Source organism: Pararhizobium arenae (genome assembly GCF_001931685.1).
Classification (GTDB): Bacteria; Pseudomonadota; Alphaproteobacteria; order Rhizobiales; family Rhizobiaceae; genus Pararhizobium; species Pararhizobium arenae.
Genome location: NZ_MOOY01000002.1, coordinates 114,408 through 169,736, shown reverse-complemented (window position 1 = coordinate 169,736; position 55,329 = coordinate 114,408). Strand labels below are relative to the sequence as shown.

General features: G+C 60.0%; 56 protein-coding genes and 1 pseudogene (2 of these 57 running past the window's edge). 23 read left to right on the top strand and 34 right to left on the bottom strand.

Annotated features, from left to right (window positions below; genetic code table 11):
- The 3 genes from BLX89_RS04220 to BLX89_RS04210 all read right to left on the bottom strand — a co-directional run.
- Positions 1–185 carry the 5' portion of a DUF982 domain-containing protein gene (locus BLX89_RS04220; RefSeq protein ID WP_075289408.1) on the bottom strand. The gene continues 115 nt to the left of window position 1, outside the view, so 185 of the gene's 300 nt are visible here — the first part of the coding sequence; its start codon is at positions 183–185; the stop codon falls past the left edge of the window.
- Between the two features lie 75 nt (positions 186–260).
- Positions 261–737 carry an Hsp20 family protein gene (locus BLX89_RS04215; RefSeq protein ID WP_075289407.1) on the bottom strand — a complete coding sequence of 159 codons (477 nt, stop codon included), beginning with the start codon at positions 735–737 and terminating at the stop codon, positions 261–263.
- Between the two features lie 152 nt (positions 738–889).
- Positions 890–1,162, bottom strand: coding sequence for an usg protein (locus BLX89_RS04210; RefSeq protein WP_075289406.1), 273 nt, complete (start codon positions 1,160–1,162; stop codon positions 890–892).
- 279 nt (positions 1,163–1,441) lie between these two features.
- Here BLX89_RS04210 and BLX89_RS04205 point away from each other — a divergent pair, with 279 nt between their 5' ends.
- Together BLX89_RS04205 and groL are read left to right on the top strand one after the other, a co-directional pair.
- Positions 1,442–1,756, top strand: a complete 315-nt coding sequence (locus tag BLX89_RS04205; protein ID WP_075289405.1) for a co-chaperone GroES — start codon at positions 1,442–1,444, stop codon at positions 1,754–1,756.
- A gap of 54 nt (positions 1,757–1,810) precedes the next feature.
- The gene (groL, locus tag BLX89_RS04200) at positions 1,811–3,439 is read left to right on the top strand and encodes a chaperonin GroEL (RefSeq protein ID WP_075289404.1); all 1,629 of its coding nucleotides are present in this window, start codon (positions 1,811–1,813) and stop codon (positions 3,437–3,439) included.
- Positions 3,440–3,598: 159 nt separating this feature from the next.
- Here groL and BLX89_RS04195 read toward each other — a convergent pair whose 3' ends face one another.
- Entirely contained in the window at positions 3,599–4,390 is a 792-nt protein-coding gene (locus tag BLX89_RS04195; RefSeq protein ID WP_075289823.1) for a DUF4394 domain-containing protein, read from the bottom strand.
- 202 nt (positions 4,391–4,592) lie between these two features.
- Between BLX89_RS04195 and BLX89_RS04190 the strand changes: the two genes are divergently transcribed.
- On the top strand, positions 4,593–5,144 hold the full coding sequence (locus BLX89_RS04190) for a sigma-70 family RNA polymerase sigma factor (RefSeq protein ID WP_083637326.1): 552 nt from the start codon (positions 4,593–4,595) through the stop codon (positions 5,142–5,144).
- A complete protein-coding gene (locus tag BLX89_RS04185) occupies positions 5,141–5,845 on the top strand; it encodes an anti-sigma factor (protein ID WP_075289403.1) in 705 nt (234 codons plus the stop codon). The genes BLX89_RS04190 and BLX89_RS04185 overlap by 4 nt, the downstream gene beginning before the upstream one ends.
- A gap of 81 nt (positions 5,846–5,926) precedes the next feature.
- Here BLX89_RS04185 and BLX89_RS04180 read toward each other — a convergent pair whose 3' ends face one another.
- From BLX89_RS04180 to BLX89_RS04160, 5 genes are all read right to left on the bottom strand, one after another.
- Positions 5,927–6,694, bottom strand: a complete 768-nt coding sequence (locus BLX89_RS04180; protein WP_083637325.1) for an ABC transporter ATP-binding protein — start codon at positions 6,692–6,694, stop codon at positions 5,927–5,929.
- 7 nt (positions 6,695–6,701) lie between these two features.
- Positions 6,702–7,814, bottom strand: coding sequence for a M14 family metallopeptidase (locus tag BLX89_RS04175; RefSeq protein ID WP_075289402.1), 1,113 nt, complete (start codon positions 7,812–7,814; stop codon positions 6,702–6,704).
- Entirely contained in the window at positions 7,807–8,538 is a 732-nt protein-coding gene (locus tag BLX89_RS04170; protein ID WP_075289401.1) for an ABC transporter permease, read from the bottom strand. Before BLX89_RS04170 ends, BLX89_RS04175 begins: the two co-directional genes overlap by 8 nt.
- The gene (locus tag BLX89_RS04165) at positions 8,535–9,224 is read right to left on the bottom strand and encodes an ABC transporter permease (RefSeq protein ID WP_075289400.1); all 690 of its coding nucleotides are present in this window, start codon (positions 9,222–9,224) and stop codon (positions 8,535–8,537) included. The genes BLX89_RS04170 and BLX89_RS04165 overlap by 4 nt, the downstream gene beginning before the upstream one ends.
- Positions 9,225–9,288: 64 nt before the next feature.
- A complete protein-coding gene (locus BLX89_RS04160) occupies positions 9,289–10,038 on the bottom strand; it encodes a transporter substrate-binding domain-containing protein (protein WP_158025935.1) in 750 nt (249 codons plus the stop codon).
- Positions 10,039–10,145: 107 nt separating this feature from the next.
- Here BLX89_RS04160 and BLX89_RS24105 point away from each other — a divergent pair, with 107 nt between their 5' ends.
- The gene (locus tag BLX89_RS24105; protein ID WP_075289398.1) at positions 10,146–11,048 is read left to right on the top strand and encodes a MurR/RpiR family transcriptional regulator; all 903 of its coding nucleotides are present in this window, start codon (positions 10,146–10,148) and stop codon (positions 11,046–11,048) included.
- Positions 11,049–11,150: 102 nt separating this feature from the next.
- Here BLX89_RS24105 and BLX89_RS04150 read toward each other — a convergent pair whose 3' ends face one another.
- The gene (locus BLX89_RS04150) at positions 11,151–12,173 is read right to left on the bottom strand and encodes an NADP-dependent oxidoreductase (protein WP_075289397.1); all 1,023 of its coding nucleotides are present in this window, start codon (positions 12,171–12,173) and stop codon (positions 11,151–11,153) included.
- Between the two features lie 114 nt (positions 12,174–12,287).
- Here BLX89_RS04150 and BLX89_RS04145 point away from each other — a divergent pair, with 114 nt between their 5' ends.
- The 3 genes from BLX89_RS04145 (at position 12,288) to BLX89_RS04135 (ending at position 15,149) form a co-directional block, all read left to right on the top strand.
- Entirely contained in the window at positions 12,288–12,908 is a 621-nt protein-coding gene (locus tag BLX89_RS04145) for a TetR/AcrR family transcriptional regulator (protein WP_075289396.1), read from the top strand.
- Positions 12,909–13,038: 130 nt separating this feature from the next.
- A complete protein-coding gene (locus BLX89_RS04140) occupies positions 13,039–14,391 on the top strand; it encodes a hypothetical protein (RefSeq protein ID WP_075289395.1) in 1,353 nt (450 codons plus the stop codon).
- Positions 14,392–14,432: 41 nt separating this feature from the next.
- Positions 14,433–15,149 carry a COG3904 family protein gene (locus tag BLX89_RS04135; protein WP_075289820.1) on the top strand — a complete coding sequence of 239 codons (717 nt, stop codon included), beginning with the start codon at positions 14,433–14,435 and terminating at the stop codon, positions 15,147–15,149.
- Between the two features lie 70 nt (positions 15,150–15,219).
- On the opposite strand, the gene BLX89_RS04130 is transcribed toward BLX89_RS04135, so the two are convergent.
- Together BLX89_RS04130 and BLX89_RS04125 are read right to left on the bottom strand one after the other, a co-directional pair.
- A complete protein-coding gene (locus BLX89_RS04130; protein ID WP_075289394.1) occupies positions 15,220–15,942 on the bottom strand; it encodes a response regulator transcription factor in 723 nt (240 codons plus the stop codon).
- A complete protein-coding gene (locus BLX89_RS04125) occupies positions 15,939–17,189 on the bottom strand; it encodes a GAF domain-containing sensor histidine kinase (RefSeq protein WP_075289393.1) in 1,251 nt (416 codons plus the stop codon). The genes BLX89_RS04130 and BLX89_RS04125 overlap by 4 nt, the downstream gene beginning before the upstream one ends.
- Positions 17,190–17,470: 281 nt before the next feature.
- Between BLX89_RS04125 and BLX89_RS04120 the strand changes: the two genes are divergently transcribed.
- The 5 genes from BLX89_RS04120 to BLX89_RS04100 all read left to right on the top strand — a co-directional run bounded on the left by BLX89_RS04120 (position 17,471) and on the right by BLX89_RS04100 (position 22,848).
- Positions 17,471–18,487, top strand: a complete 1,017-nt coding sequence (locus tag BLX89_RS04120) for an ABC transporter substrate-binding protein (RefSeq protein WP_075289392.1) — start codon at positions 17,471–17,473, stop codon at positions 18,485–18,487.
- Positions 18,488–18,558: 71 nt separating this feature from the next.
- On the top strand, positions 18,559–20,025 hold the full coding sequence (locus BLX89_RS04115) for a sugar ABC transporter ATP-binding protein (RefSeq protein WP_075289391.1): 1,467 nt from the start codon (positions 18,559–18,561) through the stop codon (positions 20,023–20,025).
- Positions 20,022–20,969, top strand: a complete 948-nt coding sequence (locus BLX89_RS04110; protein ID WP_075289390.1) for an ABC transporter permease — start codon at positions 20,022–20,024, stop codon at positions 20,967–20,969. The genes BLX89_RS04115 and BLX89_RS04110 overlap by 4 nt, the downstream gene beginning before the upstream one ends.
- Positions 20,966–21,916, top strand: coding sequence for an ABC transporter permease (locus tag BLX89_RS04105; RefSeq protein ID WP_075289389.1), 951 nt, complete (start codon positions 20,966–20,968; stop codon positions 21,914–21,916). The genes BLX89_RS04110 and BLX89_RS04105 overlap by 4 nt, the downstream gene beginning before the upstream one ends.
- 14 nt (positions 21,917–21,930) lie before the next feature.
- Complete coding sequence (locus BLX89_RS04100; RefSeq protein ID WP_075289388.1) at positions 21,931–22,848, top strand: SMP-30/gluconolactonase/LRE family protein; 918 nt, start codon at positions 21,931–21,933, stop codon at positions 22,846–22,848.
- A gap of 287 nt (positions 22,849–23,135) precedes the next feature.
- Here the strand turns inward: BLX89_RS04100 and BLX89_RS04095 are convergent, their stop codons facing one another.
- Positions 23,136–23,912, bottom strand: coding sequence for an SDR family oxidoreductase (locus BLX89_RS04095; RefSeq protein WP_075289387.1), 777 nt, complete (start codon positions 23,910–23,912; stop codon positions 23,136–23,138).
- Between the two features lie 173 nt (positions 23,913–24,085).
- Here BLX89_RS04095 and BLX89_RS04090 point away from each other — a divergent pair, with 173 nt between their 5' ends.
- Positions 24,086–24,850 carry an AAA family ATPase gene (locus BLX89_RS04090; protein WP_075289386.1) on the top strand — a complete coding sequence of 255 codons (765 nt, stop codon included), beginning with the start codon at positions 24,086–24,088 and terminating at the stop codon, positions 24,848–24,850.
- Positions 24,851–24,909: 59 nt separating this feature from the next.
- On the opposite strand, the gene BLX89_RS04085 is transcribed toward BLX89_RS04090, so the two are convergent.
- Positions 24,910–25,173 carry a hypothetical protein gene (locus BLX89_RS04085; protein ID WP_245292763.1) on the bottom strand — a complete coding sequence of 88 codons (264 nt, stop codon included), beginning with the start codon at positions 25,171–25,173 and terminating at the stop codon, positions 24,910–24,912.
- Between the two features lie 423 nt (positions 25,174–25,596).
- Between BLX89_RS04085 and BLX89_RS04080 the strand changes: the two genes are divergently transcribed.
- Entirely contained in the window at positions 25,597–25,833 is a 237-nt protein-coding gene (locus tag BLX89_RS04080; RefSeq protein ID WP_075289384.1) for a hypothetical protein, read from the top strand.
- Positions 25,834–25,964: 131 nt separating this feature from the next.
- Here BLX89_RS04080 and BLX89_RS04075 read toward each other — a convergent pair whose 3' ends face one another.
- Positions 25,965–29,129 (bottom strand): efflux RND transporter permease subunit, encoded by a 3,165-nt coding sequence (locus BLX89_RS04075; RefSeq protein ID WP_075289383.1) that lies wholly within the window; start codon positions 29,127–29,129, stop codon positions 25,965–25,967.
- Positions 29,126–30,322, bottom strand: a complete 1,197-nt coding sequence (locus BLX89_RS04070) for an efflux RND transporter periplasmic adaptor subunit (RefSeq protein ID WP_075289819.1) — start codon at positions 30,320–30,322, stop codon at positions 29,126–29,128. Before BLX89_RS04070 ends, BLX89_RS04075 begins: the two co-directional genes overlap by 4 nt.
- Positions 30,323–30,454: 132 nt before the next feature.
- Here BLX89_RS04070 and BLX89_RS04065 point away from each other — a divergent pair, with 132 nt between their 5' ends.
- A complete protein-coding gene (locus BLX89_RS04065) occupies positions 30,455–31,129 on the top strand; it encodes a TetR/AcrR family transcriptional regulator (RefSeq protein WP_075289382.1) in 675 nt (224 codons plus the stop codon).
- Positions 31,130–31,201: 72 nt separating this feature from the next.
- On the opposite strand, the gene BLX89_RS04060 is transcribed toward BLX89_RS04065, so the two are convergent.
- The 5 genes from BLX89_RS04060 to BLX89_RS04040 form a co-directional block, all read right to left on the bottom strand.
- On the bottom strand, positions 31,202–32,182 hold the full coding sequence (locus BLX89_RS04060; protein WP_075289381.1) for an ABC transporter ATP-binding protein: 981 nt from the start codon (positions 32,180–32,182) through the stop codon (positions 31,202–31,204).
- A gap of 4 nt (positions 32,183–32,186) precedes the next feature.
- On the bottom strand, positions 32,187–33,011 hold the full coding sequence (locus BLX89_RS04055) for a carbohydrate ABC transporter permease (protein ID WP_075289380.1): 825 nt from the start codon (positions 33,009–33,011) through the stop codon (positions 32,187–32,189).
- Positions 33,008–33,871, bottom strand: a complete 864-nt coding sequence (locus BLX89_RS04050; RefSeq protein WP_075289379.1) for a carbohydrate ABC transporter permease — start codon at positions 33,869–33,871, stop codon at positions 33,008–33,010. Before BLX89_RS04050 ends, BLX89_RS04055 begins: the two co-directional genes overlap by 4 nt.
- A gap of 65 nt (positions 33,872–33,936) precedes the next feature.
- Entirely contained in the window at positions 33,937–35,211 is a 1,275-nt protein-coding gene (locus BLX89_RS04045) for an ABC transporter substrate-binding protein (RefSeq protein WP_075289378.1), read from the bottom strand.
- A gap of 65 nt (positions 35,212–35,276) precedes the next feature.
- A complete protein-coding gene (locus BLX89_RS04040) occupies positions 35,277–37,535 on the bottom strand; it encodes an alpha-L-rhamnosidase (protein ID WP_083637322.1) in 2,259 nt (752 codons plus the stop codon).
- Between the two features lie 216 nt (positions 37,536–37,751).
- On the opposite strand from BLX89_RS04040, the gene BLX89_RS04035 reads away from it, so the two are divergent.
- From BLX89_RS04035 to BLX89_RS04010, 6 genes are all read left to right on the top strand, one after another.
- Complete coding sequence (locus BLX89_RS04035) at positions 37,752–38,777, top strand: LacI family DNA-binding transcriptional regulator (RefSeq protein WP_075289377.1); 1,026 nt, start codon at positions 37,752–37,754, stop codon at positions 38,775–38,777.
- Between the two features lie 190 nt (positions 38,778–38,967).
- Positions 38,968–40,083 carry an ABC transporter substrate-binding protein gene (locus BLX89_RS04030; RefSeq protein ID WP_075289376.1) on the top strand — a complete coding sequence of 372 codons (1,116 nt, stop codon included), beginning with the start codon at positions 38,968–38,970 and terminating at the stop codon, positions 40,081–40,083.
- Between the two features lie 153 nt (positions 40,084–40,236).
- Positions 40,237–41,130, top strand: a complete 894-nt coding sequence (locus tag BLX89_RS04025) for a branched-chain amino acid ABC transporter permease (protein WP_075289817.1) — start codon at positions 40,237–40,239, stop codon at positions 41,128–41,130.
- Positions 41,123–42,013 (top strand): branched-chain amino acid ABC transporter permease, encoded by an 891-nt coding sequence (locus tag BLX89_RS04020; protein WP_075289375.1) that lies wholly within the window; start codon positions 41,123–41,125, stop codon positions 42,011–42,013. Before BLX89_RS04025 ends, BLX89_RS04020 begins: the two co-directional genes overlap by 8 nt.
- The gene (locus BLX89_RS04015; RefSeq protein WP_075289374.1) at positions 42,003–42,761 is read left to right on the top strand and encodes an ABC transporter ATP-binding protein; all 759 of its coding nucleotides are present in this window, start codon (positions 42,003–42,005) and stop codon (positions 42,759–42,761) included. The genes BLX89_RS04020 and BLX89_RS04015 overlap by 11 nt, the downstream gene beginning before the upstream one ends.
- On the top strand, positions 42,758–43,486 hold the full coding sequence (locus BLX89_RS04010; RefSeq protein WP_075289373.1) for an ABC transporter ATP-binding protein: 729 nt from the start codon (positions 42,758–42,760) through the stop codon (positions 43,484–43,486). The genes BLX89_RS04015 and BLX89_RS04010 overlap by 4 nt, the downstream gene beginning before the upstream one ends.
- A 66-nt stretch (positions 43,487–43,552) precedes the next feature.
- On the opposite strand, the gene BLX89_RS04005 is transcribed toward BLX89_RS04010, so the two are convergent.
- The 9 genes from BLX89_RS04005 to BLX89_RS03965 all read right to left on the bottom strand — a co-directional run bounded on the left by BLX89_RS04005 (position 43,553) and on the right by BLX89_RS03965 (position 50,272).
- Positions 43,553–44,020, bottom strand: coding sequence for an Lrp/AsnC ligand binding domain-containing protein (locus BLX89_RS04005; protein ID WP_075289372.1), 468 nt, complete (start codon positions 44,018–44,020; stop codon positions 43,553–43,555).
- A 61-nt stretch (positions 44,021–44,081) separates the two neighbouring features.
- Complete coding sequence (locus BLX89_RS04000) at positions 44,082–44,732, bottom strand: GntR family transcriptional regulator (RefSeq protein ID WP_075289371.1); 651 nt, start codon at positions 44,730–44,732, stop codon at positions 44,082–44,084.
- Positions 44,733–44,841: 109 nt separating this feature from the next.
- Positions 44,842–45,657: a pyrroline-5-carboxylate reductase gene (gene proC, locus BLX89_RS03995; RefSeq protein ID WP_075289370.1), complete on the bottom strand. Its 816-nt coding sequence runs from the start codon at positions 45,655–45,657 to the stop codon at positions 44,842–44,844.
- A gap of 25 nt (positions 45,658–45,682) precedes the next feature.
- Positions 45,683–46,582, bottom strand: a complete 900-nt coding sequence (locus BLX89_RS03990; RefSeq protein WP_075289369.1) for a DMT family transporter — start codon at positions 46,580–46,582, stop codon at positions 45,683–45,685.
- A gap of 7 nt (positions 46,583–46,589) precedes the next feature.
- Complete coding sequence (locus BLX89_RS03985; protein ID WP_075289368.1) at positions 46,590–47,027, bottom strand: VOC family protein; 438 nt, start codon at positions 47,025–47,027, stop codon at positions 46,590–46,592.
- 82 nt (positions 47,028–47,109) lie between these two features.
- The gene (locus tag BLX89_RS03980) at positions 47,110–47,898 is read right to left on the bottom strand and encodes an amino acid ABC transporter ATP-binding protein (RefSeq protein WP_075289367.1); all 789 of its coding nucleotides are present in this window, start codon (positions 47,896–47,898) and stop codon (positions 47,110–47,112) included.
- Positions 47,895–48,737 (bottom strand): amino acid ABC transporter permease, encoded by an 843-nt coding sequence (locus tag BLX89_RS03975; protein ID WP_075289816.1) that lies wholly within the window; start codon positions 48,735–48,737, stop codon positions 47,895–47,897. The genes BLX89_RS03980 and BLX89_RS03975 overlap by 4 nt, the downstream gene beginning before the upstream one ends.
- A 20-nt stretch (positions 48,738–48,757) precedes the next feature.
- On the bottom strand, positions 48,758–49,624 hold the full coding sequence (locus tag BLX89_RS03970) for an ABC transporter substrate-binding protein (protein WP_075289366.1): 867 nt from the start codon (positions 49,622–49,624) through the stop codon (positions 48,758–48,760).
- Positions 49,625–49,705: 81 nt separating this feature from the next.
- Positions 49,706–50,272, bottom strand: coding sequence for a gamma-glutamylcyclotransferase family protein (locus BLX89_RS03965; RefSeq protein ID WP_245292753.1), 567 nt, complete (start codon positions 50,270–50,272; stop codon positions 49,706–49,708).
- Positions 50,273–50,358: 86 nt separating this feature from the next.
- On the opposite strand from BLX89_RS03965, the gene BLX89_RS03960 reads away from it, so the two are divergent.
- Positions 50,359–50,619, top strand: a complete 261-nt coding sequence (locus BLX89_RS03960; protein ID WP_143523484.1) for a hypothetical protein — start codon at positions 50,359–50,361, stop codon at positions 50,617–50,619.
- 116 nt (positions 50,620–50,735) lie between these two features.
- On the opposite strand, the pseudogene BLX89_RS03955 reads toward BLX89_RS03960, so the two are convergent.
- The 4 genes and pseudogenes from BLX89_RS03955 to BLX89_RS03940 all read right to left on the bottom strand — a co-directional run.
- Positions 50,736–51,074: pseudogene (locus BLX89_RS03955) on the bottom strand (mandelate racemase); the annotation flags it as partial.
- A 76-nt stretch (positions 51,075–51,150) separates the two neighbouring features.
- Positions 51,151–53,022, bottom strand: a complete 1,872-nt coding sequence (gene apnL / locus BLX89_RS03950) for a D-apionate lactonase (RefSeq protein ID WP_075289363.1) — start codon at positions 53,020–53,022, stop codon at positions 51,151–51,153.
- Positions 53,019–54,053: a Gfo/Idh/MocA family protein gene (locus BLX89_RS03945; RefSeq protein ID WP_075289362.1), complete on the bottom strand. Its 1,035-nt coding sequence runs from the start codon at positions 54,051–54,053 to the stop codon at positions 53,019–53,021. The genes apnL and BLX89_RS03945 overlap by 4 nt, the downstream gene beginning before the upstream one ends.
- Before the next feature lie 239 nt (positions 54,054–54,292).
- Positions 54,293–55,329: the 3' portion of an ABC transporter permease gene (locus tag BLX89_RS03940; RefSeq protein WP_075289361.1), read on the bottom strand. It continues 28 nt past the right edge of the window; 1,037 of the gene's 1,065 nt are visible here — the last part of the coding sequence; its start codon lies beyond the right edge, outside the window — the gene reads right to left on this strand; it ends in the stop codon at positions 54,293–54,295.

The window sequence follows — 55,329 nt, the reverse complement described above, 5'->3', positions numbered from 1 at the left end:
TCGGCCTCGATGTCCCCCTTCATGGCCGCACGGCAAGCATTGAGAGCGATTTTATAAGAGGCATCCTTGGCCAAGGTCGGCCACTCGAGCAACTGTTTGTAGGCCTCGGCTGCGGTCTGAACCTCCAGTGGAAAGCCCAGACCCACCAGAATGTGCACTGGCTTCTTGAACATATCGGGTCTCATATCTCTCTCCTTCCCAACCCGTCATGCCGACGGGCGCCGCTCGAGCGGCGCCCTTTGGTTTCAATACTTTGCGCGTTACGCAGCCTTCTGGCTCTCGATCTGCGCCGCCGCGGCCGGCTGTTCGAGCGCAGGTGCGCGCTCGATCGAAATCTTGCGCGGCTTCATTTCCTCCGGAATTTCCCGCAAAAGCTCGATCGACAACAGACCATCGACCAGTTCGGCACCCTTGACGCGGACGTGATCGGCGAGTTCGAACCGATGCTCGAAGGGGCGGAAGGCGATCCCGCGATGCAGATATCCTTCGGCCGGTGCTTCCTGTTTTTTGCCCGTGACCGTCAGCAGGTTTGACTGGAACGTTATGTCCAGATCCTCGCGCGCGAAGCCTGCGACCGCGATCGCGATGCGATAGCTGCCGTCACCGGTCTTGACGATATCGTACGGCGGCCAATCGCTGATCGAGCGGGCACGTTGTGCATTTTCGAGTAGATTGAAGACCCGGTCAAAACCAATGCTTGACCGAAAGAGCGGCGCATAATCGTAAGATGTTGCCATAGCCATATCCTCCTTGAAGCAACATGGATACGGAGCGCCGAAAGACAGCGCTCCCAGCAAGGCCAGCCCTGACGAAGCGGCTGGCGGCAGACGATCTGGTTACTGCTCAGCCGAGGTTCAATGGTCCGCGGCAGATTTTTTTACGATCCGGTTCAATGCAGTCGGAACTCACCGTCGACGCGCTGCCACTCGCTTGCTCCGATCAACCGCTGGTGGGTGTATCGAACCGAATGCAAGGGTCCATCCAGCGAGGCCTGCCAGAAGGCTAGAAATTTCCGCATTTCAGGGAAATCCGGGGCGAGATCGTAGTCCTGCCAGATGAAGGTCTGAAGGACGGATTCAAAGTCGGGAATCCGATAGAGGATATGCGCGGTGGTCAGGCCGTAGCCTTGTAGCTGACGCTCCAGATCTGATGAAAATCGCATGCTTCATCTCCGTTTTATGACAACGAAATGGTGCCTCATGAAACCGCGATCTTCAACCAAATTCGTGAGATACGCAAAATTTTATCGTCCAATTACAATGCGTTAGCAGCCACATTGATCGAGTGCTATTTTTTCTACGATCCCCTCTTGAAATGAAAAAATCGCCAAACCAGATTTTTCTGCGCAGGACGCTCGTGCGAGGTCCTGTACCTGCCCGGACTGGTCATCCGGTCCGGACTGGGGAACATCGTCACCATTGTTTGTCCATTGGAGGAAAACATGTCGTTCAGACCGCTTCACGATCGCATTCTGGTTCGCCGGGTTGAATCTGACGAGAAAACCAAGGGCGGAATCATTATTCCCGATACCGCCAAGGAAAAGCCGCAAGAGGGCGAAGTCATTGCCGTCGGCCCGGGCGCACGCAGCGATTCCGGGCAGATTCAGGCCCTCGACGTCAAGGTGGGCGACCGCATTCTGTTTGGCAAATGGTCCGGCACGGAAATCAAGATCGCCGGCGAAGATCTTCTGATCATGAAGGAAAGCGATGTGATGGGAATCCTTGAAGCTCAGGTCGAGCACAAGAAAGCTGCCTGATCGGGACAGAACCATCCAACCAGTCCAATAGCTGCCTATTGAGGAGTTAAAGAAATGGCTGCCAAAGACGTAAAGTTCAGCACCGACGCCCGTGAACGCATGCTGCGTGGGGTCGATGTGCTTGCAAATGCCGTAAAGGTGACGCTCGGCCCCAAGGGCCGCAACGTGGTGATCGACAAATCCTTCGGCGCGCCGCGCATCACGAAGGATGGCGTCTCCGTTGCCAAGGAAATCGAACTCGATGACAAGTTCGAAAACATGGGCGCCCAGATGCTGCGGGAAGTCGCCTCCAAGACCAATGACCTCGCCGGCGACGGCACCACCACCGCCACGGTTCTCGCACAGGCCATCGTCAAGGAAGGCGCCAAGGCCGTCGCTTCGGGCATGAATCCCATGGACCTGAAGCGGGGTATCGACCTTGCGGTCGATGCCGTCGTCAAGGAGCTGAAGAAGAACGCACGCAAGATCACCAGCAATTCCGAAATCGCCCAGGTCGGCACCATTTCCGCGAATGGCGATGAGGAAATCGGCCGCTATCTCGCCGAGGCCATGGAGAAGGTCGGCAACGAAGGCGTTATCACCGTCGAAGAAGCAAAGACCGCGGAGACGGAGCTCGAGGTTGTCGAAGGCATGCAGTTCGATCGCGGTTATCTCAGCCCGTATTTCGTCACCAATCAGGATAAGATGCGGGTCGAACTGGAAGATCCCTATATCCTGATCCACGAGAAAAAGCTCTCGAACCTGCAGGCTATGCTGCCGGTCCTTGAAGCCGTCGTCCAGTCCGGCAAGCCGCTGCTGATCATCGCCGAGGATGTCGAGGGTGAAGCGCTTGCAACGCTGGTCGTCAACAAGCTCCGCGGCGGCCTCAAGATCGCGGCCGTGAAGGCGCCCGGCTTCGGTGACCGGCGCAAGGCGATGCTCGAAGACATCGCCATTCTGACGGGCGGCACCGTCGTATCCGAAGATCTCGGCATCAAGCTTGAAAACGTGACCCTGGACATGCTGGGCCGCGCCAAGAAGGTCGCCATCGAAAAGGAAAACACAACCATCATCGATGGTGTCGGTTCAAAAACCGACATCGACGGACGGGTCGCCCAGATCCGTTCCCAGATCGAGGAAACCACGTCGGACTACGACCGCGAGAAGCTGCAGGAGCGTCTTGCGAAGCTGGCCGGCGGTGTCGCCGTCATCCGCGTTGGCGGCTCGACGGAAGTCGAAGTCAAGGAGAAGAAGGATCGCGTCGACGACGCTCTGCACGCCACGCGCGCAGCCGTCGAGGAAGGCATCCTGCCGGGCGGCGGTGTCGCGCTGCTGCGAGCTGTAAAGGCTCTCGACAGCCTTCAGGCGGGCAATCAGGACCAGCGGGTGGGCATCGATATCATCCGCCGCGCAATCGAGGCGCCGGTTCGCCAGATCGCCGAAAATGCTGGCGCGGAGGGCTCGGTCATCGTCGGCAAGCTCCGCGAAAAGACCGATCTCTCGTTCGGCTGGAACGCCCAGACCGGGGAATACGGCGATCTCTACGCGCAGGGTGTGATCGATCCCGCAAAGGTCGTGCGCACCGCGCTTCAGGACGCGGCTTCGGTGGCCGGCCTTCTTGTGACAACGGAGGCCATGATTGCCGAAAAGCCGAAAAAGGACGCAGCCCCTGCCCTGCCCGCCGGCGCCGGAATGGACTTCTAAGCGGCCACACAACATCCGAGCCCGCGCCGTAAACGGCGGGCTTTCAGATGTGAAAGTGAAATGAGGGCTCGGACAAGATATTGTCCGAGCCCTCATAAAGCCGACGCACTGAAGCGAGCGGCGGACGATCGCAAGAACGCGTCCCCCGCTCGCGTTTTTTTACATGGCCGGAAGCACAGCTATATCACGAAGATCGGTGTCGAGGTCGGTGATCGCGCCGATTTCAGTCGCGGCACCGGTTTCGAGATTGACGGTGTAAAGCGTCTTGCCGGCGGCGAGATAGGCGGTGTTTTGCCCGCTTTCCATCCCCTGAATATCAAATGCGTAGCTGGCCGGCGCTTCCTTCAACCCGAGCTTGCCGATGGCCTTCAACGTGCCGTCGTTGGGTTTTGTCTGCTGGATCAGCGCGCCGATGGTCGCGTCGATATTGTACATCGCGGTCTTTTCCGGTTTGCCGATCGAGTTGGTATAGCCGGCGGCAACGATGTTCGGCGTTTCCCCCTTGTGCATGTCGCCGTCCTCGAAAGCGAGCGACCCGTCGACCGTGACGGCGCCCGTATCGGGATGCACACGGTGGTTGGTGGTTCCGGTCATGAACCGCAGCCGGTCCGCCATAGGATTGAAATCGACGACGACAGGGGCATCCGTCAACGATAGCATCTTGTCCATTTTGGCGACATCCGTTGCCGCGCCGGTCTCGATATTGATCGAAACGATCCTGTGGTCCGGTGTAACGCCGATGACGGTCTTGTTGCCCGGCCGGAAATCGATCCCGACGAGCGCATCGACGCCTGTCACGTCCATAACTTTCGTAACGGCCGGTTTGTCCGTATCGAACAGAACAAGCGTCTTTTCGCCGGTCAGCCCGAGAACCGGAGCCGCAGTGGCAGTAACAACCGAGCCGGCGACGAGGCCAGAGGCAAGAAGGGTAAGGCGCATTGTCTTTGTCATGTCTTTCTCCCGTTCAATCATCCGATCGGAAGCGTTCGCTGTCAGCGGCTTCCGAATGACAGACACGCAGGCAGCGGTGTTTGGATGCAGCGCTTGAAAATAAATTCTTGCTGCATCCAAAATCGCATTTGCCGGGTATAGAGGCTATGCGCGCGCCTCTTCTGCCGCAGGGCACGTCCTATAGGATAAGGAGATTTTGTGAATGCTGATGAGCTCCGCTCCGGATGAACTTGAGAGGTCTCTTGCCGCCTGCGCCAATGGCGACCGCAATGCGCTGCGCCACATCTATGATGTGGAAGCCGGCCGCCTGATCGCCATCGCGCAACGGATCGTCCGGCGTCGCGAGCTTGCGGAAGAGGTTGTCCAGGAAGCCTTCATCCGCATCTGGACCCACGCCCATCAGTATGAGTCGACAAGGGGCTCGGCACGCGGCTGGATTTACGCGATCGTGCGCAATCGCGCCTTGAACATGCTTCGTGATGGCAAGCGAGAGCATGCGATTGAGGATATCGAAACGCTTCAGGAAAAGGACAGCTCCGACGACGTCATGACCGCCTGGTACCGCCTCGACCGGAACTCGCGTCTTTACGCTTGCCTCGACGCACTCGACGACCAGCGGAAGCGCAGCATCCTGATGGCCTATGTGGGCGGCTATTCCCACGGGGAGATCGCCGGGCGGCTGCGGCTGCCACTGGGAACGACGAAGTCTTGGATAAGACGCAGCCTTACGGCGTTGCGGGAGTGCATGGCATGACATTCGACCGCGACAATATAGCTGCTGTAGCCGACGAATATGTTCTGGGACTGCTTGAAGCCGCCGAGGTGGCCGATCTGGAGGCTGAGATGGAGCGCAATGACGATCTCAAAGCGGCCGTCGCAGCCAGCCGTGAGCGGTTCCTGCCTCTCGACACCACGGTCGAGCCCGCAACGACGGACGAGACGCTGTGGCAGAGGATCGAACGCGCTCTGCCCGAACAGTCCGCGTCACCGCGACGGAACGGGCAAGGTCCGGCGAACGACAACAATGGTAACGGCTGGCGCGCGACGGCGATTGCCTCCCTTGCCGCCACCGTTCTGCTTGCCCTCGGACTTGCGTTCTCCCTGATGCGGACGGTCGAGCCGCTGGTGGTCGCGGTCCTGCTCAACGATGCCGGCGAGGTTCAGGCCGTCGTCGAGGATTTCGGCAACGAGAACGCCGCCATCAGGCTCCTTGCGGATATCGATGTCCCAGCGGACAAAACGATCCAGGTCTGGACATTGCCGTCGAAGGAAATGGGACCTGTCTCTCTCGGCCTGATCGAGGGCATCCGCTCCACCCGCCTCGACGGCCCCTCCCTGCCGCTTCCCAAGGACAATCAGCTGTACGAAATCACGCTCGAACAGCAGGGCGGCTCACCAACAGGCCGACCAACGGGACCGATCCTGGCCAAAGGCTGGGCAAGACTGCCTCGCTAGGTTGGGGGACCTTGCGGCTTAGTTGACCGAGATCGCTAGCGAGTCCGGCTCAAAGCATCAAGCCCACTCTTGCCGATGCGCTCACGCGGCCTGGGCCGCGAGGAAGGACCGGAGGCGGTCGCTCTGGGGTGCGCGAAGCACCTCCCGCGGATCGCCCTCTTCGGCCACCACGCCCTGGCTGAGGAAGACAACCTTGCTGGAGACCTCGCGGGCGAAATTCATCTCGTGGGTCACGACTATCATCGTGCGTCCTTCCTCCGCCAGGCTTCGCATGACACGGAGCACCTCCCCGACCAGTTCGGGATCGAGCGCACTGGTCGGCTCATCGAAAAGGATGAGTTCCGGCTCCATGGCGAGAGCCCGGGCAATGGCCACGCGCTGCTGCTCGCCTCCCGAGAGAAACGCCGGATAGGCATCGCGCCGATGCGACAAGCCGACCTTCGCGAGATAGAAATCTGCCCGCTCTAGAGCTTCCGATCGCGTCAGGCCCTTGACGCGCGTCGGGCCGAGCATGACGTTTTCGCGTGCCGTCATGTGCGCCCACAGATTGAACTGCTGGAAGACCATGGTCACCCGCGCGCGATAGGCACGAAGCGCGGCGTCGTCGGCCACCATCAGATCGCCGGACCGGTCCTTTCGGCATGCAAGGGGCGCACCGTCGAGGGCAATCGTGCCCGACGTCGGGCGCTCGAGGAAGTTCAGGCAGCGCAGAAACGTGCTCTTTCCCGATCCCGAAGAGCCGATCATCGAGATGACGTCGCCCTTTTTCGCGGTCAGGGACACGCCCTTCAGCACCTCGACGGCGCCGAAGGACTTGTGAATACTGTTGGCAGAAAGCATGGTTGTCATAGGGTGCTCACGGGCTGAGGAGTGGACCATTCCGGAAGGGATGGATGCCGGCGATCTTGCCGAGCCGCTTGTCGATTTCGGCGATCCGCGTCGCCGGTCGCGCATAGAAGACACCCGACGTTCTGGCTCGAACGGGATGCAACGCGCCGGTGACGGGATCGGTGATTTCGGCCACGATCTCGCCCGCGTCGATGAAATGCCCCAGCGGAACGGAATAGGACAGAAGGCCGGAAACCGGAGCGACCAGAGCCTCCGATCCCGCAAGCGGGGTGGGCTCACAGCAAAGCGCCGGGATCGTCGGCTCACCGGCCAGCACGCCGACATGCCGCAGATATTCGACCAGTGCCGCAGCATCGTCCGCAGCCACCTTGCGATCGACATCCCCTCGACCGCGCAGTTCGAGTGTGCAACTGGCGCAGCCCTGGGGAATAGGTTTATCCGCGAAAGTCCCGGCGATCACGGACCATGGCCTGGTCAGCGCCTCGTCAAACGGTTCGCCGCCGGAGACATCGGCGACGAGGACCGCACGGCAGCGGGTGAGAGCAGCGAGCGGCAACACCCGCTTCAGCGAACCCGGCTGGGTGTAGAGATGCACCTCAGCCTCGCCGTCGCAATGAAGATCGACAACGATATCGGCAGCAAGGGCGAGCCGCATCAGGGCGTGTCGAAGCCGGTCGCTGGGAGCGGAAGGCACTGTCGTCTCCAATGCCTCCAGCAACGCCTGGCGGATGCGGGCTACATTGGCCTGCGGATCGTCGTCGAGTATGTCGGCCACGAGGGAAACGGCTTTGGCAGCCAGATCCGGATAGTCGCGATTGAAGTTGCGCCCGTCATAGTGATCGAAACGTCCCTGCTGGTCGCCGTGCAGGAATTGCCCGAAAGCGAGCGGATTGGCCGCCGGCACGATGGTCAACCGCCCCCGGATGCTCCCGGCGCGATCTTCCTCGATCAGCCGGTCGATCAGAAGCCGGGCCGCCAGCATGCCCGGCCCTTCATCGGCATGCAGCCCACCCTGCACGTAGACATGCGGCCCGTCGTTGCCATCACCGAAGCTGAACCAGGTCAGCCGATGGATCGTTCCGGTCGCGCGTCCGGGGATATCGATGAAATGTTCATGCATGAATGGGTTCCGCAGCCGCCGCCTTGCTCACGCTGGCGCGTGGGTCGAGGTGGCGAAGATAATGACGCTCCAGAAGGCGGAACGTCTGGGTGAGAATGATGGTGAGCGTCAGATAGAAGGCAGCCGCGATGCCGAAGCTTTCGGGAAGGACGAGATAGTTGGTGTAGACGTCCCGTGCGACGCGCAGGATTTCGACGATGGTCACCGTGCTGGCAAGGGCGGTGGCATGCATCATCTGCACCACCTCATTGCAGTATTGCGGCAGCGCCCGCCGCCAGGCTCCGGGCCAGAAGACGTCCCGCAGGACCTGCAGCCGTCCGAGGCCGATTGCCCGCGCCGCCTCGATTTCGCCGGCCGGTGTCGCCCGGATGGCGCCTGCAAACATCTCTGTCGTGTAGGCCGTCGTGTTGAGTGTGAAAGCGAGCCAGGCGCAGAACCAGGGGCTGCGCAGGACAGGCCAGATTGCGCTTTCGCGGATCGCTTCGAACTGCGGCAGTCCGTAGTAGATGATGAAGAGCTGCACCAGAAGCGGTGTGCCGCGGATAACGTAGGTATAGCTCCAGACCGGAATCCGTATCCAGGGGTTGGCCGAAGCCCGCGCGACCGACAGCGGGATCGACAGCACCAGCCCCGCCGAGATGGAGAGAGCGAGGAGAAGAAGCGTGATCCACAGGCCGTCGAGAAAGAACGGCAAGGTCTCCGATACGATCTGCCAATTGATCATCGAACAACCTCCCGCCGAACCCCTCTGGAGAAGCGCCGCTCGACGCCCGAAAGCACTAGGATCGAGACCGTGGTCACGGCGAGATAAATAACCCCTGTCAGGGCATAGAATGTGAAGGGCGCCCGGGTGGCGGCGGATGCCAGCCCTGCCCTGTGCACCATGTCGTCGAGGCCGATGATCGAGACGAGCGCCGTCGCCTTCAGCATGACCAGCCAGTTGTTGGTAAAGCCCGGGATCGCATGACGGATCATCTGCGGCAGGGTGATGTTCGACAAAACCTGCCAGCGCGTCAGCCCGCAGGCATGGCCGGCTTCGATCTGTCCGCGGGGAATGGCGAGGATGGCGCCGCGAAACGTCTCGGTCAGGTAGGCGCCGAAGACGAAGCCGAGCGTCAGCGTACCGGCAGCAAACGGGTCGATCTCGATGTAATCCCAGCCTTGGGAATCCACCAGCCGGTTGAGCAGGATCTGACCGCCGTAAAAAACGCCGAGCATCAGGAGCAGGTCCGGCAGCGAACGGATGACGGTGGTGTAGGCTGTCGCGACACCCCGCAGAAGCGGTGAAGGCGACAGCTTGGCGATGGCGCCGGCAAGGCCGAAGGCGCAGGCAACCAGCAGCGAAACCGACGCCACCGACAGGGTGACGCCGAGCCCCGCGACGATCATGGGCAGATATCCGTAGAACATGAAACCTCCCGTGCGACCCACCCCACCACCTCCAAGGCAGGGGGCCGGTCTGCAGGTTCTCGGATCAGGGCTGAGCCGACTTCGGCATGATGTTGAAATCGAAATATTTGGCCGAGATCGACTTGTAGGTGCCGTCCTTCATGACGGTGGCGAGAGCGGTGTTGATATCACCCTTCAGCTTGTCCTCGCCCTTGCGAAGCGCGATGCCGACACCGCCATCGGTGCTGTCAGTGAGATAGATCGCCTCGCCGACCTGGGCGAACCCCTTGCCCTCGGGCTGTTTCAGGAAGCTCTCGCCCGAGACGACGGAGGATCCGAAACCGATATCGCCGCGGCCTGCCGCAAGTTCCAGATAGACCGCGGTTTCCTTGTCGACCAGCAGGGTTTCGCTGTCGGGATAGTTGGCAGCGATATACTCGGCGCGAGGGCTGTTGCGCAGCACGATAATGGTCTTGCCTTTCAGGTCCTCCGGGGAATAGCCGGCGAAGGCACCGTCCTTGGCCACGAAACGTGAGGGAACGTCATAGTAGGGATCCGAGAAATCGACGACCTGCTTGCGCTTGTCGGTGATCGACATCGAAGCGACGATCACGTCGAATTTCTTGGCGTTGAGCGCCGGGATCATGCCGTCCCATTCCTGCTGCACCATTTCGCAGGTGACCTGCATCTTGGCGCACAGGGCCTCGGCAATCTCGATGTCGAAGCCGGACAGCTTGCCATCGGCGGCGACTTGGCTGAATGGCGGATAGTTGCCCTCGACCCCGATGCGCAGCGTGTCCGCATAGGCTACGCTCGTCCCGAGAAGAAATGTCATCACGGAGCATGCTGTCATAAAGCGCATAGGAAATAACCTCCCTGTTTTCTTTCCTGCGCCTTGACGATGGCAATAGATTTTCAGATAGTCAACAGGTGAAAAAAAATATGTCACCATCATCGTCCTGGTCCGCGGAAGCCGACCGCCGGTTCAACTCTTCCCCGCTCGGGCAGAAGGTGCTTTCGCTGCTGAAGCAGGGATCGCCTTCGCAACGCAGCCTGTCTGACTTTATCCTGCGGGATCCGATCTTCGTCGCGACCCATGGCATCGAGGAAGTCGCAAAGAATTCATCGATTTCCGCGAGCACCATCAGCCGCTATGTCCGCGATCTCGGTCTCTCCGGCTATCCCGAATTCAGGGCAGCCGTCGGCGAGACCGTGCACGCGCTGATTGCCCCGGTAAAAAAGCTCGGGGCGGAACTCGACAAGGGAAGCGCGGGACAGGGAGCCGCCGAGGCGAGCCTTGCCAATGGGTTGAGATCGATCGAATCGCTGACCGATCCACAGACCGCCCGCACACTCCGCGAGGTGGCGGTGCTGATCAAGAATGCCCGCAACGTCTGGGTCATGGGCTTCGGGCTGTCGTCGCATCTGGCGGCGATGCTCGCACTCGGGCTGCAGCCCTACCGTGACGGCGTGGTAAACGTGGTCCAGTATGGGGGAACGGAAGTTGCGGCAGGTCGCCTGATGAGCGTCGGAAGGGGTGATCTGGTGATTGCGCTTGCCTTTCCCCGGTATTCGGCCGACGTGACCGATCTTGCCAACGCGGCGAAAAGGGCCGGCGCCGGTGTCGTCGCACTGACCGATTCCATCGCCTCGCCCTTGGCCGGCGTAACCGACACGCTGCTTCTCGCTGCCGCGCCTCATCCGCTGCTGCCGTCCTCCAGCCTGCCGGCACTCGCGATGATCGAGGCCCTGGTATCGGAGTTTCTTGTGTCGGACCCCGCCCATGTGGAGCGCGCAAGCCGGCTTGCGGCCGCCATGGCCGCTTACCTCTCTTCATCGTCATGACATACGGATCGACCGCGACGGCAGTTGAGGTGTGGCGGGAATCAGGCAAGTCCGCCGGAAGGTTTTAGGGGCTTTTACCGGCGGGGTAGTTTAAAAGCCGGCTCAATCCGCCCTGACAATCAGCTTTTTGCCACTATGGGTTCCGTCGAACAGCGACATCATTGCCTCGGGCAGCTTGGCGAAGCCGTCGATGAACTCTTCGCGATATTTGACCTTGCCCTGCTTTACCAAGGGCGTCATTTCCGCAAGAAACTCCGGCATCGTGTCCATGACGTAAGGTGTGGCGAAGGCCTTGATGTCCACGAAGCGGTAATGGATGAGGGTGATCAGGCGCGGCAGATAGTTGATGCCCTTGGGCAATTCGGTCTCGCTATAGTCCGAGATCGTGCCGCAGATCGTCATCTTGGCGTCTCTGTTGAAGTGCTCCATCAACACCGGGAAGATCGGCCCTCCGACATTTTCGAAGAATGCGTCGATGCCATCGGGAAGTGCACGCCTGACGCGGTCCGCGAAATTGTGAGCCCGGTAGTCGATGGCGTCGTCCAGCCCGAGGTCTTCTCTGAGGAAGGCAACCTTCTTTGCACCGCCCGCGATGCCGACGACACGCAGCCCGCGGAGCTTGCCAAGCTGAGCGGCAATGGAACCAACGGAACCGGCCGCACCGGTGACGACAAGCGTTCCGCCCGGCTTGAAGGTGTGAACCTTCGTCATTCCATACCAGGCCGAGAAGCCGTTCAGGCCGAGCGGACCCAGCGCAGTCGAAAGCGGCGCCTCCTCTGGATCAAGCTTGCGGATGTCGGGTCCGTCGGAGGTCGCGAAATCCTGCCAGCCAGACCACGTCTGGACAGGGTCACCCACGTTGAAGTCGGGATGCTTGCTCTCCTCGACAACGGCGACGGTCGGACCGCCCATCGGGTCGCCCAACGCGATGGTGGGCCATTCCGACGATCCATTGCCCATGAGATTGCGCTGATATGGATCGATCGAAAACATCGTGTTCCGGAACAGAACCTGGCCGTCGCTTATGGACGGAATGTCGGCCTCGATGAGCTTGAAATCACTCCGTTTGGCAGGACCCTGCGGCCGCGCTGCGAGCACATATTGGCGATTTTTACCGTTCGTCATGTTAGATCCCTTGCCGATATTTTGAATATGTAAAGATCATTACGTAACGGTCATTAAAATTATGGACGCACGCTGTCAAGCGTAATATAACGGTCGTTACGAAAGGAGGTCCTGATGCCACGACAACGCACGTTTGATACCGATGAAGCGCTGGAAGCGGTGCTCCGCGTCTTCTGGAGCAAGGGGTATGAAGGCACGTCCTATGCGGATCTGGTAGCCGCGGTCGGGGTGGAGCGGCCCGCCTTGTATTCCGCATTCGGCAACAAGGAAGCGATGTTCCTGCGAGCACTGGAACGCTATTCGTCCAACTACGGCAACTACGTTTGGGAAGCCTTGCGCGCACCAACCTCCCGGCAGGTTGCCGCGCGCGTCCTTGAGGGAGCGGCTGAGCTGACGACGCGTTATGCCGAAAACACGGGATGCCTCGGCGTCAACGGCGCGCTTGCCGCCTCCGACGATGCCGAACCGGCGCGACGCGCCTTGATCGAATGGCGGGCGGCCGGCGAGGCGGCGTTGCACCAACGCTTCCAGCAGGCCAAGGAAGACGGGGATCTTCCCGACGACGCCGATCCCGCGACGCTTGCAGCCTTCGTCCTGGCGGTAAGCCACGGCATAGCCGTTCAGGCCAAGGCCGGATTCCCGCGAGAAAAACTGCTGCAAGTGGCCAGACAAGCGCTAAGCACATGGCCTGGCCCTTGCGGTGAAGATCTTGCGGAGAATGTGGCACGGACCTGAGGCGTCGGGGCAAAGCCTGTCCAGCACGGGCGTGATCCACTCTTGATCGTCCCCCAAACACGCGGTCATCATTCCGCCCCCTTCATAATACTTTTTTAAGGATCACGTTCCTCACTTCTCGGAGGCCTTCATGGCGCTAGGCGCTTCGCGTCGCTTGACGGACGGTGTAGCAGCCGTCGAAACCATGACCCGTTTCGCACTCGCCGTTCTGGCACTCGCATCCGGCGTCTATACCTATCTCGGAGCACGGACGATCCTTGACGGGTCGCCCACTGCCGTGTTTTTCGCGGCTTTGATCTATTCGGTCTCGGTTTCCGTGGGTATCTACGCATTCTGGTCGTACATGATGCGGTTTTATCCGCATGTGACGAGCCGAGCCGCCCGCGCGGGACTGCTTGTCGTCATGGCCGTCGGCTGCGCGATGATTGTCGCCATGTCGAGTTGGTTGAATGCGGCGGCACTGGCGGGCTCCGCCGCCGTCGAGCAGCATCTTGCCCGATCTGTCGAGACCTATACCGCCGATCTCGATCGTGCCCACCAGAACGCGCTGGCGACCCAGAGCCTCCTGCCCGACATACAGCGTGCCTCGGAACGCTTCGCCCAGCTTGCCGCGGTGGAGCGGCAATCGGGATCGCTGACGGGCACAACCGGTTCCGGGAGCGTCGTGCAGCTTCTGAACCAGATGTCCCAGCAGATGAAGGCTCTGGAAGGCACGATCAGCGCATCGCGCGAACAGGTTGCCGATTTGGTGGAACAGGGCCAGAAGCGGCTGGAAGCGATGCGCACTCTCCTTTCGACGCCGGGCCTGATCGGACCGCGCGCCGACCAGTTCTCGACCGAAGCGGTGGCGCTGACGAACGTGATGGCGCAGTTGTCGCAGACTTCCGTTGCCCCGTCGATCCGTCGCGCCGCAGACGACCTGTCGCTGGGCTTCATCGCGCCCGTACCGGATGGCTCGGCGCCTGATCTTGTCAATCGGCAAAACCAGGTGATGGACACGGTGCGGACGTCTGTTGCGGCGCAATCCAGGGCGCTGGCGAAGGCGGCCGACGAGGTGGTGACGCGCCCGCCTGTTCCGGAACGCCGCTTCGTGCCGTTATCGCCTGCAGAGGCGGTGCTCGAATATGCCTATGATTTCATCCCGGCATGGGCGGGTGCGATTTCGATCGACCTTCTGCCGGGCGTCATGGTGTTCATCCTCGCGATCGTGCATGGCGCCATCCGTCATCAGGGACGCGACATGCCCTTCGCCGAACGCGTAACGGTGGCCGAACTCATGGAGACGCTCGCGCTGCAGAAAGCGATCGCGGAAAAAGCGCCAGCAACCGGCGCCACGGCCGAGGCTGCGGTGCTTGCTGCCGCCGACGCAGGAATACACGATGACGATCATCATCGATCCGCCGAGGCGGGGGAAGCGCATCACCCCAGCAATGTCGCGAGTTTCGATCCGGCCAAGGCGCCGCGAAAGGGACCGGGCACGTGACCCTCAGACAGGCGCTGGCCGCGTTCGATGACGGTGCGATCATGCGCACCGCCTTCTTCATGCTGCTAGGCGTGACGTCGACGTTCGTGGTGCTCGACATCCATGAAATCGCCACGACTAAAGGCGAGGCGCTGCTTCCGGGGCATGACCCTTTGACCACCGACACGCCGGTCCTGCCGCCCGCCTTGACGGACGGCACACCACACGCGCCGCCTGTCGATCCCGCCAGTCCTGCCGAAGTGCTGCGCAAGCCGATCACCTTTACGCTGACCGGCGGAGGCGTCCTGCTGGCCGAAGGCGCGATCGATCCCGGATCTGCCGGCCGCTTCGCCGCCGAAATCGAGGCGCGCGGCGAATATGTGAAGACGATCACGCTGAATTCTCCAGGCGGTTCCGTCGATGACGCAATCACCATGTCGTCGCTGATAAGGCAGAAGAAGCTGGCAACCCTGGTCGCGGAAAAGGCGCTTTGTGCCTCATCCTGCCCGCTCATCTTCGCCGGTGGTGAGGTCCGCACGGCGGAAAAGGATGCCGTGATCGGTGTCCATCAGGTGTTCAACGGCAGCCGCATACGACCTTCGCCGGAAGAAGCGATGTCTTCGGCCCAGATCACCACCGCCCGAATTGCGCGTCACCTCGAAGACATGGGCATCGGCGCCGGGCTCTGGCTGAAAGCCCTGGAAACACCGCCCGACCGTCTCTACTACCTCACTCCTGAGGAAATGACCGAATTCAGGCTAACGACTGCTAAACCTTGAGCTCGAAAATACGGATGCGTTTACTGGTAACCCGGTTGCCGGAATGCGATGTGACGAAGAAAAAATCCTATCAGACAGCTTTCAGCCATTCGGCTAGTTCACTCTCGGCGCGTTCCAAGGCGCTATAGTTCAGCAGCTTGCGCAGCATCGCAACGGTTACCGCCCTTGCCCGCAGATTGAAGCGGCTGTCTTCGTGGTCGTCCGATGCGATTTGATAGACGCCGAGTTTTTCATAAAGCTGCTGCAGCCTGTTCTGGACGCTTCGGAGGGAAAGGTTTCGTCTTTTCGCAATGGCGCGGTCAGTCAGACCCAAGGCGATATCGATCAGGATTTCATACTCCGTATCGCTGAAACCTCGTGTCTGACCAAGGCTCTTTTGCTGCATACCGCGCACTTCCCGATCGATAACGCATTGCGCCTCGACGAAAATGCTGCGCAAAGCCAGCTTCAACCGCTCGTCGGAAGCCGACTTGAGAACGTATCCGTAAGCCGCGCCGTCCGGGACGATACGTGAGACGCCTCTTACATATGCTTCATCGGAATAGTTGGACCAGAAGAGAATACGCGTATCCGGCCTCTCTTTCCAAATCGTGCGGGCGGCCTCGATTCCGTTTCGCGTGTTCATTTGCAGGTCCATAACGACATGGGCCGAACCATAGTCGCGCGCCAGCTTTTCTCCCATGGTTCCGTTTTCCGCCTCGATCACGGTTTCGCATTCGGGCAGCGCTGCACTGACGGCTTCGTGCAAGTATGAGCGGTGCAAAGGGTCGTCTTCGACGATGAGAACCTTCATTGGTCATTCCTCATTTTTAGCGGCGGCGGCGTCGGCGCATCCAATGGCAGGTGCACGCCGATCGCGGTCCCGATATTGTTTCGGCCCGCGCTGATGGAAAACTTGGCGGAAATCAGCCGCGCTCGGGTTTTCATGTTGTCGATACCGCCGCCATTGTGGCGCCGCTGTTTGGCTATGCCAACGCCGTCGTCACAAACCTCGACGGAAAAGCCATCTGTTTGCTCGCCAAGCCGCACGACGATGCGGTTTGCCTGGGCGTGGCGGACCGCATTGTTGATGGCTTCCTGAGTGATGCGAAACAGCGCAACGCAAACGGTTGGATCCAGATTGTCGACGCCGCCGTCCGTCTCGTCGATCAACTCGCGATGGATAGACAGTCCGCTATCGCGCACCGATCGATCCAGATGGTTTTCCACCGCCTGGACGAAACCGAAAAGCTGCAGCACCGAAGGCTTTGCTTCCTCGATGATCTGCCTCAGATCGTGCATGCAGTGTTGCAGGCTACGAAGCAGGGGCTCCAGCGTTTCGCCGGCAATATCCGGTTCATGGGTAAGACGTTCGAGCCGCCGCGACAAACGGGTCAGGTCCGCAAGCGTCTGATCGTGCAGATCCATGCCAATACGCTGGCGTTCGCGCTCGAGGGCTTCCGTGAGATTAAGCGCCCCGAGCCGCAACCCCTCTTCGCGTGCCCGGGCCTCGGCCTCGACGATTGCCGATTGCTGGGCCTGCTCGGCGGCCCGTAAAGCAAAGAAATAAGGCGAAAGCAGATCGGCAAGGGACCGGGCGTTGACGATGTCCTCCATCGTATAAACGCCTGCCTGATGGGAAGAACAGCTGAGAGCGCCGATCACGTCTCCCTCCACCTTGAGCGGAACATGGATTCTGCTGCGGAGCCCCTGGTCGAAAATCGGCCGGGTGAAGGCATTTTCAAAATTGAACCGCTCATCGGAGCCGGCATCGTCCGTCAGAAAATACGGCACCTCCCCCCAGAGAAGCGCGCGGATCGGGCTTCCGGAAACGAGGGCCGGCGGATGGTTGCCCCATGCCGTTTCAAGTCCCGTCTCATAGGCGGTATGGTACTTGCCGCCATGCATAACAATGCAGACGTCGAGGTGGTCATGGGGGATGATGTGCGATATCTGCGCCGCGACCGCGCGAATGGCGGAGCGGAATTCCAGTTGCCCGGCAAGCAGGCGTGATATTGCCAGATAATGTTCGAGAAGCACCGAAGGCGCCATCTTGAGCATGTTCGTCTCTCCTCACCGCCGCCTTCGCTCCACCCCAGCGGCAAGTCTCGATCCCTGTGCTTATTAAGCGCTTGCCACCCGCGGCTCGTCTTGCATGATCCCGCACCAACTATAGCAGATTCCGCAAACTCGCTGCCTCAATCTTCCTATACAAGCCGCACGTTCTATACGATCCTTGCGCCGCTGAGAGGAGGAAGCTCGGCATTCACAAAGCTCATCGTCGCCTAGGCCAAGATGAACGGATCCCGCCGGATGAAGGCCGGATCAAGAGGGAGAGAGATATGTATTTCAGGAAGATGCTTTTGGCATCGGCAGCATTGGCGTGCGCAGCACTGCCGATGAAGGCGATGGCCGATACAGCGGACAAGAAGATTGCATTGTCCAACAATTACGCCGGAAACTCCTGGCGGCAGGCAATGCTGACGAGTTGGGAGAAGGTAACGGGCGAAGCGGTAAAGGCCGGGATCGTTGCCGCCGCCGATCCCTTCACGACCGCCGAAAACCAAGCGACCGAGCAAGCCGCGCAAATCCAGAACATGATCTTGCAGGGCTACGACGCCATCGTGATCAATGCCGCGTCTCCGACCGCGCTCAATGGCGCCGTGAAGGAGGCCTGCGATGCCGGGATTACCGTTGTCTCGTTCGACGGTATCGTGACGGAACCGTGCGCCTGGCGCATTGCCGTCGATTTCAAGGAAATGGGACGTAGCCAGATCGAGTACCTGTCCAAGAAAATCCCGGCCGGCGGCAATCTGCTGGAAATCCGCGGCCTTGCCGGGGTTTTCGTGGATGACGAGATTTCCGCAGGCATTCACGCCGGGGTCGCCCAATTCCCGCAGTTTAAGATCGTCGGCTCCGTGCATGGCGACTGGGCACAGGACGTGGCCCAGAAAGCAGTCGCCGGCATTCTGCCCAGCCTTCCCGAGATAGCAGCAGTCGTTACCCAGGGCGGCGATGGCTACGGTGCGGCGGAAGCCTTTGCCGCCGCCAAGCGGCCGATACCCACGATCATCATGGGCAACCGGCAGGACGAACTGAAGTGGTGGAAGGAGCAAAAGGACGCCAATGGCTACGAAACCATGTCTGTTTCGATCGCGCCAGGCGTATCGACGCTCGCATTCTGGGTCGCTCAGCAGATCCTTGACGGCAAAGAGGTAAAGAAGGATCTCGTCGTTCCCTTCCTCAGCATCACTCAGGACACGCTGGAGGCCAACCTGGCGAGCACCCAGGAAGGTGGCGTCGCCAATGTCGAGTATTCGCAGGCCGATGCGCAGAAGGTCATAGAGGCAGCGAAATAAACATCCTCCACCTAAGGTTCTGGCCGGGCCACCAACCGGTCAGAACTGTTCTTTTTCAGGAAATGTAGACGATGACGACAGCTCCGCTGCCGCACGCGGTCATTGAGGTTGCGGATGTCAAAATCAGCTTTGGCGCGGTGAAAGCGCTTGACGGCGTAACCCTGAGAATCGTGCCCGGCGAATGCGTTGGCCTTGTCGGACACAATGGCGCCGGAAAATCGACCGTCGTCAACATCATCAATGGTGCATTGTCTCCCCAAGAGGGAACGATCGCATGCGCGGGAGAGCGCGTGCCACGTTATGGGATCGCCGCAGCCCGCGCCAACGGGGTGCGTTGCGTTTTCCAGGAGTTGTCGCTGTGCCCGAACCTCACCGTTATCGAAAACACCCGGATCATGCACGGCACGCTCAAAGGCTGGGGCTGGCGCCGCCGCGCAGCGCGTATCATCGGTAGCAAACTCGATGAGATATTCCCCGGTCACGGTATAGACCCCACCGACACCGTCAGTGATCTTTCCATCGCCCAGCGCCAGATGGTGGAGATAGCCACAGCTTTCTCGCAGGTCGCGCAGCCGGTCAAACTCGTTATTCTCGATGAACCCACGTCGTCACTCGATGCCACTCTTGCGACGCAGTTGCTGGGCTATGTCCGCAGCTTCGTCACTGCCGGCGGATCGGTGATCTTCATTTCTCATATTCTCAGCGAAATACTATCGACCTCCGACCGTATAGTCGTGATGAAGGACGGCAAAGTGGTGACCGAGCGACCGGCTGTCGAGTTCGATGAACACAGTCTGGTTGCGGCCATGGGCAGCGTCGTCAAGGGCCACGATCGGGAGAAACGTGCCGAGGGCGCGGCAGGCCGCACACCGCTATTGTCACGACCGTCACTTCACGGCAAGGGTCTCCCCTTCGAGGTATTCCCCGGTGAAATCGTCGGTTTGGCAGGCCTGGGTGGGCACGGCCAAACCGACATGCTCATTGATCTTTATCTGGGGCACACAAGCAACTGGTTGCGCAGGCGCGAGGCTGAGGTCGCGTTTGTCGCCGGAGATCGCACGCTGAACGGCGTTTTCCCGCTTTGGAACATTCTGAAGAACTTGACGATCGCGGATCTGGCTGGGCTGTCCCGGAAAGGCATCGTCAACGAGACCGCCGAGGCCGATCTCGGTCACGCATGGAAAGAGCGTATCGACATCCGGACACAGGATTTGGACAATCCTATCTTGTCTTTATCAGGCGGCAATCAACAGAAGGTGTTGTTTGCCCGTGCGCTTGCGACGCCGGCGCCTGCCGTACTGATGGATGATCCCATGCGTGGCGTCGATATCGGCACGAAGCAGGAGGTCTACGCAATCCTGCGGGCCGAGGCCGATAAAGGCCGGGCATTCGTTTGGTACTCGACCGAAATGGATGAAGTATGCCTTTGCGATCGGGTCTATGTCTTCAACAACGGCGTGATCGTTGCCGAACTGAAAGGAGACGCCGTGACCGAGAAGAATGTCCTCGCCGCCTCCTTTACGGGCATCGCTGCATGAAAAAAATTCTGTCCTCCGATACCGTCCGGCTTTTGATACCTGCCCTGTCGCTAACCATTCTTTTGATCTCCGTCTTCTACCTGCAGCCGCGGGCCATGAGTTACGTAGGGCTTAATCTCCTGTTCAATCTGGCCGTTCCGATCGCGCTCGCAACCATCGCTCAGATGCTGATCATGACGGTCAACGATCTGGATCTTTCGATGGGTACCTTCGTCAGCTTCGTCGCCTGCATTACAGCCACCTTCCTGCAAGCCACCCCGTTGATTGGCGTCCTCATGCTGGCAGCGGCCATAGCCACTTACGCTGTGCTCGGTGTGCTGATCCATGTCCGCAATCTTCCCTCCATTGTCGTCACGCTCGGCATGAGCTTCGTCTGGGGCGGTCTTGCGGTTCTCATCCTGCCTGCGCCGGGCGGAGAAGCGCCTGGGTGGGTGCGAGCAGTCATGGTCTCACGGCCACCTTTTGTACCAATGGCGATCCTGGCCTGTGCCATTATCGCGGTGGTCTCGCATCTTCTTATCATGCGCTCCTCCTTCGGCGTGATCCTGCGTGGAGTTGGCGGCAATGCCCGCTCGGTGGAACGCGCCGGCTGGTCTATTCTGAAAGCACGCGCCGCGACCTATGCTCTGGCCGCATTTTTCGCCATTTTATCGGGAATTTCTTTGGTCGGACTTACTACGTCTGCAGACGCCAATATCGCGCTCCGATACACACTCCTGTCGATTGCCGGAGTTGTGCTCGGCGGCGGGGAGTTTACCGGCGGCCGCGTCTCCCCGATCGGGGCGGTCATTGGCGCGCTGACACTAACCCTGGCAGGCTCGTTTCTCTCGTTCCTACGCATTTCTCCAGATTGGCAGATTGGCGCGCAGGGTGCGATCCTGATCGTCGTGCTCGCGCTGCGTCTGCTTCTCAATCGCCTCGAAAATCGGGGCAAGCGACCATGAAACCGCTCGTGCTTCTTTCCCGCAAACCATGGATCTGGTCTTTTGTCGCGGCCTTCATCGTCTGGAGCGCTACGATTTTGTTCACTGGCGGTGCAAGTACGATCGGTCTCAGTCAGGCGGCATTGACGTTTGCGGCCTTTTCGATCCTGGTCGGCATCGGTCAGATGTTCGTGATCACACTAGGTCCCGGCAATATCGATCTATGCGTTCCGGCGACCATGACGCTGGCGGGCACCATTGCGCTGAAATTTATGCAGGTCGATGACTCGCTGATCCTTCCCGGGCTCTTCATCGCCATCGCGATCGGCGTTGCGGTCGGCATAGGCAACTATGCTCTGATCAGACTTTTGCAGATCCCACCGATCATCGCGACGCTGTCGATGAGTTTCATCGTCCAATCGACGGCGATATGGACCAATCGAGGCTTGCGCATCAAACCCCCGGAAACCCTCGCAAGCTTCACGACAGAGACGACCGCGGGTATCCCGAATGTCGCTCTCGTTGCGCTAACGCTGTCCGTTTGTGCCTTTGCCCTGCTTCATCTGACGGTTTACGGCCGGTGGATCTCGGCGATCGGCCAGAACATACGGGCTGCCCGAATGGCAGGCATTCCTGTCGACGGCGCGCGATTTGTCACCTATGTCCTCTGTTCTGTTCTGGCTGCGATCTGCGGCTATCTGCTTGCCAGTTTCTCCGGCGGCGCCGCACTCAACATGGGTTCGGAATATCTGCTGATGTCGATCGCCGTTGTCGTCATCGGTGGCACGGCAGTTGCCGGCGGCAACAGCAACGTTCCGGGAATCTGGGGCGCGTCACTGTTCATGTTTCTGGTCGTTTCCATGCTGAATACCTACGGCGCGGGCGCCGGCATCAGACTGATCATGACCGGTCTCATCATTATTGCCGTCATCGTGGTCGCGGGCGGCCGCAACCCACATCAACGATAACCCGGTCCAGTTCCATGCTCCAAAATTCGCCCTATGAAGTCCATGACCCACGCTTCAAGACTTTGTTTATCGGCAGTATCGCTCTTGAAGAGCTTTACACCGGGTGTCGCTGGGCCGAAGGCCCGGTTTGGTTCAGCGATGCACAGCAGCTCGTCTGGAGCGACATTCCCAACCAGCGGATGCTGCGTTGGGTTCCAGATGGCGGGGTCTCTGTCTTCCGCGCCCCGTCAAACTTTACCAACGGCAATACCCGCGACCGCGAGGGGCGGTTGATTTCGTGTGAACACGGCACACGACGGGTAACGCGCACGGAAACGGATGGCGCAATTACCGTTCTTGCGGATGGCTACCAGGGAAAACCGCTCAATTCACCCAACGACGTGGTTGTCCGCTCGGACGGCACAATCTGGTTCACCGATCCGACTTACGGCATTCTCTCGGATTACGAAGGATACCAGTCGGAGCCGGAGCAACCGACGCGGAACGTCTTCCGGCTCGATCCCGGCACTGGCAGCCTTTCAGTCGTGGTCAGCGACTTCGTACAGCCCAATGGCCTGGCCTTTTCCCCTGATGAGACGAAGCTCTACGTGGCAGACAGCGGCGCAAGCCACGATGAAACCGCCGCGCGCCATATTCGGGTCTTCGATATTCGCGGTGACGGAACAGTGTCAGGCGACCGTATCTTCTGCGACATCGACACTGGTATTCCAGATGGGATCCGCGTTGACGTGCACGGAAATGTCTGGTCAAGCGCTGCAGATGGAGTGCACTGCTTTTCCCCGGACGGCACCCTTTTGGGCAAGATCAAAGTTCCCCAGACTGTCGCAAATCTCACATTCGGCGGCCCACGCCGCAATCGCCTGTTCATCACAGCCACGCAGTCTCTTTACGCGATTTACCTGACAACGACCGGCGCAACCTGGCCACGGTGATGCGCGATTTTTAAGCTTGGCTTCAACCGGAACCCAAGTTTCTTCCGAGATTTCAGAGGATCCTGGGTTTTCCGATTATTGGGATCAGCAAATGCGCAATAAACACCTCGGCTGATAGCCAACAGAGACGGTCCATCGAAAATTGTGATGTGGCGCAGGACCGCTCACCACCTTGCCGTCCTTCAGTGTCAAACCGGATACCGCGCGTTACACGGCATCGCTATCTGCGAAGGCCCAGTCATCTTTAAGCTACGTCATGTCACAGGGTTGCCATCTGATGTCTGCGTTCATCGCAGCAGGCCCTGCCCACCATCGACCCAGACAGGCGATCCCGTTATGTGTCGTGCCGCGTCGGAGGCGAGAAATGCGATCACGCTTGCGACATCTTCGCTGCGCCCGGGTTTGCCGCCGGTGATGGGTACCTGTCCCTCGGGCCAGATGACAGGTATAGCCGTTTCCTCTTCGCTTCGCAGCGCCGTATTGGAGTCGATATTCGTATCGATTTCCCCGGGGCAGACAGCATTGATGCGGATGTTATGACGGGCCAGTTCGAGCGCGAGCTGCTGGACCATGGCAACCTGGCCGGCCTTCGTCGCGGTATAGGCCGTTGCACCCGGGGTTGTGTACGTCCGTGTTCCGTTGATGGAGGAAACGACGATGATCGAGCCGCCGCCGGACGACTTCAGGTGTGGAACCGAGTGACGGATCGTCAGGAACGTTCCGGTCAAATTGATCGATATCGTCTGCTCCCATTCGTCAAGGGTCAGATCGTCGATGGGCGCCCATACGCCGTTGATACCGGCGTTTGCCACCACGACATCGAGGCGACCGAAACGCCCGATCAGTTCATCGACCGCATCGCGCATCTGCTGCTCGTCGGAAATGTCGGCAACCAGGGCGATCGCCTCTTTTCCGGCCGCTTCTATCTCCCCGGCAACCTCCCCAAGCTCGTCCGCAGACCGCCCAAGCGCTCCGATAGCATAGCCTTCCGTCGCAAGTGCCACGGCAGCGGCTCGACCTATGCCCGAGCCCGCTCCCGTTACCAAAGCCACCTTTTTCGCCATAACTGTCTCCCATTGCCGGTCAGCCGGGTAACCAGGGGTGGAACGGTTGGTTCCCTGAGGATTTCGGCCTTCGGCGTCTCTGGCTGGATATCGTCCTCATAAAGTCGGCACATATCGGCTGTACCCCAACGCCGAACCTGTGAATTTGAAAACTGTCTTTATGGCTATGGACGATGCGAAAAACCAAATCCACAAACCTGCCGGCACCGTATCTGAAGCGTCTTTCGGTCCGGCAAGATGCTGTTATGAGCGAGCAGTATCCCTTCAATCTGCCCTGGCTCGACACGGATTTCGTGCTCGACTTCACGACGCCGGTGACCATTATTGTAGGTGAGAACGGAACCGGGAAATCCACCCTGATCGAAGCTGTGGCCGCCTCATGCGGATATGACGAGGCCGGAGGTGGCAAGGGCTATAGGCCAGTCGATCATTCCCATGCCGTGGATCGCAGCGGCAGCCTTCTTAGCGGCGTATTACGGGCAGCCTGGTTGCCCAAGTTGACCACGGGCTGGTTCTTTCGGGCCGAATCTTTCTTCTCGGTCGCGCGCTACCTTGATGAGGCGGCACGGGACGCCAACGCAGCACCGCCCGACTTTTTGTCCTGGAGCCATGGCGAAGGTTTCGTGCGGTTTTTCGAAGAACGCATGGCGAGACAGGGGATCTATTTGCTGGACGAACCGGAAAGCGCGCTTTCTCCGAAGCGCCAGCTGGAACTCCTTCGCCTTCTTCACGCCGTTCAGGAATCGGCGAGCGCTCAGATCATCATGGCCACGCATTCGCCTGTTCTGATGGCTGTTCCAGGCGCTCGGCTGATCGAGATCAGGGGCGCAAGCTTCGTGGAAACCGAATTGCGCGAAACACGGCATTTCAAGCTCTATAGAGACTTTATAGACGATCCGAGCGAATTTGTGGATCGTGCGCTCCGCGGCGACATTTGAAAGCGCATGCGAGTTTGAAATGGCAAAGCCTTTCGCGCCCGGCGCCGGACGATCAATCCCTATCGATTGCCGCTGAAATTAAAGCGATCGGTGCGGTAGCGGGAGATAATTTCAAGCGATCTGTCCGGCCGAATACGATACGTTTCCGCGTAATCATCCCCGCGATAGGTGAAATAGTGCGGGAACGTACTTCCTATCGGCGACTTGGTGAGCTTCGTTCTCGGCTGTCCCTTGTACGTAATGCTGCCCGGAATGGGATCGAGATTCTGCGCGTGCGCAGACCAGGAGCTGAACGCGACAATGAGCCCGGCGAATAACACAATCTTTTTCACAGTGTCTCCTTCGGAAGACGGTCACAAGCTTCAGTTTACCGCTCCATCATACCGCCATTCCGACCTGACGGCAGGCACGCAGCCATCAATATCTTTCACGAACGATTGAAAACGAACCACCCTGCGCAGGGGTGACGCAGGGTGGTCGATTTCCGGCGGGGGTACCGGGTGCTACCAAGTCGAACCGGTGTCAGACGGCGGGTGCCGATTCGAGGGCGTATGCACATACTCAAGTTCCTATAATTTCACAGTCCGGATAACTCCACGTTTCTATGGGTTTCGCAGATGCGGTCACCCGTGCGTCTTACGCCATGCTCGACACCGCTCGACTTGGATGGAACATTCCAATTTCAAGGTTGACTCCGGTCACGTCTAATGAGAACATTTACAGAACAATCGGGAAGGTATTCATCCATGGCGACGGCGCAAAAATTCATCATCCTTCAGTTCAAGAAGGTCCGCGGTGGCATCGCGCCGGGGGAAATGCGGCAAGCCTCCAGCGCTGCAAGCGCAGAGAAAATCGCAACCGCCATGGCGGCTCGGCACACAGGCGTCGCGGCCTATTCGGTTATGGTCGATGATGAGAGCGGCGACATGACGGAACCGAAGATACTTTGCCAGTTCGGCGAGATCGCGGACATCGCCGCATAGGGCATTCGCATCACCGGAGGAAAGGTGCGCCGTTCAGCGTTTCAGGCGGTGAGACGCTCTTTCATCTGCGGAGAAGGTGGTCATGGCTCGGCGCAAATCACGCATCAACGTTCAGCGTCCCTCAACATCAGCTATTGTTTCGCCACCATTGTTCTTTCAGACTTCGACGCTTCGATCGAAGCGTGCGAACGCGTCAGTCTGGTGACCGTTACAAACAACAGCGGCACAAACAAGACACCCAGCAGGGTCGCAAAGATCATACCGCCCATGACCCCGATGCCAATCGCATTCTGGGCCGCGGATCCGGCGCCAGTGGCGCGGGCCAGAGGCAGTACGCCGAGGATAAAGGCGAGCGACGTCATCACGATCGGACGCAGTCGAAGACGTGCGGCCTCGATAACCGCTTCGACGGCCCCCTTCCCCTGCTCCATCAGATCCTTCGCAAATTCGACGATCAGGATCGCATTTTTGGCCGTCAAACCGATGGTCGTGAGCAAGCCAACCTTGAAGTAGACGTCGTTAGATTGACCGAACAGTGTCGCAAAGAGCAGCGAGCCGAGAACGCCTACGGGGACAGCGAGGATAACCGAAAAGGGAATCGACCAGCTTTCATACAGCGCCGCGAGGCACAGGAAGACGACGACCAGAGACACCGCGTAAAGCAATGTTTCCTGCGATCCCGCCAACCGCTCCTGATAGGACAACCCGGACCATGCGGAGGTGTAACCACCGCCAAGATCGGTCACGATTTTTTCGGCCTCGGTCATCGCATCGCCCGAACTTGCGCCGGGTGCCGCCATGCCGCTGATGGCGACGGCCGCCGTGCCATCGAATCGAGCAAGCGACGGCGAGCCTTGTACCCACTCCGTCGTCGCGAAGGCCGAAAACGGTATCATCTCGCCATCGCTGTTCTTCGCCGACCATCTGTTGATGTCGTCCGGCTGCATGCGGAAAGGCGCATCCGCCTGCACGTAGACCGGCTTGATCTCGCCCTTGTAGACGAAGTCATTGACCTGCGAGCCGGAGAACGCGGTGGTGATCAGCGTGTTGAGGTCGGAGAGACTGATGCCAAGCGCACTTGCCTTCTCCTCATCGAGATCGATCTTCAGTTGCGCCTCGAGCGTGCGCGTGTTTCCCCGGATATCGGCAACGACAGAATTGCCCTTGGCGTTGTCAGCCAGCCTGTTGCTGGCATCAATCAGGGCATCACGACCCTTGTTACCGGTGTCCTGGAGATACATCGAGAAACCGCTGGTCTGGCCCAGGCCCTGAATTGCCGGCGGCATCAGGACGAAAACTTCGGCGTCTCGAATCTGGCGGAAATAGGCCGAAGCCCGCTGCTGCACGGCCGAGGCCGAAAGCCGGCTGTCGCTGCGCTCATCGAAATCCTTCAACCGCACGAAACCCATGGCGGCGTTTTCGCCGCTACCGCCGAAGCTGAAGCCAAGCGTCATGAACACGCTTTGCACCGCATCTTTTTCCTGGGTCAGGTAATAATCCTGCACCATGTCGATCACAGCTTGCGTGCGGGCGGCATTCGCACCCGCCGGCAGGGTGATCTGCGTCATCAGCACGCCTTGATCCTCTTCCGGCAGGAAGGAGGTCGGCAGTCTCGTATAGAGACCATAGGCACCGGCCAGCAAAACAGCGAAGACGATGAACATGCGCAGCGGCCTGACGATGATCTTGCTGACGGAAGAAACATAACCATTCGTGACACGGTTGAAGCCGCGGTCGAACCAGCCGAGCCAGCGGCTGAGCAGACTGTCATGGGACGGCTTCAGCATCAGCGCGCACAAGGCCGGCGTCAGTACGATTGCCACCAGCACCGAAAGAAGCATGGCGCTGGCGATGGTGACGGAGAACTGACGGTAGATCACGCCGACAGAGCCGGAGAAGAACGCCATGGGGATGAACACGGCGGTCAGCACCAGCGCGATTCCGATCAGCGCGCCGGTGATCTCGCCCATGGATTTTTCCGTCGCCGCGCGCGCCGAGAGCTTCTCGTCGCGCATGACACGCTCGACATTTTCCACGACAACGATAGCGTCATCGACAAGAAGGCCGATTGCCAGCACCATCGCAAACATCGTCAGCATGTTGATCGAATAGCCCAGTGCCGCAAGCACGCCGAACGTGCCCGCCAGCACGACAGGCACTGCAATCATCGGGATCAGCGTGGCGCGCAGGTTCTGCAGGAAGAGCAGCAGCACGACGAAGACGAGAATGATCGCTTCGATCAACGTATGCACCACCTTCTCGATCGACAGCTCGACGAAGGGTGTCGTCTCGTAGGAATAGGCAATCTCGACGCCATCCGGCAGCGAGGCCGCAAGCGCATCGAGTTCCGCATGCACGGCGTTGGCCGTGGAGATCGCATTGGCGCCAGAGGCAAGCTGCACACCAAAACCGGCGGCCGGCATGCCGTTGAACGTGGAACTCTGGCCATAGGTTTCGAGCCCCACTTCGACACGCGCGACATCGGCGAGCCGCACGACCGCGCCATCAGATGCAGTCTTGAGGATGATACGCTCGAACTCATCTACCGAGGTCATCTGCGTGCGTGCGATGATGCTCGCCTTCAGCTGTTGCCCCTTGACGACCGGCGTCGAGCCGATCGAACCGGCAGCCACCTGCGCGTTCTGCGATGAGATGGCCGATGTGACATCGCCCGGGACAAGCTGGTATTTTTCCATCAGCGCCGGATCGAGCCAGATGCGCATCGCATAACCCGAACCGAAGGCCTGAACGGCACCCACGCCATCGACCCGCTCAATCCGTTCCTCGATCTGGCTCGACATGATGTCGGAGAGCTGATCGGAGGTGTAGCGGCCATCCTTGGAGATGATGTTGCCGATCATCAGGATGCCCGACGGCGAGCGACTGACCTGCACGCCGTCATTCTGCACCGATTCCGGCAACTGCGATTCCACGCGCGACAGCTTGTTCTGGACCTCGACCTGGGCAAGCTCCGGATCGGTACCGTTTGCGAAGGTCAGCGAGATCGAACTGGAGCCGGTGCTGGATGTGGATTCCATGTAGAGCAAGCCATCCAGGCCCGTCATGACGCTTTCGATCTTCTTGGTCACCGAATTTTCAACAGCGTCCGCCGTGGCACCGGTATAGGTGGCGCTAACGCGAACAGTCACGGGCGAGATATCCGGATATTGCGAGATAGAGAGCGAGTAGATGCCCATCACACCGCCCAGCATCGTCGCGATGGCAAGGACGATGGCGAAGACGGGACGAACGATGAAAAAGCTCGCAAGAGCATTGCGCGGTGAGGAAAGCGTCATGGCGCAGCCTCCTGCTTTTCGTCCGCCTGCGGCGTCAGATCCTGTTTCACCACGCCATTCTCGTCGATTTTCGCTTCCACCGGCACGACTTCGCTGCCGTTGGAAATTTTCTGGAATCCGTCGATAATCAGCTTGTCTCCAGTCTTCACGCCGTCGGTGACGACCCAGTCATTGTCGATGGAGCCGTTTGTGACGATTTCCCGCTGCTCTGCCTTGCCATCGGCGGTCACGAGATAGACCATGGCCTTGCCGTCATCACCGCGCGTCACCGCCCGCTGCGGCACCCTGAAGGCATTGGCAAGCGTTCCCATTTCCAATGAGGCCGACACGAACATGCCGGGTATCAGCACACGCTCGTTGTTTGGAAAGCTGGTTCTGACGGTAAAGGTGCCAGTCGTCTGCCCAACGACCATGTCGGCAAGCGAGAACTCGCCCTTGTCCTTGTAGGAAACGCCGTTTTCCAGCTTCAGGGTTACCGGCAACGCTGCATCGCTCTCACGCTCCAGGCGCCCCGAATCGATTTCGCCGCGAATGCGCAGGAGGTTGGCGCTGGTATCGGCAAGGTCGACATAGACGGGATTGATCTGCCGGATTGTCGCAAGCGCTTCCGTCTGGTTTTCGGTGACGAGTGCGCCGACGCTGACCGCTGATACACCGATCATGCCGCCGATCGGCGCCCGGATCGTCGCATTGTCGAGGTTAATCCGCGCAGTTTCCAGATCGGCCTTTGCAGCTTCTTCAGAGGCCTGCGCCTGCAACAGCGAAGATTCGGCGTCTTCCAGCGTCTGGGCGCTGACGGCATTCCGGTCAGACAGCGCCTTGTTTCGATCATAGGTGTTCTGCGCGCCGGCCGTCGCAGCCTCGGCCTTCTTCAGCGTTGCCGCCGCCGCCGCATAAGCTGCCTTGAACTTCGCATCGTCGATCTCGTAGAGCACGTCGCCCTGATTGACCTCACGACCCTCGATGAAACCGATCTTGCGGACGATGCCAGCGACCTGCGGGCGGACCTCGGCTGTTGCATAGGCAACGACACGGCCCCGCAAATCGAGCGTCTGCGGCACAGGCTCGACCTTGAGCGTGATGTAACCGACCTCCGATTTACCTGGCGCCGACATGCCCGGCTCCTGCTCGCCGTTGCAAGCGGCCAGCAGTGAAAGCGTTGCCAGAAGGCTGAACGTTTTTCTGAGAGTCATATCGTCCTCGAACACCGTATCCACTCAAGGCCCCGGTATCGCAAGATCGCTTTCCCGGCCTTCTAATTTACAGTAATTCAGATTACCGTTATTTCCCAAGTTATCCGGTGTCAATTCAATTAGAGCTAACGCATGAAATCGAAACAAATGAAACGAAACGAAACAAATCGGGTTCAAAGGCCGCGTGGTCGTCCGAAAACGGTAGCGGACGCCGAGCAGAGGGATACGGTCATCCAGGTTGCAGGAGAGCTGTTTCTGAAACGCGGATATGGCCGCACGATGATGAGCGAAGTGGCAGCTCAGGCCGGCATGTCGCTCAGCACAATCTATCGCCTGTTTCCGAGCAAAACCGATCTTTTCGCGGCGCTGGTTTGCCAGCATCGTCGCAGTATGCTGGCGCTACCAGGCGACTACGACGCCTACTCGCTGGTAGATGCCCTGATGATGATTTTTCAGATCGAGATCGATCATGAAGCCGATCAGGAGCGACATGCGCTGATGTCAATGTTCATTGCAGAGAGCCAGCGTCGTCCCGAGTTGGCACCCATTCTTTTCGAACAAGGACCCCTGCAAGCCCATGGGCTGCTTGCGGAATGGCTGGAGCATCAGGCAAACCTGAAGCGCGTCAGGTTTTCTGACAGCTCCGTTTTATCCAGGATGCTAATGGACATCGTGTTTGGGGCCGCGGCCCTGAAGGATGACAAAGTTCCTAATTGGCCCGGCAACAGCGATCGGGCAAATTATCTTCGCGCTTGTTTTACGATCGTAACCGAAGGATTAAAACCGCGAAACCTTCGCATATCGTGAACATTGCACGCTCGCGTTGCGAACGCCGTTGTCATTGATAAATCTTCGACGGATGACATCGAGATCTTCGGGTCATCCGAACCGGTGCTCCTTGCCGCTCATCGGCATGGCATAAATCTCGTCTCCAGATGCGACCTCGAAATCCCCAGGCGCACGCGCGACGATCTGCTTCAACTCCGGATGATCAAGATAGACGACCGTATCGGCGCCAAGCCGCTCGATATGGCGGACCTGACCCCGCCACTTGCCTCCGCTTTTCGACAAGATGAGATGCTCAGGACGAATCCCGTAAGTACCGCAACGCTCAGCGGCGGCCACTTCACCCTCATAGAGGTTCATCTTCGGCGATCCGATGAAGCCGGCGACGAAGGGACTGACCGGGTTGTTGTATAGCTCCATCGGTGATCCCACCTGTTCTATGCGACCGGCGTTGAGGACAACGATCTTGTTGGCCATGGTCATGGCCTCGACCTGGTCATGCGTGACGTAGATCATGGTCGCACCGAGCTTGGCATGGAGGTCCGTGAGCTCCATGCGCATTTGCGAGCGAAGTGCGGCGTCGAGGTTGGACAAGGGCTCGTCGAACAGGAAAACCTTCGGATTGCGGATGATCGCACGCCCGATCGCGACACGCTGACGCTGACCGCCAGAGAGTGCCTTTGGCTTGCGGTCGAGCAGATGAGCCAACTGCAGGCTTTCCGCTGTCTTCTCGACCTTCGTCGCAATCTCGCTTTTCGGACGACCGGCGAGCGACAAGCCGAAACCGATGTTCTCCCTTACCGTCAAATGCGGATAGAGCGCGTAGGACTGGAAGACCATGGCGATGCCGCGCTTCGACGGCTCGGCATGTGTTACGTCTTCGCCGTCGATGACGATCTGGCCCGAAGTCGATGTCTCCAGACCCGAAATCATCCTCAGCAGCGTGGACTTGCCGCAGCCGGACGGGCCCACGAAAACGCAGAACTCGCCCTTCTCCACCTCAAGATCGATGGCCTTGATCACCTCGAGGCTGCCGAAGCTCTTGCGGATATCCTTGAGAACGACACTGGTCATGCGACTATCCTTTGACGGCACCGGCCGTCATGCCGGCCACGATCTGTCGGTTGAAGAAAATATAGATGATGAGCGGCGGGATGGTGACCAGCAGGATGTTCATGAACAGCAGATTGAACTGGGTCTGGAACTGTCCCTGGAAGTTATAAAGCGTAAGCTGGACTGTCACGTTCTCGCGTCCCGGCAGGTAGTAGAGCGGGTTGGTGAAGTCGTTGAAGATGCTGATCGACTGCACGACGATGACGGTCACGGTCACCGGCTTCAGGAGCGGCAGGATCACACGAAAGAAGATCTGCAGCGGTGTCGCCCCGTCGATCAAAGCGGCCTCGTCGAGGTCTCGCGGAATGGTCGCGATAAAGCTTCGGAACAGGAGAACCGAGAAAGCAAGACCGTATGCGACCTGGATGAAAATCATGCCAGTGATCGTCTTGAAGAGACCGATAGACTGCAGCACCCAGATCGTCGGTACGACCGCCGGCGGGATCATAAGGCCGGCGAGCACGAAACCATAGATCACCTTGTTCCAGGGCGATGGACGTCGCTGCAGGACATAGCCCACCATGGCGCCGAAAAGAACGAGCAGGGTGACGGCAAAGACCGTGATAACCGTCGAATTGAAATAGGCAAGTAGCAGCAAGTAATTGCGCGTTTGCAGAACCTGCAGGAAGTTTTCCCAAAATTGCCATTCGACGGGCCACGAGAAGATCAGCCGTGAGGCATCTTGCTTGCTCTTGACGGCGGTCAGGAAAATGAAAACGAACGGCAGGATGAAGATGACCGACGCAAGCGCGAGCGAAACGATGCCGGTGTAAAGCTGGCGACGGGTCACAGGTCCACCTCCCGACGATTGAACCACACCGTCAACGGCAGGATAATGAGGCCGATCAACGCGAAGAGAATGACATTTCCAGCGGTGGACAATCCATAGAAGCCGGCCTGGTACTGCTTGTAGATCACGCTTGCCAGCACATCTGAGGAGAAGCCTGGACCGCCGCGTGTCATTGCCCAGATCAGGTCGAAACTTCTCAGGCCGCCAATCAGGGAAAGGGTCACCACAGTCACTGTCGCCGGGCGCACCAGTGGGACCGTGACACGAAAGAACATCTGCGTGCGGGTCGCGCCATCCATCCGGGCGGCTTCATAATAATCCTGGCTGATGGTGGCGAGGCCAGCGATGTAGATCAGCGTTGCAAGACCGACACCCTTCCAGAGATCGACAATGATCACCGAATAAAGCGCAAGCACCGGGTCGGTCAGCCAACCTGGACCCGGCAGGCCAATGCTCGCCAACGCGACATTGATGACACCGTTGGTCGGATGCATCAAAGCGGCAAAGGTGATGCCGATACCGATCGTGGAAACGAGGACCGGGAAGAAGACAACGGTCCGCAAGAAGCCTTGCGCCCAGATCCCCGACGTCAACAGCACCGCCAGCAGCAGGCCGATGACCGTCTTCGTCGCCGAGGTGGCAAAAGCAAAGATGAGAGTGTTGATCGTTCCCTGGATAAGGAAGGGTTCGCGCAGGAACTGAGCGTAGTTTTCCAGTCCGATGAACTGCGTCGAGAAGAGATCCCAGCGTGTCAGGCTGAACCAGAAGGAGGCGAATGTTGGGACCAGGAACAGGACCGTGAAGACGATCGCTGCCGGCAGCACGAACCAATAGGGATAGGGGGATTTTTGCGTGACCATGTTTCTTCTCCGGATCAGACCCCGCCCGGCCGAATACGACCGGACGGAGTTCGACTGGCGGGAGGTTACCAGTTGGGAAGCCCGAGTTGCTTGGCCTGTTTTTGTACGTCCTGGTCGTAGAGGGCCGCCGCCTCGGCGGCCGGACGGATGCCAGATCCGACTTCGACGGTGATCTGCTCCAGGGCGGGACCTTTGACAGGAGACAGGAACTCAAGTGCCGGAGCGGTTCGACCCTCGGTCTCGAAGTAAGGCAGCATGTCCTTCACAGCCTGCGGAACGTCGGCCGGAAGCTGGCAATCCTTGATCAGATATGGGCCGGAGGGAACAGCCTTCGCCATCAGCTCGCACGCTTCCTTGGAGGCGACCCAGTCGAGGAATTTCTTCGCTTCCTCGCCATTCTCGGCACTGGCTGGACTGTATAGCGCGGACGGCATCCAAACCGTCAGACCGTTCTTCGCAGCGTCGTCACCTGGCTGGGCGAAGAATCCGAGGTCTGCCAGGTTTTCGGGATAGTTTTGTGCAATATTGCCGATGCCGAAGGTCAGCATCGGATAATGTGCGGCCTCACCGGTCGCGACCATACGCATTCCATCGTCGAATTTGGCAGCACCGAAATCGGCATTGAAGAGACCGGCCTTTCCGGTCTGCTCGAGGCGCTCAAAGCCCTTGGACGCCGCAGGCGTAGTTGCGAACTTGGCCTTGTTCTCGGTGAAGTCCTTGGCAAAGCTGGGCGCCGCCGCGTTGACGTTGTAGAAATCAGCGAGCACGAAAAGCTGGGACGTCCAGGTATCCCCATAGGTCTGTGCGATCCCGACCTTTCCCGCAGCTTTCACCTTTTCGCTGTTGGCTATGAAATCGGCCCACGTCTTGGGTACTTCCAGCCCAAGCTCGGCGTAAATCTTCCTGTTGTAGAATATCCCTCCGCCCATGGCAGGACCGAAGGGAACGCCGCGGACGCTGCCATCTGCCGCGCTGACGACCGGTTTGAAACTCTCGGAGATATTGCCGGCATTCGGCAGGTCGGAAAGGTCAGCAAGCGTCTGCTCGGGCTTCAGGGCCTGGAAGAGCGAGCCGGAATTATACTGGAAGATGTCGGCCATCTCACCGGTGGCAAGCCGGGTCTTGACGATGTTGTCGCCTTCCGCGCCACCGGCCCGATTTTCGATATCGAAGCTGATATCGGGACGCTTCTCGCTGTAGGCCTTGGTCAGCGCATCAAGAAAGCTGACCGTTTCCTGGTTTGTATCCGCCAGGATCGTCAACGTCACGTCGGCATGGGCGGCACTTGCCAGAAGACTGGCGAGTGCCGCGGCAAGAATGGTTCCTGCTTGCAGTTTCATGGTCGTTTCCTCCTCTATTGACCATTTGAACATGCGCCGAGTCCGGACTTTGTCCGGACGTCGGATCAGATGCGAAAGGTAATGACGTGCGTGCCGGGCATGAGCCGTCTCTCCGCTCCGGGCGATATTTGGATGCCATCGACCGTGAGGTCCTTGCGCCCGTTCGATGCTTCAATGGATGCGCCGACTCCCTCGGGCAGGACGACACGATACGTCACCGTGTCTCCCGTCAGTGTCCACTCGGCTTTGATGCGCCCCTGGCTGACATCGTGCCAGGCTTTCACCGGCGACAGGGTGGGCAAAATCGCGGGGTCCAGGCGCACATGGGTAAAGCCGGCGCCTTCGGGAGTGAGCTTCAAGCCGGCAACGTCTTCGAACAGCCACTGGCAGACGGCGCCATAGGCGTAGTGGTTGTAGCTGTTCATCTCCGGATCATAGACCGTACCATCCTCGGCGATCGCGTCCCACCGCTCCCAGATAGAGGTGGCGCCGCGCTCGACCTGATAGAGCCAGCCCGGAACCTTGCGGTTCAGAAACACTTTTTCGGCGAGATCGAGCATCCCGAGCCGGGTGAGCGCCGGCAGCAGAGCGGGCGTACCGATGAAGCCTGTGCCGATCACGCCATCTGTCTCTTCGACGACACGGCGGAAGTAACCTTTTCCCACATCCTTGTAATCATCAGGGACGAGATCGTACAGAAAAGCCAGTGCCCAGGATGTCTGGTCGTTGTGCGCGATGCGGCCCGAAGGCGAAAAGAACTCTTGGCGAAAGGCAGCGCGAATCTCGCCCGCTCGCGCGTCCAGCCGCACTGCCTCGCCGTCGTGGCCGAGAATGCGTGCAATGCGAGCGGAAAGCTGCGTCGAAATGAAGTGATAAAGCGTGGCGGCACAATCGTCGGCGATTGTCGGTCTTGGCTTGCGATTGTCGCCAACCGGTTGCAGCCAGTCGCCAAAGGTGAAGCCATTCGCACCCCATTCGGCCGGCGGGCGGATGATCGGGCCGTTGGATATGCCCCAGAGATAGTCGAGCCATTTCATCATCGCCGGGAAGCACTCGACCAGAACATCGCGGTTCCCATAGTGGAGATAAAGCTGCCAGGGGATGATGACGATCGCATCACCCCAACCCGTAGAGCCTGCCCAATCACCGCGCTTGTCGATCGAATGCAGCCGGGTCGGATCCGGCGAGAAATGCGGAACAGCACCGTTTTCGCGCTGATCGTGCATAACGTCGCGCAGGTACTTCATCAGAAAGCGCTCGCTGTCGGCGAGCCAGCAAGCCGTGCCCGCGAAGACCTGAGCATCGCCTGTCCAGCCGATACGTTCATCGCGCTGCGGGCAGTCCGTAGGGATCTCGATGAAATTCGAGCGCTGTGACCAGATCGTGTTTTCGACCAGCCGGTTCACGGCTGGTACGCCGGTGGTGATACCGCCGGCCGCGACCGGCACGGAGCTGATCGGCACCATCTCGATCGAATGCAGCTTGACGTCTCCCTCAAAGGTTACGCGGGCATAGCGGAACCCCATGAAAGTGAAGAGCGGCGCATAGGTTTCCTCACCCATGCCAGACAGGACGTAACGGAGTTCGGCGCGGGCGCTGCGATAGTTCCTGTTATCGAAGGCCTTGCCCGGCCCCAGGATTTCCGAATGTTCGACGCGAACGGACGCACCGGCTTTTCCGCTCACGCGCAACCGAATGAAGGCACCCGCATTCTGACCGAAATCATAAAGGGTTCGATCTTCGGCATCCTGCCACTGATCGATCGGAACCAGAGGTTCCAGTTCCTTGACCGCATCGGCTTCGTGCGGGACGAGAAGCCCCTTGTCGAAATCGAGCACGTCCACTTTGGCTTCGGGGCGAGCGACGATCCGGGCGTCATAGTCTTCGCCGAAGTAGATGCCATTGCGTGTTACAGGGGTAAAGCCGCTCTTCCAGTCCGCATCCGTCACCAACAAAGGGGCGCCGTCCGCTTCAAGCTCGGCGATCGCCGCGATACGCTCGCCCCAGCAATTGAAGATCGGGTTCGAGGCCCAGAGGAGCTGGCTGCGATACCATCCGTCGCCCAGCCAAATCTCGATCCGGTTTTCGCCCAGTTGCAGCAAATCCGCGACGTCATAGGTCTGAAACGCGATCCGATGATCGTAGCAGGTCCATCCGGGCGTCAGGAGGTCTGCGCCCACCCTCTTGCCGTTGATGAAGGCACGATAGAGACCCAGCGCGGAAATCCGCAACGTCGCCCTCCCCGGCATTTCGTCCAGCCGCCACGTCGTCGTAACGAAGCTCCCGGCCGTTCCTTGCCCGGCATCGACGGCCGGCGCAATCATCCTTGCCGTCCCGAGCTGTCGCGTAGCGGGACCCGTATTCACGGGTGAGAGAGAAAGTTGATCCATCGGTGCCTGCCCCTCCGTCTGCAGCATCGCGTGTCGCCGCGATCGGTATTTTGTGTATCGTTCTATGTGTATCATTCTACAAACTCATTTGCCGCGCAAGCGCTTTTTGCATATAGTGATCGAGATCATTACAGGCAGACGAGATTACCGATGGAAAAACAAAAGCTTGGCACTTCCACGGATCGTGTGACGATCCGCCATGTCGCCGAGCATGCAGGCGTTTCGGTGGCCGCGGTTTCCAAGGTTTTACGCAATGCCTACGGGGTATCGGGAGCCCTGCGGGCCAAGGTGGAAAGCTCGATCGACCTGTTGAAGTATCGTCCCTCGACCGCCGCCCGAGCGATGCGTGGCCGGACCTATACTGTTGGCATCTTGGTCGTCGAACTGGTCAATCCTTTCGTCCCCGTCCTGCTGGAGAGCATCGATGCCGGGCTCGACAAGGTCAGCTACAAGTCGATGGTCGGGGTCGGACGGGCCGCGATGAAAATCGAGACATCGATGATCGAGTCCATGATCGACACCCGCATGGATGGTCTGATTTTGATCGGCCCACAGATTTCGGGTGCCGTGATCGCGGAATATGCCAAGCAGATCCCGATCGTCGTCCTTGCCCATCACGAGCCGCAGGCCCGTGTTTACGACACCGTTAACTCGGACGACATGCGTGGCGCCGAGATGGCTGTCGAGGCGTTGGCGGCTCGTGGCCACAGTGACATTGCCATGCTGAGCTATTTCGGTGGACAGAGCCCAGCTTCCGTTGTGTCGGTGGCGCGAGAAGCCGGTTACAGGAGCGCCATGGCGCGGCTCGGCCTCGGCGATCGAACACGAATCATGAGACTGTCTCACGAACCTGAACGGCGCGAGCAGGAACTGGTAAATCTGCTCCGCCAGGAAAACAGGCCCCGCGCGATGTTCGTCTGGTCTGATCTGGATGCCCTTCCCCTGATGGCGGCGTGCCACGAGGCCGGGGTCGATGTGCCCGGCGAACTCGCCATCATCGGCTACGACGATTGCGAAACCGCACGCCTACCCTTTGTCGGCCTCTCAAGCCTGAACCAGAACCCGCAGGCGCTTGGGCTTCACGCCAGCGAACTCGTGCTCAGCCGCATCGAGGGGCGAGAAGAGGCGCGGCATATCCTCGTCCCGCCAACGGTCGTTTTGCGTCGTACCGCCTGATGATGGGTCTGGTATATGCGGACCTGGATGTCCTTTCGCGGGAAAGGCAAAGCCAGCTCGTAGATTAAGCAACGCTAGGTGCAAGGCCCCGTAGGATCCTCGGCCATCGCTGAATATCTCGTATATAGCTACGAACGGCTTCAGCCTAGGATTCGCCCCGTCCCGTTAGACAACGGAAAGAGGGGTAAAAATGAAGAAAATTGCAATTGGTGCAACCTTTGCGGCGGTATTCGCCGGTCTCGTGGCCACTGCACCGGTCAGAGCCGAAGACATCACCATCGGCGCGGTCATTCCGCTTTCGGGCGCCAGCGCCACCACCGGCAAGGACCAGAGCCGCGGCATCGAACTCGCCGTCAAGGAGATCAACGCCAATGGCGGGGTTCTCGGCAAGCAGCTGAAAGTCCTCGTCGAGGATTCAGGCGGCAAGCCGCAGACGGCGATCGACGCAGCTAAGAAGCTCGTCTCCGTCGACAAGGTGCCGATCGTCATCGGCGAATACTCCTCCGGCAACACCATTCCGCTCGGCCAGTATCTGGTTCAGGAAGGCATGCCGCATATCAATCCGGCCTCCACCAGCGGCCTTGTGCGCGGCATCGGCGCAACCTCCTACAGCGTCGTCGGACTCGACAACGTTTCGACCGAGTTCGCCGCCCAGGACGTGATCGATCACGGCTGGAAGAAGGTCGCCGTGCTGGCCATGAACAATGCCTTCGGCCAGGGCGTCGCCGAAGAGTTCAAGAAGCATTTCACCGCCAAGGGCGGCGAAGTCGCTACCACCGTCATGTACACGATCGGCCAGTCCACCTATCGCCGCGAGTTGCAGCAGGTCGAGGCCGCCGCACCCGACGCCTATGTCTTCACCGCCTACGGCACAGAAGGCGCTCTCATCATGCAGGAAGCGTTCGAACTCGGTCTGCAGGAAGGCAAGCCGTGGTATTCGATCCTCATCACCATGATGAACAAGGATACGCCGGCCGATTTCAAGGCGGGCCTGATCGGCATGGATGTCGGCTACATCGGCGAAGGCGGTGACGCCTACAAGACCGAATACGAAAAGACCTATGGCGAGACCTTCCTGTCGGCCTATGGCGGCTATGCGCATGACGCCGTTCTCTTCGCCGCAGCAGCTCTCAACAAGGCCGGCAGCACCGACAAGGCGGCGGTCCTCAAGGCCATCGAGGACTTGGGCAAGGAAGGCCTCAAGGGGGCGACCGGCGAGATCAAGCTCGACGCGGACGGGCAGCGCACCCATCAGCCCTACCTGAAGTTCAAGGTCGAAGGCGAAAATCTCGTCGCCTACGATTGATTGATCCCGGAAGTGCCCGACCGCGATCGCGGCGGGCACTTTTATTCCGGTCTGCAGCATCGCCCGATCGCAGGCTGCACGACCCCTTCCCTTTCACACAATGCCGGGTCGAGCGCCGCAGCCTCCGCCGGGATTGCGCAGACGGAAAAGTCCATGTTCCAATTCCTCTTCGACGTCCTGATCAGGTCCGTCGATCTGGCCCTTATCGCCGTTGCTTTGAGCGCCGTTTACTCCCTGATCAAGTTTCCCAATGTCGCGCTCGTACAATATGCCGTGGTCGGCGCCTTCGTTGCCATGTCGCTGCATGCCGCCGGCCTGCCGCTCCTTGTCGCCGGCTTCGCCTCCGCGCTGTTCGTCGGCCTTCTCGCCGTGGTCTTCAATATCCTGATCTTCGAGCGCCTGCTGAAATCCGACTCCGCCATTGCCCTGATCGGCTCACTGGCGCTCAGCATGATCCTCTCGGCTGTCTTCCTGTTGGCCTACGGCCCGACGGCCTACCGTTTCAAACTGCAGGTCTCTCCGGCCATGCGCATCCTCGGCGCGCGGATCACCGATCATCAGGTCACGACGCTCGTTCTCACCACGGTCGCGCTCGGCCTGTTCGCACTTATCCTGTTCAGGACCAGCCTTGGCCGCGAGATGCGCGCAACGGCAACCAACGGCGTGCTTGCCGCCGCAACAGGCATCGATACGCGCCGCGTCACCAATATCGTCGTTTTCCTTTCCGGCATGCTCGCCGCCCTCGGCGGCATCACGCTTGCCATGCGCGGCAGCGTCAGCATCGACCTTGGCACCAACATGATGCTGCCGGTCTTCGCCGCCGCCATCCTGGGGGGCCTTGGCAATGCGCTCGGTGCGGTCGTCGGCGCGATCGTCATCGCAGCCGCCGAAACCGTCATCACCAACACCAATATCGGGCCCTTCATCGGCGAGGATTTCTACTTCCTGCCGGCGAGCTACGCTCCGGTCGCATCCTTTGCCATCCTCGTGGTGTTCTTGCTTTTCCGCCCCCGCGGCCTGTTTACCAGCGAGGTCAACCGTGTTTGATTTCTTCATCCATGTGGCTTCGATCGCCTGCCTCTACGGTGTACTGGCGCTCAGCCTCAATCTGCAGGCCGGCTTCACCGGTCTTGTCAATTTCGGCCTGATCGCGCTCTTCGGCTGCGGCACCTACGGGGCGGCGCTGGCCAGCGGCATGGGCTGGCATCCCCTTGCCGGCCTGCCCGCCGGCCTCGCCATGGCAGCGCTTCTGGCGCTGTTCTACGCCCGCCTTGGTCGCAAGCTCTCCAGCGATTACTGGGGTATCGCCACTCTTTCGATCGCCGAGATCCTACGCATCTCGATTACCAACGAACAGGCGCTGACGGGCGGCGCACAGGGCATATCCGGTCTTCCGCTGCTGTTTGCAGACCTGAAGCCTTATGACGGCGTGCCGCGCCTCGCGCTCTATGCACTCGTCCTCGTGCTGGCTTGGTTCATCTGCCAACGCATCGTCAAAAGCGCGTTCGGGCTTGCGATGAAGCTGATGCGCGAAGAGCCGCAGCTCGCCCGCTCGCTCGGTTACGATCTCGATGCCATTCGCCGCACGGTCATGCTGATCAGCGGCGCCATCGCCGCCTTTGCCGGCTTCCTGTATGCGCACTACCTGACCTTCGTCGGCCCGGATCAGCTGATGTCTCCCGAAACCTTCCTGATCTGGTCGATGGTGATCATCGGCGGGATCGGCAACAATTGGGGCGTGGTCGCCGGCGCCATCGTCATGCAGTTCGCCATGGCCTATGTTCCGTTCGTCAAGGATGCGCTCGACCTGCCAACCGATTTCGTCGCAGCCGCACGGCTCGTCATCGTCGGCGGCGGTCTGCTGGCCTTCCTTCTCTGGCGCCCAAAGGGCCTGTTCCCCGAAAAGGTAGGAGGCAGCCGTGGCCGCTAAGCTTCTCGATATCAAAGGCGTCTCGAAGTCCTTCGGTGCGCACCGCGTTCTGGACGCCGTCGACTTCAGCATCGCACCCGGCGAGATCGTCGGCCTGCTCGGCCCCAACGGGTCCGGCAAGAGCACCGCGCTCAATGTCATCTCCGGTTTCCTGCCGGCCGATGGCGGCAGCATCCGCCTTGCCGATGCCGACATTACCAATGCCTCACCGCAGCGGGCGACGGCACACGGCCTCGTGCGCACCTTCCAGCTGCCGTCGATGCCGCACAAGATGACGGTTCGCGAGGTGCTGCAGGCCGGTGCCAGCAGCAAGGCGGGGCTCGGCTCCATCTTCTCGGCCTTTCGGTTCGACGAGGAACTGGAGACATTGCTGGAAGCCTTCCGGCTGACGCATGTGGCCGATCTGCCGGCGGCAGCCCTTTCCGGCGGGCAGAATAAGCTGCTTTCCGTGGCAACAGCACTTCGCAGCAAGCCGAAGCTTCTCTGCCTGGATGAGCCGACCGCCGGCGTTCACCCCAATCTGAGGGCCGACATGGTCACGATCCTCAAGCGTTACCGGGATGCGGGCGTCGCCATTCGGGTGGTGGAGCACGACATGCTCTTCATTCGCGACCTTTGCTCGCGCTGCGTGGTTCTCGATCGCGGCGAGATCATTGCCGATTGCGCTCCGCACGAACTCGAAGACAACCCGCGGGTTGTCGAGGCCTATCTCGGCAAGGCCGTGGAAAAGGGAAAGACTGCGCTATGATCGAAGCAACAAACATTCGCGCTGGTTATGGTGATGGTGCCGATATTCTCACCGGCATTTCGCTGACGGCGAACCGCCGGGAGATCGTGACCATTCTCGGGCCGAACGGCTGCGGCAAGTCGACCCTTCTGAAAACGATTGCCGGCTATGTGCGCCCGCGCGCCGGCACGATCACCTTTGATGGAACGGACGTGGCCAGCGTTCCGATCCATGAAAAAGTGCGCCACCACAAGGTCGGCTATGTGCCGCAGACCGACAACGTGTTCGGCACGCTGAGCGTATCTGAAAATATCATGCTGGGCGCGCGGCTGCTGGGCAGACAGGAAAAGGAAAAGCGCTTCGATGCCCTGATGCGGCAGTATCCGGCGCTTGCCAGCAAAAAGAACCGCAAGGCGTCGGCGCTTTCGGGCGGCGAGCGGCAGATCCTGTCGCTGTCGCGGGCGCTGATGGCCGGCCCGGAGATTCTTTTGCTGGACGAGCCTTCCGCCGGCCTGTCGCCGCTGATGATGCACGAGGTCTTCGATGCCATCGCGGTGATCCGCGACACTGAGAACCTGTGCATCCTGATGGTCGAACAGAATGCCTTCGAAGCGCTGGGCATCGCCGATCGCGCCTATGTCCTGTCGCTGGGACAGGTGGCCCTGACGGCCAGCGCCCGTGACCTGCTCGACGACCCGGCCATGCGTAAGCTCTATCTGGGGGCCGAGATAGAGCCCGCAGCCTGAGCACGCAGGAGCATCACAGGACCTGAAATGCAGAAAAGGGGCGCAGCGCCCCTTTTCCAATCACCGCTACAGAAATAGCGGCAAGGCTCCGTCGGTCTTGATCTCCTCCATGACCGCATAGGTGCGCGTTTCGCATACCCCCGGCCAGGCAAGTACGACTTCGCCAAGAAAGCGGCGATACGCCGTCATGTTCGGCAGCCTTGTCTTGATAAGGTAATCGAAGCCCCCGGCCACCATGTGGCACTCCAGCACCTCCGGCGCGAGGCGCACGGCGCGGGCGAACTTTTCAAAAACATCCGGCGTCGTCTTGTCCAGCAGAACCTCAACGAAGACGAGGAGATCGAAACCGATCAGCGCCGGATCAAGCCTGCAGCCAAAACCGGTGATGAAGCCATCCCGTTGAAGCCGACGAAAGCGGTCGCTCATCGAGGTCTGCGGAATACCGAGACGGTGGGCAAGCTCGCTGTTGGTGATACGGCCTTCCGATTGAAGGACCGTCAATATGCGGCGGTCTGTCTTGTCGAGATCAGGCAATCCTTCACCCCTGTATGTCTCTGGTTTGGCAACGACGGCGAACCGTGTGCTGCAGAAAAAGCTAGAGTTCGATGGCTGGTTCGACGATCGCCATCGTCGCCTCGACGTGATGGCGGGCAGCCCTCTCCGCCTCCTCCTCGTCGCGACCGACCAGCGCCGCAAGAATTCTTCGATGCTGGAGATTGGTCTCCCTCACCTCGGCTTCGGAAAAAAGGATCGGCACGCGCAGCATCCAGTAGTGAAACAGGGTCCGCTCATGGAACTGGGCCAGGAACATATTCTTCGATGCCGCGATAATCGTCTTGTGGAACTGGGTGTTGAGGCTGTTCAGTTCGCTGCGCGTCAGTGTCTCGCCAGGCTCCATGGCCTCCACAAGCTCTGCCATGGCATCAAGCTCGCTTGCCTCGGCATGGCGAGCGGCAAGCCGTGCCGTGGCGGCCTCGATCGCGGCCCGGCTTTCGAAAATCGCCCTGACCTGGCTGCGATCCACCGTTTCGACGACCCAGCCTCTTTCGCGGCTGATAAAACCTTCTCCCTGCAACAACAGCAGCGCCTCACGCACGGGTGTACGCCCGACCCCCAGACGTTCGCACAGGTCGTCTTCCACAAGCCGCTGTCCGGGCTTCAGCTCGGCTCCAAGGATCATGCTTCGAAGGCGGTTTCGCACGTCGGATGCCATGAAGTCGCCGGCGGAGGTCTTTCTGACTGCCATGAATATTTCCTTTCGCGGGACCAACGGTTAAAAGTCTAATTCAATATATATCTTCGTGTACGAAGCAATGGCGCGCTGCGTGCGTTTTGCACGGATGCCAAATGGTGCATCACGATGACGGCAGGCCCAATTCCCGCGACCGTCGCCGCGCCGCTTCCGTCGCGTTTTGAAGGAGCGGCGCCAGACCATGTCGGACATCCATCAAAACAGACAGAGCGGCTGCCGTCGTTCCATTCGGGCTGGTCACCTGCACCCGCAGGTCGGCTGGGTCTGCATCCGGGTCCAGTGCCATCTTCGCGGCACCGAAAACAGTCTGCTTGGCAAGCGTCATCGCAAGATCATCCGACAGGCCCAGGGACCGGGCGGCTGCGCTGAAGGTTTCCAGGAAGTAGAAGACATAAGCCGGCCCGGACCCCGAAATCGCCGTGACCGCGTCCATCAAATCCTCGTCCTCGACAAAGGCGACGCGACCGACGACCGAAAGCAGCGTCGTTGCGCGATTACGATCCGCCTGCGTTGCGTGGAGGCTCGCGCAGCAGACGATCATGCCCTCGGCTATGGCGGCTGGCGTGTTCGGCATCGCGCGGATGATCGCCGCGTCCCTGCCAATGCTCCGGCCAATCGTGTCGATGGTGATACCCGCCGCAACGGAAATCACCAGCCCGCCCTCGCGCAGATGGTCCGCGCTGCGCACGGCAACCTCGGCGATTGTCTGGGGTTTGGTGGCAAGGACGATAACATCGGCTCGGTAGCCGGCGGGCAGATCGGAGAGATCGGCATAGGCATCTGCGCCGATAGCCTGCGCTCTCTCGCGAAAAGCCTCATGCATCTCCACGACGGATAAACCGAAACCGGAGATGCCGACCCAGGTTCGCAACATGGCGAACCCCATATTGCCAGCTCCGATCAAAAGCACGTTTGTCATCGCGATACTCCTCTGCAGTTTACATTCATGCCGGCCGGTCCCCCTTCAGGGCGGCCAGTCCGCTTGCGACGATCAGCACCGATCCCGCCACGGTCATGGCATCGGGTATCGTGCCGAAGGCGAGGTAGCCGATGCCGGTGGCCCACAGGAGATGCGTGTAGGAGACGGGCGCCAGCCGGGAAACCTGTGCCTCCGGCCGCCTGTAGGCGAAGGCGATCGCGACGTGCGCTGCCAGCCACAAACCGGCGGTCGCGCAGGACAGCACCACCTGTTCAAAGCTCATCTCCTGAAAAACGAACGGCAAAGCCAGCGACAGCAGCACGAAACCCGTGAGGGCGGAATAGGCGAGCGTCGTTGCCAGGCTGTCGGCAACCACGGCACGCCGCGTCATCACCAGGGCCGTCGCCCAGGAGGCCGCGGACCCGATCGAAAAAAAGGCGGCGGGATTGTAGCCTGCAAAACCCGGACGCAGGATAACCAGCACCCCGAGAAGCCCTCCGGCGACGCCCAGCCAACGTCGCGCAGGCACGCGCTCCTTGAGGATCAAGACGCAGAGCAGCGTGACGAGGCCGGGAGATATAAACACCAGCGCCGTCGCTTCCGCCATCGGCTGGAGCTTCAGCGCGGCAATCAGCAGGATTGTCGCTCCGGCCATGCCGACGCCCCGGATAACCTGCGACGCCGATGCCGCGCTTGGCGCGGGCAGGCCCGATCTCAGGCAGACGACCGCAAGCAGGATCGATGCCGCAAGATAGCGAAACCATGCGATCTGCAGCGGATGGAACGTCTCAGAGAGATGTTTGGCGATCACATCCGACGCGGCGAACAGCAGCATGGCGGCCAGACACAGGAGAATGCTTTCACGTCCCCGAACCAGGGCGCCGATATTCATCGCCGTTCCGGCGCTGGAAAGATGACGGTTCATCCCGGCGTCAGGACTTGCGGATTTCGAGCACGATACCGGCCTTTTCGCGCGTATCAAAATAGCAGAAGCCGGAGCCGTCCGCCCGCTTTCCGCGCGCCACAACATCGAGGCCAAAGGCGCGCCCCTGGGCTTCCCCCGCGTCGCGATCGGCCACTTCGAAGCCGAGATGGTAGACCCCCTCGCCGCGCTCGTCGAGAAAGCGCTTCTGCGGCGAATCCAGCTTGCCCGGGTCGCAAAGCTGGATCTGCATATTCTCAAGATCGCAGCATTTGTAGCGCATCGCATCCGATGCCGCCTTGTTGGGCACCTCAAATTCGAGATAGGCGCCCTTCTTGGGATAGTCGAACCAGGGACCGACCCCCAGGCTCTCGTAATAGGCAACCGTCTTTTCGAGATCGTGCACGACGATGCAGACGTGATGGAGCGTGTTGAAGAGCGGGGACATTTCGATTTTCCTTTGGAATGCGGTCAGCCATGCCGCCTCACGGACAGGCGGGCGGCCGGCATGAACAGCAGGGCTGTAGTTGCTAATGGGCAGGCAGCAGCCTGGACAGGAACTGCTTGGCTCGGTCGCTTTTCGGCGCCGTGAAGAAATCCCGGGATCGCGCATCCTCGGCGACCCGGCCTCCCTCCATGAAGATCACCCGGTCGGCCACGTCGCGGGCAATGCCCATGTCGTGCGTGGCGATCAGCATGGTCTGGCCCTCTTCGGCCAGTTTGCGGATCGTCTCGACGACCTCCTGCGCCAGTTCCGGATCAAGTGCGGAGGTCGGCTCGTCGAGCAGGAGGACGCGCGGTTGCATGGCAAGCGCCCTTGCGATGGCGACACGCTGTTGCTGGCCACCGGAAAGCTCCGAAGGATAGGCGCTGGCCTTCGCTTTCAGGCCCACCTTGTCCAGGAGTGCCAGCGCGAGGCTCGCGGCTTCCGCCTTCTGTTTCTTGAGAACGTGAACAGGACCGCTCATGACGTTCTGCAGCGCCGTCATGTGCTTGAACAGGTTGAAGTGCTGGAAAACCATGCCGATCTTCTGCCGCTGCCGGCTGATCTCGACGTCCGACAGTTCGTAAAGCGCCTGATCACCGAGGCGGTAGCCAATCAGGTCGCCATGCACGTAAATCCGGCCGGCAGAGATCGTTTCGAGGTGGTTGACGCAGCGCAGAAGCGTGGACTTGCCAGCGCCCGAAGGACCGAGCAACGCGACCACTTCGCCTTGCGGCACATCGAAGCTGACATCGGTGAAGGCGGAGATCGGGCCCCATTTCTTGGAGACGCCGACCACCGAGACGGCGTGGGTTTGCGTGGGTGCGGTGTTCATCGCTGGGGAAATACCTTTTCGAGGACGGTCTGGATCGCGGTCGCAAACGCCGTCATGACCAGATACCAGAAGGCAGCAACGGCCAGCAGCTCGACGACCTGGAAATTGGAGGAGTAAATGTCGGTCGCGACACGCAGCAGCTCGAGATAACCGATGGCGGACGCGAGCGAGGACGATTTCAGCAGCATGATGTACTGATTGCCTGCCGCCGGAATGATGATACGGCCGGCCTGCGGGATGACGACCTGCGTCAGCACCTGCCGCTGGGTCATGCCGAGCGCGGCTGCCGCGGCGCGCTGCCCCTTATCGACCGCAAGGATGCCGGCGCGAATGATCTCGCTCATATAGGCACCCTCCGCCAGACTGAGACCGGCGAGAGCGGCAAGAAACGGCGTCACTAGCGACGTCGTCGGCGTCGAGACCAGCGGCTCGGCCATGAACGGCAGGCTGATCGTGATCGAGGGAAACATGATCGGCACGGCATTGAACCAGAAGATCAGCTGGATCAGCATCGGCGTACCGCGGAAGAGATAGACATAGGTCGAGGAGATCGCGACCAGGATGGGATTGCCGCTGACCCGCATCAGCGCCGCCACGAAACCGATCACCGTGGCGATGAACAAGGCCAGGGTACCGAGCATGAGGGCGTTGACCGCCCCCATCACGATAAGCGGATCGAAGATGTAATCGGCAAAGACGCCGAGGTTGACGATCCGCGCGCGAATGCCGGCATGAACGATCGTCACCACCGCCAGCAGGGCGACGGCGCCGAGGAGCCAGGCTCCCCAGCGGCGGCGATGCACGATCGGCAGTTCGGAGGCGAGGTGACGCTGCGTCATGGCCATGCCCTTCCTTCGCCTCAGCGCTTGCTGGCCGGCAGGTTGATGGTGATCTCGGGCAGCAGAGCGCCACCGACACCCCATTTGTCCATAATCGCCTTATAGGCACCATCAGCCAGCATTTCCTGCAACGTCACCTTCACGGCATCGCGCAGTCCCGTATTGTCCTTGGAAAAGCCCCAGGAGGTGATGTAGGGCGTCAGCATGTAGTTGCCGCCGACGATGGCGTATTTTCCGGGGAACTGAGCGCCCATATAGACGAGCGCCGGAAAGTCGCCGAGATAGGCGTCGACGCGTTTGAGATCGAGCTGCATGCGGGCATCCGGAGCGGAGGGAAGCTGTTCCGCACGGATTTCGGCCTTGCCGCCAGCCGTGCAGGCAGCCGATGCCTCCTCGACCTTGGCCATGATGACACGACTGCCGAGAAGCGTCGCAACCGATTTGCCGCAGAAATCCGCAATGGTCTTGTAGGCATCGGCGTCCTCGGCCCGCACCATGGCAGATCCGCCGGATTGCATGTAGTTGACGAAGTCGAGCTTCTGCTCCCGCTCTTCCGTATCGCTGATGCCCCCGGAGGCGACGTCGAAGCGCTTGGCTTCGATGCCGGGAATGAGAGCGGCATATTCCGCCTGGACATATTCAAGCTGGAGATCGAGCCGCTTGGCGATCTCGGTCAGAAGATCGGCGCTGGCGCCTGTTACCGACGATGCGCCGGGTTCGCGAAACTCGATGGGCGGAAAGGTCTGCTGCGAGCCGACCGTGATCTTGCCCGCGGCCCGGACAGGCTCCGGCACAAGCTTGGCGCCTTCGCCGGCGAAAACCGTGCTCGCGAAGAGCGTGGCCGCTGTGGCGGCCAGAACGAATTTTGTGATGATCCCATGTTTCATTGCAGTACCCCTGTGATTGTTGATTTTCTTCGCAGTCGGCATGGATTGAGGCTGCGCCGCCCCCGGCGCAGCCTTTAAAGATCAGCGCGTTTCGGCGCCCTTGCCGGGAACGGCCGAGGGATTGGGACGGTCGGCGCGCGGGCATTCGGCGGCCTTGTCGAATACCGACTGGACCTTGGCGATATACTCCGGCGCGAAATTCCACTGCTTCAGGCCGGCCGGGATATGCTCCCAGTAGAAGTTCGGCGGACGCATCGCAACACCCGGGCGGATCAGGCGATAGGTCCAGCAATCGTACTGTTTGCCATCGTCACCGTAAACGGTGACGCAGCAACGCTCGAAGTCGTCGTAGTCTTCGGCAAAATGCGCGTCGTCATGCTCGAACACGACGCCATAGGCCCGCTCGCCCCAGGCATCCGCCGTGTTGAGAAAATGGCACCAGCCGCGATCCGTGCGATCGCCGGCGGCATGGAAACGCAGCGCATGGTTTGCGGCATATGCCTTGGTGACCGGCTTTGCCTGCGGCATGAACCGCGCGATCTCGATGTCATGCAGCCATGTGCAATAGGCGAAATAATACATGGAAACCTCTTCCACGGCACGGCAGCAACCGTACCCACTGATGTTGCGTTCAATGGAGATTGTCATTCCCGCTTCTCTCCATATATTGTTTCGTATACGAAGAAATATCCGCAGTCAATCCGCTGGCGGTGAAGATCGAAAGGAGCAAGAACATGATCCGGATCATGGATAGCCACGCCTACCCCGGCTGCCCGGCGCGCATCGATCAAGAGCCGGAAGACGGGTTCGTCCCCGTCGAATTCAGCGATGGAACCGTGGTTGGAGCAAAAGCGAAACGTCTTGATCGGACGCGCATGACACTGACGATCGACGCCTACCGGACCAGCCGCGGAACCGCTATTTCGCAGAAGTCCTGGCGACTGGAACAGATGGAAGAAGATCGCTGGCGGGTGACCCGAAAGCTGGAACTTTGACGGGGTAAAGATGGCAAGGATCAACGCGCTCCACCGCACATCTTGAGCGCCGGCTAGAAAACCAGCAGCGATACCGAGAGGAACGGCCTTTTTAAAAATTGAGGCCGCACGTTCCATTACGCAGACAAAGCGCACATTTCGCGAAGGGGGTCGGATTTACCCTCGATGTCGATATCGATGCCGGGAATTTCCGGCATCAGGATATTGCCATCGTCAACCCTCACGCCATCCGGAAACACGTCATAGGACTGGAACAGGTCCGGATAGCTTTCGTTACTGCGGATACCGAGGCCGGCTGCGATATTGAGCGACATCTGATGGTCGCCCTGCGGAATGCAGAGCGATGGCGACCAGCCATGGGCCTTCAGCATGTCCAGCGTGCTTAGATATTCGACGAGACCTTAAGTGATGGCACAGTCGAACTGCAACCAGTCACGATCGGGCGGCACGCCACCGATCTTCATCTTCACGACGTTGTAGCCGTGCAGCGAACCTTGATCGCTTCAGCGGATTGCGGAAAACAGGGAAGTATCAAAGCGCCACTTCGGCGCCTTGCTTTTTCACCTCGTAAGGCCCGAGCACCGTAGTCTGACCTGATCCGAAAGCTGACAGATCCACGCTCATCTGTTTGGGGGTGATGTTGACGAGCACGATGCTCTTGGGTCCGGCCGCTTCCGTCACCTGAAAAGCCAGGACGGATGCCGGATCGGTGGACTTGCAGCGCTGCCAGCGGGCACCCGCCCATCCGGAGAGGGCCTTGACGGAATTCCATAGCGGACGCCTGCCACCGGGGGCTGCCGGCTCGTTGTCCCCGGCGAAAAGCCCGAATGGTCCCGTCAAAGCCGAAAGCGTCAGCGTTTCCAGGCCGGCATCCAGCACCTGCATCGCGTACCCCATGGCAAAGGCTTCCGCGAACTGGCCATTATGGCGCGGGTCACGATTGGCCATGGGTATGCGTCCGCCATCGGGGTTTTCCATCGTGCGGCTGCCATAGGGATTCTGGCGCATCGGAATGGTAGAGGGACCAAGACGATAAGGTTTGTCGCCATAGATCGCCCGGACGGATTTGGTGATGAACGGCAAGGCCTCCAGTGTCTGCATGACGCTGATGTCGTCGGCGGCATGAACGATGGGGTTGGTGCAATGGCTGATGAAAGAGAGGTCGCCGGCCGGCACGCGCTTGCGGTTAAGCTCCGTAAAATAAGACAGCATCCCGCCGCCAATACGTATGCCGGGAAAGGCTTTCCGAGCAGCCGCGTAGACATCTTCGAGCGGCGGGCAATCCGGCCACTTGCTGCCGGGCGGCGTCGATTGACGGTCGATCGCCGGGCAGACCATCACCGCATCCGGTGCAAAGCCGGCGCTACGCATGGCGGCCGCAATCTCCTGAAGCTCGTCATCCAGCGAGCGTTGGCAGGGAACGGCGATTTCGAGGCTCGTCGTGCCCAGATGACGTGCCGCGATGGCGGCGAAATCCGCAAAGGCCTCACCCTGGTGACCGGCCAGCGGATCGAAGTGAAAGAGCAACTCCTGCACCTTGATGGCATCCGGCTCGGAAAGTGCGCGAAGGCTCGCCTTTGCCTCTTCCGGCGTTATGATCAGGCCGATCGCGGGCATCGTGCCCTCGCCCTCAGCCGGCTCGATCCGAACGACGGTTTCGCCGACATTGTCAGCTTGGGAAGCTGATGGTGCGCGACTATCGGAAATCGTCAGCGTGATCTGCTGCATGACCGGTTGATGCGCCGAGATGGTATAGGGCCATGGCAGCGCCAGCGGGCGCACATAGGTCTTGCAAGAGGCGTCCGACCAGTTGCGCTGGTCTTCCATCTCGAACGTATCGCCTTCCATGCGGCACTCGACGGACACGCCGGGCAGCGCCGTGTGGGTGATCGCACGCATATCCTTGAAGGGCTGCCAGGGATCGATTAGATCCGGCAGTTTCGTGTCTTCCACCGAGCCATCGACATGCTCGACTGTGACCGGCGTACCCGCCACGCCGACGATCGGATGCAGGATGCAGAAGCCGCAGCGGTTGGTCTCGAACCCGGTGGACGAGCTTACCTCCCCCCGGAAGGTCAGCCGCCCGGCGGCATCCGCCTCGATCTTGGCCGTGATATCGAGAACAGTGCCACCCGGTCCGTCGCAACGAGCCTTGTAGGAAACGGAGAAGCCGTCCTGCCCTTCCTCGACCTGCATATCCGAGACGACAGGATCATAGGTGCCCCAGTCGCGGTCACGCACCAGATAGGAAACCGCCCGCAACACCTCGGCGCCATCATAGCAGATCATCCGCAGATTGCCGCCAGCAAGCTGCAGAGAAAGCTTGCCGGCTTTCAGGATGCGCGGCTCCGTCTCGCGTCTGGTGGTTCCGAAAAGCGAGAAGGCAAGCTTGTCATCCATCATGCCAGCAGCTTTCCGATCTCGACGGTCGCTTTGGTTTCAGCGCTTTCATAAGAGGCTTCGACAAGGGCAAAAGTCTTCAAATTGTCGGCGCCTGACGTCGACGTTTCCTTGCCGGCCTTCAAGCAATCGGCCCAATGCTGCTGGATGGCGTAGACGCTTTCATGAATGTTGTGCCATGGACGCGAGGCCCAGGAGAGCAGCGTCGGGGCAACATCCGTATTGGTCGTTCCCTCGGCATTCGTTACCTGAAGCTCATACCCTTGAGTCAAGCGGATCGAGCCTTCCGTACCGTCAAGCTCGATCAGCGTTTCCGGGAATGGCTCGACGGACTGGCGGGTCGCATAGCTGACATCGACGATCGAGGTTGCGCCGTTTTCGTGATCGAGCAGGATGGTGGCGACATCCTCGCCCTTGATCTTCGGGTTGACCCGTTTCGTGCGGGCCGAAAGGCTCGTCACATCGCCGAGGATGAAGCGGGCGATATCGAGCGTGTGGATGCCGAGATCCTCGATGATAAAGCGCTTGCCTTCCGCGAGATAGGGCTGGCCGGAAAAGACGTCATAGGCGGAGCGGAAGGAGAAGCGCCCCCAGAACGGCGTTCCGATCGCGCCGCTGTCGAGCGCCTTGCGCACGGCCTGGATCGGCGTCTGCCAACGGAAATTCTCGTGGATCATCAGCGGCACGCCGGCCGTGTTGCAGGCCGCGACCATGGCTTTTGCATCGGCCAATGTCGGCGCGAAAGGCTTCTGGCAGATCACCGGGACCTTACGGGACGCAGCAAGTTCAACCAGCGCGCGGTGGCTGTTGACGGTCGTGGCGATGTCGACGAAATCGAAGCCGCCATCGGCGAACATCGCATTCGCATCGGCGTAGCGACGCTCGATGCCGAACTGGTCGCCAACGATCTTAAGCCGCTCCGGGTCGCGATCACAAATTGCGACGATCGAGGCGCCATCCACGTCCTTCCAGCCGTGCATCTGATTGACGGCAAAAAAGCCGCAGCCGATGAGGGCGCCCTTGAGATCGGTCATTGCAATTTACTCCCTGGGGAATGCCCCCTCACCAACTTCGGCCAAGGGCTCGCCTTGCTCGCCCGGCCTTCGTATCCTCTCCCACAAGGGGAGAGGAATACCCGTAGCACCAACTTTGCCTCAAACAAGCACGTCGTTTGTGGCACCCCTTTCCTCTCCCCTTGTGGGAGAGGATAGCAAGTCCGTGAGAGGCGAAAGCCGATCACTGGACGCGCTTGGTGAGGGGTAGCCGTCTGCTATCAGCCCTTCTTCGCCAGTTGCATCAGCGTCACCTGCTGCTGCAGGCGGCGCTGGGCCTGGTCTACCACCACGGCCACGATGATCACGATACCCTTGATGACCATCTGCCAGAAGGAGGAAACGCCCATCATCACGAGACCATCCGAAAGAATACCGATGACGAAGGCACCGATGATCGTGCCGCCGATCGTGCCGCGACCGCCGGACATCGAGGTGCCACCGAGAACGGCTGCCGCAATGGCGTTGAGTTCGAAGGAGTTGCCCGTTGCCGGATGCGATGCCATCAGCTCCGAGGAGATGACGATACCGACGATCGCCGCGCAGAAGCCCGAGAACATGTAAACGAACATCTTGACGCGATCGACGCGGATACCGGACATGCGCGCCGCACGCTCATTGCCGCCGACAGCAAAGATCTGACGCCCAATCGGTGTGTATTTCGCGAGATAGGCGGCTGCCAGCGCCACGACGATCAGGATCCAGATCGAAACCGGCAGACCGATGACGCGACCGGAGCCGAGGAAACCGAAGCCGGTTGTCGCAAGCTCTTCCTTGCCGACGAGGTTCGGGAAGGTCTGGCCATCCGACGACAGCAGCGCGAAGCCGCGGGCGACATAAAGCGTGCCCAGCGTCGCGATGAACGGTGCGACATTGAGCTTGGTGATCAGCAAGCCGTTGACGGCGCCGATGACAACACCAACGGCGAGCGTGATCAGGCACACCTCGAGCACGTTGAAATACATCGTGTAGCCGATCTGCAGATCGATGCCGTGAAGGATGAGGCCGCCGGCCACCATGCCGCAGAGACCGACGATCGAGCCGACCGACAGGTCGATGCCGCCGGTGATGATGACGAAGGTCATACCCATGGCGAGAAACGCATTGAGTGCAACGTGCTTGGACATCAGGATGATGTTCGCGGTCGACAGGAAGTTCGGCGCGAAAATCGAGAAGAATACGATCACGGCGAAGAGCGCGATGAATGTGCGCGCCTTCATCAGGGTCAGCAGGATGGAGCCGCTATCGGCTGCCGGGG

What these genes read in the sequence shown, in the direction of transcription:
- BLX89_RS04215 (WP_075289407.1), bottom strand. Translation starts at nt 737, where the DNA reads ATGGCAACATCTTACGATTATGCGCCGCTCTTTCGGTCAAGCATTGGT.
- BLX89_RS04210 (WP_075289406.1), bottom strand. Translation starts at nt 1,162, where the DNA reads ATGCGATTTTCATCAGATCTGGAGCGTCAGCTACAAGGCTACGGCCTG.
- BLX89_RS04205 (WP_075289405.1), top strand. Translation starts at nt 1,442, where the DNA reads ATGTCGTTCAGACCGCTTCACGATCGCATTCTGGTTCGCCGGGTTGAA.
- groL (WP_075289404.1), top strand. Translation starts at nt 1,811, where the DNA reads ATGGCTGCCAAAGACGTAAAGTTCAGCACCGACGCCCGTGAACGCATG.
- BLX89_RS04195 (WP_075289823.1), bottom strand. Translation starts at nt 4,390, where the DNA reads ATGACAAAGACAATGCGCCTTACCCTTCTTGCCTCTGGCCTCGTCGCC.
- BLX89_RS04190 (WP_083637326.1), top strand. Translation starts at nt 4,593, where the DNA reads ATGCTGATGAGCTCCGCTCCGGATGAACTTGAGAGGTCTCTTGCCGCC.
- BLX89_RS04185 (WP_075289403.1), top strand. Translation starts at nt 5,141, where the DNA reads ATGACATTCGACCGCGACAATATAGCTGCTGTAGCCGACGAATATGTT.
- BLX89_RS04180 (WP_083637325.1), bottom strand. Translation starts at nt 6,694, where the DNA reads ATGACAACCATGCTTTCTGCCAACAGTATTCACAAGTCCTTCGGCGCC.
- BLX89_RS04175 (WP_075289402.1), bottom strand. Translation starts at nt 7,814, where the DNA reads ATGCATGAACATTTCATCGATATCCCCGGACGCGCGACCGGAACGATC.
- BLX89_RS04170 (WP_075289401.1), bottom strand. Translation starts at nt 8,538, where the DNA reads ATGATCAATTGGCAGATCGTATCGGAGACCTTGCCGTTCTTTCTCGAC.
- BLX89_RS04165 (WP_075289400.1), bottom strand. Translation starts at nt 9,224, where the DNA reads ATGTTCTACGGATATCTGCCCATGATCGTCGCGGGGCTCGGCGTCACC.
- BLX89_RS04160 (WP_158025935.1), bottom strand. Translation starts at nt 10,038, where the DNA reads ATGACATTTCTTCTCGGGACGAGCGTAGCCTATGCGGACACGCTGCGC.
- BLX89_RS24105 (WP_075289398.1), top strand. Translation starts at nt 10,146, where the DNA reads ATGTCACCATCATCGTCCTGGTCCGCGGAAGCCGACCGCCGGTTCAAC.
- BLX89_RS04150 (WP_075289397.1), bottom strand. Translation starts at nt 12,173, where the DNA reads ATGACGAACGGTAAAAATCGCCAATATGTGCTCGCAGCGCGGCCGCAG.
- BLX89_RS04145 (WP_075289396.1), top strand. Translation starts at nt 12,288, where the DNA reads ATGCCACGACAACGCACGTTTGATACCGATGAAGCGCTGGAAGCGGTG.
- BLX89_RS04140 (WP_075289395.1), top strand. Translation starts at nt 13,039, where the DNA reads ATGGCGCTAGGCGCTTCGCGTCGCTTGACGGACGGTGTAGCAGCCGTC.
- BLX89_RS04135 (WP_075289820.1), top strand. Translation starts at nt 14,433, where the DNA reads ATGCGCACCGCCTTCTTCATGCTGCTAGGCGTGACGTCGACGTTCGTG.
- BLX89_RS04130 (WP_075289394.1), bottom strand. Translation starts at nt 15,942, where the DNA reads ATGAAGGTTCTCATCGTCGAAGACGACCCTTTGCACCGCTCATACTTG.
- BLX89_RS04125 (WP_075289393.1), bottom strand. Translation starts at nt 17,189, where the DNA reads ATGCTCAAGATGGCGCCTTCGGTGCTTCTCGAACATTATCTGGCAATA.
- BLX89_RS04120 (WP_075289392.1), top strand. Translation starts at nt 17,471, where the DNA reads ATGTATTTCAGGAAGATGCTTTTGGCATCGGCAGCATTGGCGTGCGCA.
- BLX89_RS04115 (WP_075289391.1), top strand. Translation starts at nt 18,559, where the DNA reads ATGACGACAGCTCCGCTGCCGCACGCGGTCATTGAGGTTGCGGATGTC.
- BLX89_RS04110 (WP_075289390.1), top strand. Translation starts at nt 20,022, where the DNA reads ATGAAAAAAATTCTGTCCTCCGATACCGTCCGGCTTTTGATACCTGCC.
- BLX89_RS04105 (WP_075289389.1), top strand. Translation starts at nt 20,966, where the DNA reads ATGAAACCGCTCGTGCTTCTTTCCCGCAAACCATGGATCTGGTCTTTT.
- BLX89_RS04100 (WP_075289388.1), top strand. Translation starts at nt 21,931, where the DNA reads ATGCTCCAAAATTCGCCCTATGAAGTCCATGACCCACGCTTCAAGACT.
- BLX89_RS04095 (WP_075289387.1), bottom strand. Translation starts at nt 23,912, where the DNA reads ATGGCGAAAAAGGTGGCTTTGGTAACGGGAGCGGGCTCGGGCATAGGT.
- BLX89_RS04090 (WP_075289386.1), top strand. Translation starts at nt 24,086, where the DNA reads ATGCGAAAAACCAAATCCACAAACCTGCCGGCACCGTATCTGAAGCGT.
- BLX89_RS04080 (WP_075289384.1), top strand. Translation starts at nt 25,597, where the DNA reads ATGGCGACGGCGCAAAAATTCATCATCCTTCAGTTCAAGAAGGTCCGC.
- BLX89_RS04075 (WP_075289383.1), bottom strand. Translation starts at nt 29,129, where the DNA reads ATGACGCTTTCCTCACCGCGCAATGCTCTTGCGAGCTTTTTCATCGTT.
- BLX89_RS04070 (WP_075289819.1), bottom strand. Translation starts at nt 30,322, where the DNA reads ATGACTCTCAGAAAAACGTTCAGCCTTCTGGCAACGCTTTCACTGCTG.
- BLX89_RS04065 (WP_075289382.1), top strand. Translation starts at nt 30,455, where the DNA reads ATGAAATCGAAACAAATGAAACGAAACGAAACAAATCGGGTTCAAAGG.
- BLX89_RS04060 (WP_075289381.1), bottom strand. Translation starts at nt 32,182, where the DNA reads ATGACCAGTGTCGTTCTCAAGGATATCCGCAAGAGCTTCGGCAGCCTC.
- BLX89_RS04050 (WP_075289379.1), bottom strand. Translation starts at nt 33,871, where the DNA reads ATGGTCACGCAAAAATCCCCCTATCCCTATTGGTTCGTGCTGCCGGCA.
- BLX89_RS04045 (WP_075289378.1), bottom strand. Translation starts at nt 35,211, where the DNA reads ATGAAACTGCAAGCAGGAACCATTCTTGCCGCGGCACTCGCCAGTCTT.
- BLX89_RS04040 (WP_083637322.1), bottom strand. Translation starts at nt 37,535, where the DNA reads ATGATTGCGCCGGCCGTCGATGCCGGGCAAGGAACGGCCGGGAGCTTC.
- BLX89_RS04035 (WP_075289377.1), top strand. Translation starts at nt 37,752, where the DNA reads ATGGAAAAACAAAAGCTTGGCACTTCCACGGATCGTGTGACGATCCGC.
- BLX89_RS04030 (WP_075289376.1), top strand. Translation starts at nt 38,968, where the DNA reads ATGAAGAAAATTGCAATTGGTGCAACCTTTGCGGCGGTATTCGCCGGT.
- BLX89_RS04025 (WP_075289817.1), top strand. Translation starts at nt 40,237, where the DNA reads ATGTTCCAATTCCTCTTCGACGTCCTGATCAGGTCCGTCGATCTGGCC.
- BLX89_RS04010 (WP_075289373.1), top strand. Translation starts at nt 42,758, where the DNA reads ATGATCGAAGCAACAAACATTCGCGCTGGTTATGGTGATGGTGCCGAT.
- BLX89_RS04000 (WP_075289371.1), bottom strand. Translation starts at nt 44,732, where the DNA reads ATGGCAGTCAGAAAGACCTCCGCCGGCGACTTCATGGCATCCGACGTG.
- proC (WP_075289370.1), bottom strand. Translation starts at nt 45,657, where the DNA reads ATGACAAACGTGCTTTTGATCGGAGCTGGCAATATGGGGTTCGCCATG.
- BLX89_RS03990 (WP_075289369.1), bottom strand. Translation starts at nt 46,582, where the DNA reads ATGAACCGTCATCTTTCCAGCGCCGGAACGGCGATGAATATCGGCGCC.
- BLX89_RS03985 (WP_075289368.1), bottom strand. Translation starts at nt 47,027, where the DNA reads ATGTCCCCGCTCTTCAACACGCTCCATCACGTCTGCATCGTCGTGCAC.
- BLX89_RS03980 (WP_075289367.1), bottom strand. Translation starts at nt 47,898, where the DNA reads ATGAACACCGCACCCACGCAAACCCACGCCGTCTCGGTGGTCGGCGTC.
- BLX89_RS03975 (WP_075289816.1), bottom strand. Translation starts at nt 48,737, where the DNA reads ATGACGCAGCGTCACCTCGCCTCCGAACTGCCGATCGTGCATCGCCGC.
- BLX89_RS03970 (WP_075289366.1), bottom strand. Translation starts at nt 49,624, where the DNA reads ATGAAACATGGGATCATCACAAAATTCGTTCTGGCCGCCACAGCGGCC.
- BLX89_RS03965 (WP_245292753.1), bottom strand. Translation starts at nt 50,272, where the DNA reads ATGACAATCTCCATTGAACGCAACATCAGTGGGTACGGTTGCTGCCGT.
- BLX89_RS03960 (WP_143523484.1), top strand. Translation starts at nt 50,359, where the DNA reads ATGATCCGGATCATGGATAGCCACGCCTACCCCGGCTGCCCGGCGCGC.
- apnL (WP_075289363.1), bottom strand. Translation starts at nt 53,022, where the DNA reads ATGATGGATGACAAGCTTGCCTTCTCGCTTTTCGGAACCACCAGACGC.
- BLX89_RS03945 (WP_075289362.1), bottom strand. Translation starts at nt 54,053, where the DNA reads ATGACCGATCTCAAGGGCGCCCTCATCGGCTGCGGCTTTTTTGCCGTC.